General features: G+C 69.5%; 47 protein-coding genes and 1 rRNA gene (1 of these 48 only partly in view). 19 read left to right on the top strand and 29 right to left on the bottom strand.

Annotated elements, in window-relative coordinates; genetic code table 11:
• Window positions 1–3,180, bottom strand: partial view of a C45 family autoproteolytic acyltransferase/hydrolase gene (locus tag D7X32_RS11810; RefSeq protein ID WP_120602625.1) — the 5' portion only. Its footprint begins 93 nt before the window's first position; 3,180 of the gene's 3,273 nt are visible here — the first part of the coding sequence; the start codon lies at window positions 3,178–3,180; the stop codon falls past the left edge of the window.
• Window positions 3,181–3,424: 244 nt separating this feature from the next.
• Between D7X32_RS11810 and ada the strand changes: the two genes are divergently transcribed.
• The 4 genes from ada (at window position 3,425) to D7X32_RS11790 (ending at window position 7,752) form a co-directional block, all read left to right on the top strand.
• The gene (gene ada, locus D7X32_RS11805) at window positions 3,425–4,552 is read left to right on the top strand and encodes a bifunctional DNA-binding transcriptional regulator/O6-methylguanine-DNA methyltransferase Ada (RefSeq protein ID WP_120602624.1); all 1,128 of its coding nucleotides are present in this window, start codon (window positions 3,425–3,427) and stop codon (window positions 4,550–4,552) included.
• Entirely contained in the window at window positions 4,549–5,298 is a 750-nt protein-coding gene (locus D7X32_RS11800; protein WP_120602623.1) for a 2OG-Fe(II) oxygenase, read from the top strand. Before ada ends, D7X32_RS11800 begins: the two co-directional genes overlap by 4 nt.
• A 119-nt stretch (window positions 5,299–5,417) precedes the next feature.
• Window positions 5,418–6,374, top strand: a complete 957-nt coding sequence (locus tag D7X32_RS11795) for a CARDB domain-containing protein (protein ID WP_120602622.1) — start codon at window positions 5,418–5,420, stop codon at window positions 6,372–6,374.
• Between the two features lie 256 nt (window positions 6,375–6,630).
• Window positions 6,631–7,752, top strand: coding sequence for a DUF3103 domain-containing protein (locus D7X32_RS11790; RefSeq protein ID WP_244238970.1), 1,122 nt, complete (start codon window positions 6,631–6,633; stop codon window positions 7,750–7,752).
• Window positions 7,753–7,884: 132 nt separating this feature from the next.
• On the opposite strand, the gene D7X32_RS11785 is transcribed toward D7X32_RS11790, so the two are convergent.
• Both D7X32_RS11785 and D7X32_RS11780 read right to left on the bottom strand, forming a co-directional pair.
• Window positions 7,885–9,303 carry a cytochrome P450 gene (locus D7X32_RS11785; protein WP_120602620.1) on the bottom strand — a complete coding sequence of 473 codons (1,419 nt, stop codon included), beginning with the start codon at window positions 9,301–9,303 and terminating at the stop codon, window positions 7,885–7,887.
• A 21-nt stretch (window positions 9,304–9,324) separates the two neighbouring features.
• Window positions 9,325–11,355, bottom strand: coding sequence for a lipoxygenase family protein (locus tag D7X32_RS11780; protein ID WP_120602619.1), 2,031 nt, complete (start codon window positions 11,353–11,355; stop codon window positions 9,325–9,327).
• Between the two features lie 310 nt (window positions 11,356–11,665).
• Here D7X32_RS11780 and D7X32_RS11775 point away from each other — a divergent pair, with 310 nt between their 5' ends.
• On the top strand, window positions 11,666–13,729 hold the full coding sequence (locus tag D7X32_RS11775; protein WP_120602618.1) for a lipoxygenase family protein: 2,064 nt from the start codon (window positions 11,666–11,668) through the stop codon (window positions 13,727–13,729).
• Window positions 13,730–13,734: 5 nt separating this feature from the next.
• On the opposite strand, the gene D7X32_RS11770 is transcribed toward D7X32_RS11775, so the two are convergent.
• The 3 genes from D7X32_RS11770 to D7X32_RS11760 form a co-directional block, all read right to left on the bottom strand.
• Entirely contained in the window at window positions 13,735–14,112 is a 378-nt protein-coding gene (locus D7X32_RS11770; RefSeq protein ID WP_120602617.1) for a hypothetical protein, read from the bottom strand.
• A gap of 8 nt (window positions 14,113–14,120) precedes the next feature.
• Complete coding sequence (locus D7X32_RS11765) at window positions 14,121–14,312, bottom strand: hypothetical protein (protein ID WP_120602616.1); 192 nt, start codon at window positions 14,310–14,312, stop codon at window positions 14,121–14,123.
• 324 nt (window positions 14,313–14,636) lie between these two features.
• Complete coding sequence (locus tag D7X32_RS11760; RefSeq protein WP_120554826.1) at window positions 14,637–15,530, bottom strand: 1,4-dihydroxy-2-naphthoyl-CoA synthase; 894 nt, start codon at window positions 15,528–15,530, stop codon at window positions 14,637–14,639.
• 87 nt (window positions 15,531–15,617) lie between these two features.
• Between D7X32_RS11760 and D7X32_RS11755 the strand changes: the two genes are divergently transcribed.
• From D7X32_RS11755 to nth, 3 genes are read left to right on the top strand one after another with little or no spacing between them, the layout of a single operon-like run.
• The gene (locus D7X32_RS11755; RefSeq protein ID WP_120602615.1) at window positions 15,618–15,935 is read left to right on the top strand and encodes a putative quinol monooxygenase; all 318 of its coding nucleotides are present in this window, start codon (window positions 15,618–15,620) and stop codon (window positions 15,933–15,935) included.
• Between the two features lie 3 nt (window positions 15,936–15,938).
• On the top strand, window positions 15,939–17,105 hold the full coding sequence (locus D7X32_RS11750) for an iron-containing alcohol dehydrogenase (protein ID WP_120602614.1): 1,167 nt from the start codon (window positions 15,939–15,941) through the stop codon (window positions 17,103–17,105).
• A gap of 10 nt (window positions 17,106–17,115) precedes the next feature.
• Window positions 17,116–17,751 (top strand): endonuclease III, encoded by a 636-nt coding sequence (nth, locus tag D7X32_RS11745; RefSeq protein WP_120602613.1) that lies wholly within the window; start codon window positions 17,116–17,118, stop codon window positions 17,749–17,751.
• A gap of 4 nt (window positions 17,752–17,755) precedes the next feature.
• Here the strand turns inward: nth and D7X32_RS11740 are convergent, their stop codons facing one another.
• From D7X32_RS11740 to D7X32_RS11730, 3 genes are all read right to left on the bottom strand, one after another.
• On the bottom strand, window positions 17,756–18,544 hold the full coding sequence (locus D7X32_RS11740; protein WP_147450115.1) for a hypothetical protein: 789 nt from the start codon (window positions 18,542–18,544) through the stop codon (window positions 17,756–17,758).
• 114 nt (window positions 18,545–18,658) lie between these two features.
• Window positions 18,659–19,009 carry a hypothetical protein gene (locus D7X32_RS11735; RefSeq protein WP_208752394.1) on the bottom strand — a complete coding sequence of 117 codons (351 nt, stop codon included), beginning with the start codon at window positions 19,007–19,009 and terminating at the stop codon, window positions 18,659–18,661.
• Window positions 19,010–19,119: 110 nt separating this feature from the next.
• Window positions 19,120–20,139: an AraC family transcriptional regulator gene (locus D7X32_RS11730; protein WP_216618566.1), complete on the bottom strand. Its 1,020-nt coding sequence runs from the start codon at window positions 20,137–20,139 to the stop codon at window positions 19,120–19,122.
• Window positions 20,140–20,410: 271 nt separating this feature from the next.
• On the opposite strand from D7X32_RS11730, the gene D7X32_RS45415 reads away from it, so the two are divergent.
• Window positions 20,411–20,557: a hypothetical protein gene (locus D7X32_RS45415; RefSeq protein WP_158625660.1), complete on the top strand. Its 147-nt coding sequence runs from the start codon at window positions 20,411–20,413 to the stop codon at window positions 20,555–20,557.
• Here the strand turns inward: D7X32_RS45415 and D7X32_RS11725 are convergent.
• The 4 genes from D7X32_RS11725 to D7X32_RS11710 are packed head-to-tail and all read right to left on the bottom strand — an operon-like array spanning window position 20,554 to window position 24,581.
• Window positions 20,554–21,504 (bottom strand): DUF1152 domain-containing protein, encoded by a 951-nt coding sequence (locus D7X32_RS11725; RefSeq protein ID WP_120602611.1) that lies wholly within the window; start codon window positions 21,502–21,504, stop codon window positions 20,554–20,556. The genes D7X32_RS45415 and D7X32_RS11725 overlap by 4 nt on opposite strands.
• 12 nt (window positions 21,505–21,516) lie before the next feature.
• Entirely contained in the window at window positions 21,517–22,608 is a 1,092-nt protein-coding gene (locus D7X32_RS11720) for a hypothetical protein (protein ID WP_120602610.1), read from the bottom strand.
• Window positions 22,595–23,554 (bottom strand): hypothetical protein, encoded by a 960-nt coding sequence (locus D7X32_RS11715; protein ID WP_147450114.1) that lies wholly within the window; start codon window positions 23,552–23,554, stop codon window positions 22,595–22,597. Before D7X32_RS11715 ends, D7X32_RS11720 begins: the two co-directional genes overlap by 14 nt.
• The gene (locus tag D7X32_RS11710; protein WP_147450113.1) at window positions 23,526–24,581 is read right to left on the bottom strand and encodes a hypothetical protein; all 1,056 of its coding nucleotides are present in this window, start codon (window positions 24,579–24,581) and stop codon (window positions 23,526–23,528) included. Before D7X32_RS11710 ends, D7X32_RS11715 begins: the two co-directional genes overlap by 29 nt.
• Before the next feature lie 125 nt (window positions 24,582–24,706).
• Between D7X32_RS11710 and D7X32_RS11705 the strand changes: the two genes are divergently transcribed.
• Both D7X32_RS11705 and D7X32_RS11700 read left to right on the top strand, forming a co-directional pair.
• The gene (locus tag D7X32_RS11705; protein WP_120602607.1) at window positions 24,707–26,371 is read left to right on the top strand and encodes a M14 family metallopeptidase; all 1,665 of its coding nucleotides are present in this window, start codon (window positions 24,707–24,709) and stop codon (window positions 26,369–26,371) included.
• A gap of 117 nt (window positions 26,372–26,488) precedes the next feature.
• The gene (locus D7X32_RS11700; RefSeq protein ID WP_120602606.1) at window positions 26,489–29,272 is read left to right on the top strand and encodes a CHAT domain-containing protein; all 2,784 of its coding nucleotides are present in this window, start codon (window positions 26,489–26,491) and stop codon (window positions 29,270–29,272) included.
• Window positions 29,273–29,286: 14 nt separating this feature from the next.
• Here D7X32_RS11700 and D7X32_RS11695 read toward each other — a convergent pair whose 3' ends face one another.
• The 5 genes from D7X32_RS11695 to aspS form a co-directional block, all read right to left on the bottom strand.
• Window positions 29,287–30,177: a cupin domain-containing protein gene (locus D7X32_RS11695; protein WP_147450112.1), complete on the bottom strand. Its 891-nt coding sequence runs from the start codon at window positions 30,175–30,177 to the stop codon at window positions 29,287–29,289.
• Window positions 30,174–30,986, bottom strand: a complete 813-nt coding sequence (locus D7X32_RS11690; protein ID WP_120602633.1) for a cupin-like domain-containing protein — start codon at window positions 30,984–30,986, stop codon at window positions 30,174–30,176. The genes D7X32_RS11695 and D7X32_RS11690 overlap by 4 nt, the downstream gene beginning before the upstream one ends.
• A gap of 484 nt (window positions 30,987–31,470) precedes the next feature.
• On the bottom strand, window positions 31,471–32,460 hold the full coding sequence (locus tag D7X32_RS11685; protein ID WP_120602604.1) for a cupin-like domain-containing protein: 990 nt from the start codon (window positions 32,458–32,460) through the stop codon (window positions 31,471–31,473).
• A 59-nt stretch (window positions 32,461–32,519) separates the two neighbouring features.
• Window positions 32,520–33,773: a carbohydrate porin gene (locus D7X32_RS11680; RefSeq protein ID WP_147450111.1), complete on the bottom strand. Its 1,254-nt coding sequence runs from the start codon at window positions 33,771–33,773 to the stop codon at window positions 32,520–32,522.
• 182 nt (window positions 33,774–33,955) lie between these two features.
• Window positions 33,956–35,773, bottom strand: coding sequence for an aspartate--tRNA ligase (gene aspS, locus D7X32_RS11675; RefSeq protein WP_120602602.1), 1,818 nt, complete (start codon window positions 35,771–35,773; stop codon window positions 33,956–33,958).
• A 190-nt stretch (window positions 35,774–35,963) separates the two neighbouring features.
• Between aspS and D7X32_RS11670 the strand changes: the two genes are divergently transcribed.
• From D7X32_RS11670 to D7X32_RS11655, 4 genes are all read left to right on the top strand, one after another.
• Window positions 35,964–37,070: a hypothetical protein gene (locus D7X32_RS11670; protein ID WP_120602601.1), complete on the top strand. Its 1,107-nt coding sequence runs from the start codon at window positions 35,964–35,966 to the stop codon at window positions 37,068–37,070.
• Window positions 37,071–37,093: 23 nt separating this feature from the next.
• Window positions 37,094–38,389 (top strand): hypothetical protein, encoded by a 1,296-nt coding sequence (locus D7X32_RS11665; protein WP_120602600.1) that lies wholly within the window; start codon window positions 37,094–37,096, stop codon window positions 38,387–38,389.
• Between the two features lie 11 nt (window positions 38,390–38,400).
• On the top strand, window positions 38,401–39,177 hold the full coding sequence (locus D7X32_RS11660; protein ID WP_120602599.1) for a hypothetical protein: 777 nt from the start codon (window positions 38,401–38,403) through the stop codon (window positions 39,175–39,177).
• Window positions 39,178–39,373: 196 nt separating this feature from the next.
• On the top strand, window positions 39,374–39,613 hold the full coding sequence (locus D7X32_RS11655; protein WP_120524508.1) for a YHS domain-containing protein: 240 nt from the start codon (window positions 39,374–39,376) through the stop codon (window positions 39,611–39,613).
• A 22-nt stretch (window positions 39,614–39,635) separates the two neighbouring features.
• On the opposite strand, the gene recJ is transcribed toward D7X32_RS11655, so the two are convergent.
• Window positions 39,636–41,351 (bottom strand): single-stranded-DNA-specific exonuclease RecJ, encoded by a 1,716-nt coding sequence (gene recJ / locus D7X32_RS11650; protein WP_120602632.1) that lies wholly within the window; start codon window positions 41,349–41,351, stop codon window positions 39,636–39,638.
• A gap of 170 nt (window positions 41,352–41,521) precedes the next feature.
• Here recJ and D7X32_RS11645 point away from each other — a divergent pair, with 170 nt between their 5' ends.
• A complete protein-coding gene (locus tag D7X32_RS11645; RefSeq protein WP_120602598.1) occupies window positions 41,522–42,106 on the top strand; it encodes an outer membrane beta-barrel protein in 585 nt (194 codons plus the stop codon).
• Between the two features lie 75 nt (window positions 42,107–42,181).
• Here the strand turns inward: D7X32_RS11645 and secF are convergent, their stop codons facing one another.
• From secF to D7X32_RS11615, 6 genes are all read right to left on the bottom strand, one after another.
• Window positions 42,182–43,348, bottom strand: coding sequence for a protein translocase subunit SecF (gene secF / locus D7X32_RS11640; protein ID WP_120602597.1), 1,167 nt, complete (start codon window positions 43,346–43,348; stop codon window positions 42,182–42,184).
• 33 nt (window positions 43,349–43,381) lie between these two features.
• The gene (secD, locus tag D7X32_RS11635) at window positions 43,382–45,154 is read right to left on the bottom strand and encodes a protein translocase subunit SecD (RefSeq protein WP_120602596.1); all 1,773 of its coding nucleotides are present in this window, start codon (window positions 45,152–45,154) and stop codon (window positions 43,382–43,384) included.
• Window positions 45,154–45,504 (bottom strand): preprotein translocase subunit YajC, encoded by a 351-nt coding sequence (gene yajC / locus D7X32_RS11630; protein ID WP_120558798.1) that lies wholly within the window; start codon window positions 45,502–45,504, stop codon window positions 45,154–45,156. The genes secD and yajC overlap by 1 nt, the downstream gene beginning before the upstream one ends.
• Window positions 45,505–45,655: 151 nt before the next feature.
• The gene (gene tgt / locus D7X32_RS11625; protein WP_439328996.1) at window positions 45,656–46,792 is read right to left on the bottom strand and encodes a tRNA guanosine(34) transglycosylase Tgt; all 1,137 of its coding nucleotides are present in this window, start codon (window positions 46,790–46,792) and stop codon (window positions 45,656–45,658) included.
• A gap of 56 nt (window positions 46,793–46,848) precedes the next feature.
• A complete protein-coding gene (gene queA / locus D7X32_RS11620) occupies window positions 46,849–47,937 on the bottom strand; it encodes a tRNA preQ1(34) S-adenosylmethionine ribosyltransferase-isomerase QueA (RefSeq protein WP_120602594.1) in 1,089 nt (362 codons plus the stop codon).
• Between the two features lie 51 nt (window positions 47,938–47,988).
• Entirely contained in the window at window positions 47,989–49,095 is a 1,107-nt protein-coding gene (locus D7X32_RS11615; RefSeq protein ID WP_120602593.1) for a SpoIID/LytB domain-containing protein, read from the bottom strand.
• 114 nt (window positions 49,096–49,209) lie between these two features.
• Here D7X32_RS11615 and D7X32_RS11610 point away from each other — a divergent pair, with 114 nt between their 5' ends.
• The 3 genes from D7X32_RS11610 (at window position 49,210) to D7X32_RS11600 (ending at window position 50,795) form a co-directional block, all read left to right on the top strand.
• On the top strand, window positions 49,210–49,758 hold the full coding sequence (locus D7X32_RS11610) for a hypothetical protein (RefSeq protein WP_120602592.1): 549 nt from the start codon (window positions 49,210–49,212) through the stop codon (window positions 49,756–49,758).
• 38 nt (window positions 49,759–49,796) lie between these two features.
• Entirely contained in the window at window positions 49,797–50,132 is a 336-nt protein-coding gene (locus tag D7X32_RS11605) for a hypothetical protein (protein ID WP_244238969.1), read from the top strand.
• Window positions 50,133–50,195: 63 nt separating this feature from the next.
• Window positions 50,196–50,795 carry a hypothetical protein gene (locus D7X32_RS11600; protein WP_120602590.1) on the top strand — a complete coding sequence of 200 codons (600 nt, stop codon included), beginning with the start codon at window positions 50,196–50,198 and terminating at the stop codon, window positions 50,793–50,795.
• A gap of 8 nt (window positions 50,796–50,803) precedes the next feature.
• Here D7X32_RS11600 and D7X32_RS11595 read toward each other — a convergent pair whose 3' ends face one another.
• The 4 genes from D7X32_RS11595 to rrf all read right to left on the bottom strand — a co-directional run bounded on the left by D7X32_RS11595 (window position 50,804) and on the right by rrf (window position 56,802).
• The gene (locus D7X32_RS11595; RefSeq protein WP_120602631.1) at window positions 50,804–52,039 is read right to left on the bottom strand and encodes a KamA family radical SAM protein; all 1,236 of its coding nucleotides are present in this window, start codon (window positions 52,037–52,039) and stop codon (window positions 50,804–50,806) included.
• The gene (locus tag D7X32_RS11590) at window positions 52,039–53,409 is read right to left on the bottom strand and encodes a KamA family radical SAM protein (protein ID WP_120602630.1); all 1,371 of its coding nucleotides are present in this window, start codon (window positions 53,407–53,409) and stop codon (window positions 52,039–52,041) included. Before D7X32_RS11590 ends, D7X32_RS11595 begins: the two co-directional genes overlap by 1 nt.
• 116 nt (window positions 53,410–53,525) lie before the next feature.
• Window positions 53,526–56,315 (bottom strand): serine/threonine-protein kinase, encoded by a 2,790-nt coding sequence (locus D7X32_RS11585; RefSeq protein WP_120602589.1) that lies wholly within the window; start codon window positions 56,313–56,315, stop codon window positions 53,526–53,528.
• A gap of 370 nt (window positions 56,316–56,685) precedes the next feature.
• A 5S ribosomal RNA gene (gene rrf, locus D7X32_RS11580) occupies window positions 56,686–56,802 on the bottom strand.
• Window positions 56,803–56,805 lie beyond the last annotated feature (3 nt).

Genomic DNA, 56,805 nt, shown 5'->3' with positions numbered 1-56,805 from the left:
CTCACCCGCGCGGAACAGGGCCCAGCTCTGGAGGCCGCGCTGGAAGGAGCGCGTCATGTGCCACAGCTCCAGGCCGCTGTTGGCGACGAAGAGGTACATGGTGCGCTTCGGGTTCCAGGGGTTGGGCAGCGCCATGGCCAGGCCGTCATCCGCGCGGCCGTAGGTCTTGCCCTGCCACCGGAAGTAGCGCCGGCCCAGCTCCACCGGCAGCTTCTTCTCCGCCGCGAGCCGCGCCAGCAGCCCGTTGTCCTCCAGACCGCCGAAGACGACGAGGTCGCGGTCCGCCAGCTCCGCGTCCGTCACCTCCGCGTCCGGCTTGAGCGGAGCCAGCCGCTCCGGAGACGCGTCCGCCAGCTGCTCGCGGTAGTTCGTCGCCAGCGTGCGCATGGACTCCACCTGGCGCGCGGACCCGTAGACGAAGAGGAGCTTCTCCCAGTCGTCCAGCGTGTTGGACAGGGTCTGGTAGCGCTCGCGGGCCACGGGGATGTCGTTGCCCACGTTGAACACCACGCGCACCGGCCGGTCCGCGACCTTCACGGTGAAGGTGTCGCTTGAGCCCTTCACCTCCACACGCTCCAGCACGGCGCCCTTCTCCGTCTGCACCTCCACCAGCGTGGCGAAGCGCCAGGGTGTCCCGGACTGGTCCACCTTCAGCGTGACCTCGTAGCCCTCCTTCGCCTTCTGGGCCCGCGTGGTGAGGCGCGGCGCGGGCAGCCCGCCACGCTCCACCCACTGCTTCACCCACGGGCCCACGTCCTGTCCCGCGGCCTCCGAGGCGGTGCGGATGAAGTCCTGCGTGGTGAGCTTCTTGTTCGCGAACTTCGCGTGCACCGCGTCCATCACCTTGGCGAACTTCGCGTTGCCCAGGGTCAGCCGCAGCTGGTGCAGCAGGTATGTGCCCTTGATGCGCGGCACCGCGTACGTGCCGTAGCGGCCGTAGTCCGTGCGCGCGGCGTTGGGCACCACGTCGCCCTCGCGGGCCGTGACGTACAGGTAGCGGGCGTTGAGCTCCGCGAGCGCGTCGCGCTGGGTGTCGAAGGCCTTGGAGAGGTCATCCCCTTCCGGCAGGTCCTTGAGCTGGGTCCAGTACGCGGCGGACCCGCTGCCGAACCAGTTGTCCGCGTCCGTCGCGGGGAACACCGTGTTGGCCCAGAGCTTCTTCTCGTCGAAGGACAGCGCGTCCTTCACGCGGGCGAAGTCGCGCTTGGGCTTGTCCTCCTTGGCCTCCGGCTTCTGCTTCGCCTTGGCGGCCTTCAGCTTGTCCGCCACGTAGATGGGGCTGAAGGCGGTGTAGCCCAGGGACAGGTGCGGCGTGGCGCCGGGCAGGTCCGGGATCCAGCGGCTGCCCACCATCTTCTCGCGCAGCGTCGTCTTGCCGTAGTGCGCGAGGAACATCAGCTTCTCCGTCATCTCCGACGTGGTGATCTTCCCGTCACACGCGTGGGGGCGGTTGATGGGGCTGGACGCCATCATCCGCGTGGCGCTGTCCACGTCGAAGCCGCCCTTGCCGTACTTCGCGTAGGCCTCCTGGAAGGCGATGTCGCGGTTCCAGGTGTTGAAGGCCAGGTCCACCGGGGCGTTGCTCGCGTTGGGCACGGACTCCTTGCGCACCTCCGGGTCGCGGTTGTTGTTGTTGGCCCAGATGAAGTCCTTGAGGTTTCCGGGCGTGTCCGCCGTCTTGCCCTTGCTGCCGGTGCGCCACAGGCGCGTCTTCGCGGTGCCCAGCAGCAGGCACGCGCCTTCATCCGTCTTGGTATCCGCCAGCGTCCAGTCGTTGGTGTAGAGGCCGTTGTTGCGGTCCTTGAGGATGCGCTCCACGTCGTCGATGGAGTTCGCGTACTGCACGGCCTTGCGGATGCGGTTGCTCTGCGGGGTGCCGTCGATGTTGAAGGGCGTCTGGCCCACGGTCGTCTCACCGATGACGATGCCCGCGTCGTTGAGCATCCAGTCGGAGCCGCTGTGGATGCCGCCCGGGAAGGTCTGCATCACGAAGCGGTGGCCCTTGGTGGGCTGCACGTCCAGCACCACGTCCCAGTGGACGCCGGTGTAGCCGTTCCACATGAAGATCTGCCCCATGACGACGCGGCCGTCCTTCGTCGCGGACTTGGTGGCCACGAACGACGAGCAGTGGTCGCCCTCCCCCGCGCGGCCGTTCTCGTCCTCGCCCTTGAGGAAGGTGCGGCCGGTGAGCGGGGACGCGGTGACGCGGTTGGCGTCGTCCAGCTGGCCCAGGTCCACGGCGGAGTTGATCGCGACGACGTCCAGCACGTCCAGGTCGCGCTCCTTGCCGTCCGGGCCCTTGAACTTCGCGCCGCCCACGTTGGCGCCGTCGGCGATGCCCTTCATCTCCTCCAGGTACTCGGCGTCGAAGCGGCGCAGGAACAGCGAGTCCGCGAGCAGGCGCACCTGCGCCCAGCCCTTCGCGGCGTCCGCCTTGTCCTTCTGGACGCCCAGCTTCTCGATGTAGCGGACGATCTCCTGCGAGACGAGCTCGCCGTATTGCCGGCCGCGCTCGTAGGGCTCGCCCTCGATGTGCACGTACACCCAGCCACCGTCGTCGTAGCGGAAGCCCTTGCCGGCCCAGCGCACGCTCTCCATGGGGACGTACGCGGTGACGTCGTCCACCTCCTCCAGCTTCACGTCGTCGAACCACGCGGTGCCGGTGGCCTTGCCGTTGTGGCCCAGGTGCGCGCGCACGCGGTCATTGGACTGGGTGGCGAAGAACAGCACCTGCACCCGGCCGCTGGCGTCCGCGCCCTGCGGCGGCGAGCAGTTGGTGAAGGGGAAGCTCTGCATGGACAGACATGCGCCCAGCGCCGTGGGATAGCGGGCCTGCGCGTCCGCCTGCACGCCCTTGGTGCGGACCCAGGCGGAGAGCCGGTAGAGGCGGCCCACCTGGAGCTTCACGGCTTCGGACTCGACGGTGGTCTCCGCGCCGCCCTGGGGGCTTTCGATGGCGAGGCTGCGGCTGCCCTCCGCCTTCGCGTCGGTGCGGGCGGACACCTTGCCTTGGCCCGAGGCCGTCCAGCCCTGGGGCAGGCCGGTGGTGGCGGCGGTTTCAAAGCCGGCGTTGGGGACGGCGACAGGCGCGGGGGCGGCCCAGGCGGGAGCCGCGGCGCAGACGGCCAGCGTGGGCCAGAGCAGACGGGAGCGCTTCCACATCAGACGCAGGTGGGACATGGCTTGCTCATGGAAAGGAGGAACTGGGGTGCGGCATCCTGTCACGACCTACGCGGGCGTGCCGCCATGCATTGCACGCTCCCGGCGGGCGGTTCACTCCCAGCAAGACCGGGCCGCGTCACGCCATGACGCCATGCTCCATGCCGGTCCGAATTCGACCGCAAGGCGCGGAGTGCTGGTCTGGACTCCGGGGGTTAGGTTTCCCGTCGTGGTCATGGAGACCGCTCTCGAAGGGAGGCAGTGCATGGCGACGAAGACGGAGGCCCTCGCGGCGGCGACGTTGGGCGACCCTCGCTGGGCGGCGGTCGTCGCCCGGGATGGGGCGGCGGATGGACGCTTCTTCTATTCCGTGCGGACGACGGGCGTCTTCTGCCGCCCGTCCTGTGGCGCCCGGACGCCCCGCCCGGAGAACGTGGGGTTTCATTCCACGGTGACGGCGGCGGAGCAGGCGGGGTTTCGCGCGTGCAGGCGCTGCAAGCCGGGGGAGCCCTCGCTCGCCGTGAAGCATGCGGACCGGGTGGCCGAGCTGTGCCGCTTCATCCAGGCCTCCGAACAGATGCCGAGTCTGGAGGAGCTGGCGGAGCGCGCGGGGCTGTCCCCCTATCACCTGCACCGGGTGTTCAAGGCCGCCACCGGGCTGACGCCCAAAGGCTACGCGGCGGCGCAGCGGGCGGAGCGGATCCGCACGGGGCTGACGAAGCGTGGCTCCGTCACCGAGGCCATCTACGACGCCGGGTTCAACTCCAGCGGTCGCTTCTACGAAACTTCCAGCCAGGTCCTGGGCATGACACCGACGAACTTTCGCGCCGGAGGCGCGAACACGGAGATCCGCTTCGCCATCGCGGAGTGCTCACTGGGCCCCATCCTCGTGGCCACGAGTGACCGGGGCGTGTGCGCCATCCTGATGGGGGATGATCCGGACGCCCTGGCGAAGGATCTCCAGGACCGCTTCCCGCAGGCGACGCTGGTCGGCGGGGACGCGAAGTTCGAACAACTGGTGGCGAAGGTCGTGGGCTTCGTGGAGGCGCCAGGCGTGGGGCTGGACCTGCCCCTGGACGTGCGAGGCACGGCGTTCCAGCAGCGCGTGTGGCAGGCGCTGTGCGAGATTCCGGCGGGCAAGACGGCGAGCTACACGGACATCGCGGAGCGGATTGGTTCGCCGAAGTCGGTGCGGGCTGTTGCGCAGGCCTGCGGCGCGAACGCGCTGGCGGTGGTGATTCCGTGTCATCGGGTGGTGCGCAACGACGGCGCGCTGTCTGGCTATCGCTGGGGCGTGGAGCGCAAGCGCGCGCTGCTGGACCGCGAGGCCGAGCATGCCACGAGCCCCGTGGAGTCCCCGCGCCGCGGGCTGGCGCGCGGAGCCCAGCGATGAGCGCACGACGTGCCGGTGCGCTCGCGGTCCGTGCCGTGGCGGGAGTCCCGGCGCGGGTGCGTGCGGTGGACTGGGAGGGAACGGGCCGGGAGCTGGATGCGCGAGGGTGCGCCGTACTGGAGCACCTGCTCACGCCCGGCGAGTGCGAGGCATTGGCGCGGCTCTACGACGTGGAGGACGCCTTCCGCAGCCGCGTGGTGATGGCGCGGCACGGGTTCGGACGGGGTGAATACAAATACTTCGACCATCCGCTGCCGGAGGCCGTGACGGAGTTGCGCACGGCGCTCTACCCGTGCCTCGCGCCCATCGCGAACCGCTGGAACACAGCGATGGGAATCGACGTGCGGTTTCCGGACGCGCACGCGGACTTCCTCGCGCGCTGCCATGAAGCCGGACAGGTGCGGCCCACTCCCCTGCTCCTGCGCTACGGCGTGGACGACTACAACTGCCTGCACCAGGACCTGTATGGCGAGCACGTCTTCCCGCTCCAGGTGGCCGTGCTCCTCTCCGAACCCGGACGGGACTTCACGGGCGGCGAGTTCGTGCTGACGGAGCAGCGTCCCCGGATGCAGTCACGCGCGGAGGTCGTCCCCCTGCGCCAGGGAGACGCGGTCGTCTTCGCGGTGCACCACCGTCCCGTCCAGGGCACGCGCGGCACCTACCGCGTCAACCTCCGGCACGGCGTCAGCCGCGTGCGCTCCGGTCAAAGACACACGGCGGGAATCATCTTTCACGACGCCGCATAAGCATCCACCGCCACCTCGCAAATACTATCAAGGATGCGAAAGCAATAGTGGATTCCCCCGAGGGCAAAAACCACCTCAGACGGGGCAATTCCCACCCTCGCCAAGAACTCTTGATTTGAATGCCTGAGATTTTCCATTCTCAAGGAATGACAAAACTCAAGCAGCTCCTGGTGGCGGTCTTCGCATTGACTTTCATTGCCGCGGCTCCTGCTCAAGCGGCGATCGGGGTCACGACGGTCACCGCCCCCGCGACGATTCCCAATCCCTATTCCATCTTCACGATCAACTATGCCCTGAATGGAAGCAGCCCGCTGGCGTCAGCACAGCTCCGGTTCTACCTGGCGGCCACCCGGCAGGGGACCAGCAACCGGGTCCTGATGCGCTCAACGCAGATCCTGCTCGGGCGGGCCGGAACGGGGCTCTACCTGCCTCCCACTGGCACCCAGTCTGCGTCCTTCTCCTACGCCACGGTCCAGGCCAGTGCGCAGACCGTGCTGGATGCGGCCGTGAACGCCTGCGTTCCGCAAAGCTTCTACATCCAGGTCGAAGCGGACTTTGGAACCCCGTGGGGCGACGACACGCTGATTGGCACCACCAAGCTGCCCGACTTCTTCTTCACGGCCGGAACGCTGACGCCCTCGACCATCACGCCGGGCGGCACTGTCAGCTTCACCGCGGACCTCTACACCGCGTGCCCCGTGAATGCCCCGTCCACGATCGGGGTCTTCCTGACGGACGCCAGCTACAACGTGCTCAGCTATATCGGCGGGATCTCCGTGGGCGCCGGAGCGGGGACGTTCTCCGTCGCGCCCACGGCCATCACGTTCTCGACGGCCATCGCGCCGGGGACCTACTACCTGGTCCTCGCGGCGGACGTGGACGCGGTCATCGCGGAGAGCAACGAGAACAACAACCAGGGTGCATTCACCGTGCAGGTCGTCGCGAGTCAGCCGTTGACGGTGCAGGAGTCGGCCAGCGACCTGGATTCCGACCTGCCCGGCCCGGTCCGCGAGCACATCGGACAGTACGCCCCGACGATCGGGTACGTGGACGGCTACGCTTCGATGTCGCGCTGATGAAGTGAGGCAGCCGCGGGGACCGGGCTCATCCGGCCCGGGTCCCTGCAACTGGCATCCCAGGAGGCCTCGGCACCGCCGGCATGCACGCGAACGGCGGCCTCGCTGGGAGCGGCTCACGCAATCCGGCTTTTTCTTCTATATCCATGAATCCAGGCCGCGATGAATAATGGCCAGGCCAGCGTTGCCGTGCACCTGCGGCTGCTGGCCCAGGACCCTCGCTCACCCACCGGAGAATCCAATGAAACGGATAGGGATGGTCATCGCGCTGCTCGTTTGCGTGAACGTAGCCCCCCAAGCTCGAGCCGCCGCCATGAAGCCAGCGGCGCTGCGCGAACGCATCAGCGTGTCGCTGGCCGCCGACAAGCGCGAGGTGGCGCTGACCCTGGCGCAGCAGGACCCGGTGCTGCGAAAGGCTCTCGCTTCCCACTTGAGCGGCGAGCACCTCGCGGTGGATCTGAAGCAATGGCTGAGCACCGTGCCGGCCCCGTCCTCCGTCACGGGCGTGGCGGAGCGAGCGGACCTGAACATCCGTCGGCTCAAGGGCATCGATCGTGAACTCGACAGCCTGCTGCAGGTTCGTCTGGCCAGCGCGTCCATGCTGGCGGCATTGCAGCAAGGCGTTGAACCCCTCTACGCGTACGAACCGGATGGCAATGACTCCCAGTGGCGATTCATCGAGGCCTTCGATGGCCTTGGCCGCGTGCACCGCCTCGACGTGCACCGCATGCCCGAGCAGCCGGTGTTGGTGGTGGACATCGACGCGCGCAGAGACCTGGCCGCCGGCATCAAGCTGATGCGCAAGCACCTCGTGGCCCTCGGGCAACATCCCCTGCCCGTCCTGGACACGGCCGCCGCGGCGACCAGCACGCCGGTGACGATCCTTGATCGCATCTACCTGAACGACGACGAGGAGCCCTGGATCTCCGGTAACGCGGAGGTCTATGCCATCGTCAATGGTGTCGACCCCAGCCGTGACGCGCCGCAGTTGGACATCGTCGACATGCCCTATCTGGACACGGACGGTAGGACCTACTCCCCGAACCAGGTCCTGATCTTCTGGGACCGTTACCGCTGGGCGGCGGCGAACGTCATCCTCATGGAGCACGACGACAACACCAGCTACCAGGAGCTGGTGAGCTACCTGTTCACGGTCGCGAGCCAGATCCTGACCTCCATCGGCCAGCCGGAGATCGGCGCCCTGGTGGCCCTGGGCAGCGGGCTGGTGGATCGCATGCCGGGTGAATGGTTCACCAACGACGACGACTACGTCGATTCGTTCTACACCCTGGAGAAGAACCACACCTACACCAACTACAGCGGAGCACGCGGCAACGCGGTGGTGTCTCTCAGGCCGTACGAGCTCGCGAGCCAGTAGCAGTCGGCAGGCACCGAGAGTCGTATCGGCTCGGCTGGCCGGCGAGGGTCGAGGCGGCTCTGCTCGCCCCCTCCGGTCAGCGTCCGGCCTGGGCCAGGAAGTCGGCGGCCGGCAGGCCCCTGGCGATCCGTTCTAGGCGCTCCGGACTCGTACGTCCTCGGATGACGGGGCCGTCCGCGCGACGAGCTTCCCGGTGACACCCTTGGGCAGCACCACGCCGAAGAAGAAGCCCTCCTCGAAGGGTTCCGTGGAATCGACGTGGACCTTCACCCGGGAGGCAATCGTCGCGAGCGCCGTCTTCAGGAACGTCATCGCGAAGTCCGCGCCCACGCACGCGCGCGGTCCCCGGCCGAACGGGAAGAAGTGGCCGCTCCCCAGTGGATCCCGCGTCGTGCCCCCATCCAGCCAGCGCTCCGGCTTGAACGTGTCGGGATCCGGCCAGTGGGCCGGGTCCCGGTGCAGGTGCTGGTTCGTGATCATGATCATCGAACCCGCCGGCAACGTGACGCCCGCCAGCCGCGCGTCTTTTGACGGCGTGCGCGTCATCACCCGGACCGCCGGCAGGATGCGCAGCGACTCGAACGCCACCGCCTCCGTCCACTTCGCGCCCTCCAGCTTCCCGAAGGTCAGCGGCCCGTCCGCCACCAGCGAGGCTGCCTCGGCGGCGAGGCGCTCGGCGGCCTGGGGATACTTGTTGAGCTGGTGGAACGCCCCCACCAGCGTGACGCTGGAGGAGAACGCCCCGCCGAAGTACGTGCCGCCCAGCATGTGCGCCAGCACCTGGTCGTCAATGCCCGGCTGCTCCTCCAGGTAGCGCGACATGACGTCCACGGCCCGGGAGCCCTGCCGCTTGCGCGCCTCGCGGATGCGGTCCACGAAGTGCCCGTAGAAGCGCGCCTTCGCCTCCTCGAAGCCCTTGGGCGGCTTGACGAACTTCAGCGGCAGCTTGGCCTGGATGCGCGCATCCGCCGCCTTCGCCAGCAGCATGAAGTCCTCGAACACCTGATCCGGCAGCTTCTCGCTCACCAGCGCGACCGAGAACGCATCGAACGTGAGCCGGCGCAGATCCGGCGCGAGGTCGATGGCGTCCCGCTTCAGGAGCGCGTCCACGGATTCGGAGATGGCCGCTTGCATGGGACCCACCATTTCCGCCAGCGACTCCGCGGCCCATGGCCGGGCCGTGGGCTCCATGTCGCGCTTCTGGACCCAGTCTCCTCGCAGCTCCGCCGTGAAGGACGTGTCGTCCGTCGTCGAGGGGCGGATCTGCTCGCTGATGTTCCCCTTCTCGAACTCCATCCGGCGGGGGGACTCGTAGACCTCCGCGATGAGCGCCGGGTCGTTGAGCACCAGCCCCGGGTTGGGGCCCATCCAGATGAGGGTGACGCCGCCGTACTCGCGGCCGTAGCGCGCGCAGACGTCCCAGGGGGAAGCCCCCAGGAAGTCCCCAGCGGTGCCGAGGATCCCCGGCTGGGGGCCGGGCAGCGACGCGAACGGCTTTCGCTTCGCGCCGAAGAACAGGTTGAAGATGCCGCGAGAAAGAGCGTTGGGCACGGGAAGGGTCTCCTGACGGCGCTAGACGGTGATGCCGCAGGGGATGCGGTCGGCCTGCAGGACGGTGTAGGGCACCGCGATCTTCGCGTTGCGCGCCTTCACGGCCTCGCTCTGCGCGCGGAGGCGGGAATGGAAGCGGTCGCGGATGGCGATGAGCTCCGGCTCCTGGAAGTAGTCCTCGCGCCAGCCGCCCTCGTGGAGCAGGTACTCCTCGTCGTCCCCGAAGCTGGACAGCGCGCGGCCCACCGCCACCTGCCAGAGCATCTGCGTCTTGGAAGGAATCATCGCGTCGATGTCCTTCTCCCCCAGGACGCCCTTTTGGCGCGGCGGCGCCTGGCGCATGCACAGGGGCGCGTTGGGCACGAAGGCGTAGTGTTCGTACTGGAGGTAGTTGACCGCCGCGTGCTGGACGCTGACCGTGAAGAGCACGGTGGTGAGGATGTCGGTGAGGTCGGAGACGCGCTTCAGCTCCGCGCACGGCAGCTTCTCCACGGGCAGGCCGTGGTCGACGAGGTCCTTCCACCAGCGCTGCATGTCGGTGTCGCGCACCAGCTCCGCGTCGGACGCGTAGAAGTGCCCGAGCACCCCACCGACGTACTCCTCCAGGGCCTCCCACAGGAGCAGCGAGTCATCGCGGTAGGGGTAGTGCGGGAGCACCGCCGGGTCGAGCACGCCACGGCGCTCGATGTCCGGGCGCGGCTTGTTGTCCGCGAGCGTCCAGGCCTTGTACCCCTTCTTGCCCAGGAACACGTGGCCCTGGTCGGGGCCGCCCGTGGCGATGAGGTCGTCGAACACGCCACCCGCGGCGAGCAGCCCCTTCCGTGCACCGTCGTTGATGGCGAGCGTGTAGCGGAAGTGGCGGCGCAGCAGCTTGTAGACGGGGTGCGGGTCCGGGAGGTTGCGCATCGTCGCCATGACGAACGGCTCGGCGACGAAGTGGGTCCGGAGCGCGTGGCCCACCATCTGGTGCGTGTTGCCCTCGCTGCACCGGAGGTAGATCTTCGCGGCCAGCCAGTCGTGCTGGCTGTCATTGGGCGTGAACACGGGATCCAGCGCCGGGTCGCGGCCGAGCTGGATGGCGATGGGCCGCAGCTGCTGCGTGTCATCCAGGTACAGCAGGCACCGGGACGCGGGCGCCCACCGGCGCTCCTCGACGCCCTCCTTGTCGGCCTTCTTGAACATGGGCACGTCGCCCAGGATCTCGAAGTCGAGCAGGAAGACACGCTTGCCGGCCAGCGCCTGCGGGAGCGTCGTGCCGGGAGACAACAGGCCCCGCAGCTCGGAGTCCTGGAGGGGCATTCCTTCCGGCAGCGCGGTGATGGACTGGATGTGGACGGGGCTGATGCCCTGCACGGCCTGCCGGGCGAACTCGATGTCGTCCTGCCAGCGCCTGGCGATCGTCGGCAGCTCGATGCCCTTGAAGAAGTCGAAGACGTCCACGAGGCCGTTCCACGCCTTGCTCAACACGGGCATGTGCAGCTTGATGGCCGCGAGCGTCTTCGCGATGACGACCTCGTAGCTGCCCTCCACGAGCCCCCGGTAGAGCTCGTCCTTCGGCAGCGGGCGCTCCTCCGAGATGTCGAGCGCGCCGGGCAGCCCGGCGGTGGCCTCCGCGGGGCGCCAGGGATACATGCGCTGGCGGGCCTGGAGCAGGTCGTTCCGGGCGGCCCGTTCCCGCTCGTGCTGGACCTGCTGGGGCAGCCGGGCGGTGCCCTCGAGGACCTCGGCGGAGGCCTTGGCCAGGACCCAGCGGTAGTACGGGAAGAACCAGTGCTTCCCCGGCGCGGTGACGGTCACCGAGTCGAGGAGCCAGTCGCCCCCGACGCCGCCCCCCGCGTTGGAGAACCGGAGCAGGAGCAGGTCCCCCAGGTCCTCGGACCTGACGGAGTAGGCGTCCACCGCGCCGGCCTCGAAGTCGTTGTGGAAGCGCTTGTCCAGGGCCTGCGGTTGGCTTTCGCCCTTCGTTCCCACCAGGACCACGGAGATGGCCGCGTTCGTTCCGGCGCCGAGCTTCGAACTCGTGCGAATCGTCAGCGTGTAATCGACAGTCATGGATTCCTCCACTAGCACGTGAACCAGAAAGTACGCGGGCGAAAGCGGGCCGGACAAGACAGGCTCCTGCGTGGAGGCTGATCACGGCCCGTTCGCTCGGGGCCTGCACTGAAATCGATAGCGGGTCGCCCTCCGGGGCGAGCGCCCGGGTATGGGATTGCCGCAGGGGCGCGGGGCGGCGCTCGACCCGGGGCGTGGTACCTTCCCGCGCGATGAAGCCCGCTTCCCGTCGCGCCCTTTGTGTTCGTGGTTCCAGCAGGACCTATCGCGGGTCGTCCCCGACCACGGATGGGATTGAGGCGCGGAGCTGATGCGCACCGCCTGGCGCCGATTGTTGACCTCGTTGGGGTTCTCTTCGAAGGCCGAGGAGCCGCCGCTCCTGGAGGCGGAGGAGCTGGCCCGGTGGTACGCGGGGCTGGGATTGAAGGAGCGGCTGGCGGTCAGCCGCAACCTGATCCAGCGCGTGCGTGCACCGCGAGCGCCAAGGGATCCTTCGACCCTCCCCGCCGTCGTCACCGGCCGGCTGATGTTCGAGCAGGACGGACCGCAAGGCCCCATCCCCCTGCATCACCTCAAGGTCGAGCTGTGGGACCGGGACTTCGGCACGCCGGACGACTTCCTGGGCGAGACCTTCACGGGCGCGGATGGGTCGTTCGTCATCCGCTACGACCCCGCGGACGCGGGTGAAGGCGACCTGCCGGACCTGGAGCTGCGCTTCTTCGAACCGCAGCACACGTTCCGCCAGGACGGCCGGGTGGTGGAGACGTGGAAGCGCATCGGTTCGGAGCGGGGGCCGGATGATCACACAGGGCTGGAGTACGACTTCGGGACGCTCCGGCTGCCGTACTGGGAATACGACCCGTCAACGCCGCTGGCGCGCCTGCTGGTGGTGGAGGAAGGCACTCCGCCCACGGCGTATGCGCCAGGACGCGCGCTGGCGATGCTCAAGGCGGTCGCGCCCATCGAGCTGGTGAAGCGGCAGCACCAACTGCAGATCCGGATGGGGCAGACGCCGAGCCTCGCGAAGATCCAGGCGGACTACCCGGAGGCGATGACGGTCCGGATGGAGCGCGAGTCGCCGGGCTCCACGCGGAGTGACGCGTGGTTCGGGGAACGGCTGCTCAACGGGATGTTCTCCAGCATCCTGGACCGCGACCCGGAGGTGCCCGGGGATGCGCAGGCCTTCCGGCTGTATCTGCCCTGGAATGCCTATGAGCAGGACGGCGTGCACTGCCTACCGGACGTGGACCTCCGGCTGCGGCTGGTGGACGGCAAGCTGATGCCCCAGCGGATCATCCTGGGGATGCGGGAGCCCGGAGCGACGGCGCCCGGCTCACCGGTGACGCGGCGGACGTACACGCCCGCGGATGGCGCGGCGTGGGAGGCGGCGAAGCGGATGGCGCGGGTGAGCGCGACGCTGGACGTGGAGCTGGGCAACCACCTGGGGCAGTGCCACTTCAACGTCGAGCAGTACGCTATCGCCGCGCACCGGAACCTGCGGCGCAATCCCTTGCGTTGGTTGCTCATGCCGCACCTGCGGGAGGTGGTGTTGATCAACCACTCCGCCAACGGATTCCTGGTGGGACCCACCGGATACATCTCTCGGGCCAGCGCGTTGACGGAAGGGGGCATCAACCAGCGGCTGGAGCACCTGCTGGGCAGCTACGACTGGAAGGGCTTCGCGCCCGCGACACCGGTCTGCGAGGGACACCGCTACGCGCAGGCAGGGCAGTTGTTCTGGAAGCTGCTCGGGGAGCACATCGACGCGTTCTTCGCGGAGCACGGCGCGGAGATTGAAGCGCAATGGCAGGAGGTGCACCGGTTCTCGGACGACCTGGTCGCGCATTCAGCGCCAGCGTTCGTGTGTCGCTATCTGAGAGCGAAGGTGCCGGGGAAGGAAGCGCTGTGGTTCGTGCGCTCGGAGCGCATGGACCTGGGCGCGAAGGTCGCGGAGCCGCCCCCCAAGGCCGTGAGCGCGGTGACGCGGACGGAGAGGCCGCAGGCCGGTGAGGTGGAGGCGCTGAAGAGCCTCTGCCGCTACGTCATCTTCTTCGCGACGTTCCGTCACGCCTGGGCGAACAACCTCCAGTGGGAGGACGCGGGCGAAGTCCTGTACTCGTGTCTGGGATTGCGTTGGGGCAAGGGAGGCGCGCTGTCGACGGAAGAGGACCTGGACGTCGCGCCCACGCCGGATGAGGCAACGGAGATGCTGTGGATCTCCTGGATGCTTTCCAAGACGAACTACGGATTCATCCTGTCCAACGAAGAGGAAGACCTGCATCCCCGGCTGCTGGAGCTGCTCCGCACCCACGCCGCGGAGTTCGCGGCACTGGGCCTGGACGTCCGGACGGTCAGCTCGCGGATCAACATCTGAGCTGTTCAGGGCTCCATTTCGTCGGGAAGTGGCGTGCGAAGAAACATCAGCCCGCCGCCCTTCCTTCGAGTGATGACCCGGAAGCCCTTTCCCGCGACACGAACCAGGTCGCCCTCCTGCCCCAGCCCCTGCGCGAGCCAGGCGTCCGCCTCTTCGGCTGTCGAGAACGACTGGGCTACGACAAGGGACTCCGTGGCCGGGATGAAGAACTTCTGGAAGTACTCGCGATAGTCCTCCAGCTTTCCGTTCTCGCGGACGTAGAGCAGGGCCACCGCTGCGATACGAAGTGCTTCGTCCTCGGGCGTTCCATCCTGGAACCGCTCACCGATCGTCCCAAGAACGCCCATCACGGCATCGACGTCGAAATTGGAGTTGTAGGCCATGGGTCTTCCTACAGAGCGAGGGGGACCAGGATCAAAGCACCAGCCGCGCCAATGGTCAGCATGAAGCCGGTGCCACCGACAATGACCAGCGTGCCGAGCGCGACTTCAGACTTGTGCTCCAGCAGCCATTCCTTGGCTTGCCGCACATTTTCGAACTCCAGGCGTTGCGCGCTGGATGTTTGCTCGCCTTCCTCATCCACGCAGTCGTTGAACGCCTTGCCGCAGTCCGCTGTGCAGCGTTTGTAGTACCACTCGTCATGCTTGTGCGGGTACGGAGGTCGGCTCTTCCGCCAACACTCCCGGAAGCAGGCTTCATGCTCCGCCTGACAATCCCTTGCTCCCGCCCCGCCTGTCGCAAGCGACGCTCCTACGCCTTCGGCGGAGTCCGCGATCACGCAATGCTGCGGAGCCGGGCTTGGTGAATGAGCACATCCCAAGCCCAGCATCAGTGACAGAAGTATTGGCGACGCCTATTGCGACACGCGCATCCAAGGCCCCTCGGACGGCCTCAGGATAGCGCCTGCTCAGTACGTCCAGGGGAACCGCTTGAAGTCGCGCTTGCGCTTTTGAACAAACGCGTCGCGGCCTTCCTGTGCCTCTTCCGTGCCGTAACCCAGACGCGTGGCCTCACCCGCGAAGAGCTGCTGGCCCACGAGCCCGTCGTCCGGCAGGTTGAAGGCATACTTCAGCATCTTGATGGCCGTGGGGCTCTTGGTGTTGATCTCCGCCGCCCACTCCAGCGCCACCTTCTCCAAATCCTTGTGCGGGACGGACTTGTTGATGGCGTTCATCTGGAACGCCTCGTCCGCCGTGTAGGCCTGGCCCAGGAAGAAGATCTCCCGCGCCCGCTTCTGCCCCACCTGCCGCGCCAGCAGCGCGGAGCCGTAGCCCGCGTCGTAGCTGGCCACGTCCGCGTCCGTCTGCTTGAACATCCCGTGTTCCTTGCTCGCGATGGTCAGGTCGCAGACGACATGCAAGCTGTGCCCGCCACCCGCCGTCCAGCCCGGCACCACCGCCATCACCACCTTCGGCATGAAGCGGATCTGCCGCTGCACCTCCAGGATGTGCAGGCGCCCCAGCCGCGCCGGATCCGCCGCGTCCTCCCCCGGCTCGTACTTGTAGCCGTCCTTGCCGCGGATGCGCTGGTCTCCCCCCGAGCAGAACGCCCACCCGCCGTCCTTCGGCGACGGCCCGTTGCCCGTGAGCAACACCACGCCCACGTCCGTCATGAACCGCGTGGCTTCCAGCGCCCGGGCCAGCTCGTCCACCGTCTTCGGACGGAACGCGTTGCGCACCTCCGGCCGGTTGAACGCGATGCGCACCGTGCCCTGATCCACCGCGCGGTGGAACGTGATGTCCTTGAACTTGTGGCCTTCCACCGGCTGCCAGCGGGACGCGTCGAAGAGGTCCGAGACCATGCGCTGTCTTGCTCCGAAAATGAGGGAGTGAACGGCCCGGAACCCTAGCGGTTTCCGCTCAGGGACGCCCGCGCTACCGTGCGCGCCATGCCCACGAGCCTGCTCGTCATCCATGTCCATGTGCACGTGCTGCCCCAGCACGTCGACGCCTTCCTCCAGGCCACCCTCGCCAACGCCCGCGAGAGCGTGAAGGAGCCCGGCATCGCCCGCTTCGACGTCTGCCAGGACAACGAAGACCCCACCCGCTTCGTCCTCGTGGAGGCCTACCGCTCCCCCGACGCCCCCGCCGCGCACAAGGAGACCGCCCACTACCTCACGTGGCGTGACACCGTCACCTCCATGATGGCCGAGCCCCGCGCCGCCCGCCGCTACACCAACCGCTTCCCCGACGACGCAGCCTGGTAACCGATGTCCACCGCCCCCTTCGAGTTCGCCACCGCCACTCGCGTCCTCTTCGGCCCGGGCCGCGTCCAGGAAGTCCCCGACCTCGTGCGCGGCCTCGGCGGCCGGAAGGTCCTGCTCGTCACCGGGACGAACCCCGCCCGCGCGGAGCCCGTCCGCGCGGGGCTCGAACGGCTGGGCATTGCTTCCGCCTCCTTCCGCGTCCCGGGTGAGCCCACCGTCGACCTCGCGCGCGAAGGCACCGCCGCCGCCGTGGACGCGGGCTGTGACGCCGTGGTCGCCCTGGGCGGTGGCAGCGCGCTCGATGCGGGCAAGGCCATCGCCGCGCTCGCCGCCAACGGGGGCGACCCGCTGGACTACCTGGAGGTCATCGGCCGGGGACAGGCGCTGACGAAGCCGCCGCTACCGTTCGTGGCCGTGCCGACCACGGCGGGCACCGGCTCCGAGGTGACACGCAACGCGGTGCTGGGCTCGAAGGAGGCCGGCGTGAAGGCCAGCCTGCGCAGCCCGATGATGCTCCCCCGCGTGGCCCTGGTGGATCCGGACCTGCTGGAGCATGCACCCGCGGAGGTGCTCGCGGCGGGCGGCCTGGACGCACTGTCGCAGCTCATCGAACCGTTCCTGTCCATCCGCGCCCAGCCGCTCACGGACGCGCTCGCGCGCGAAGGCATGCAGCGCTCGGCCCGCTCCCTTCGCAAGGCGGTGCTGCACGGCCCCGGCCCGGCGGAGCGCGAGGACCTGGCCCTCGCCAGCCTCTTCGGCGGCCTGTGCCTGGCCAACGCGGGCCTGGGCGCGGTGCATGGCTTCGCGGCGCCGCTGGGCGGGATGCTCGGCGCGGCCCACGGGGCGCTGTGCGCCGCGCTGCTCGGGGCCACGCTGGAGGTGAACCTGGAGGCGCTGCGCTCCCGCGCTCCAGAGCACCCCGCCCTGCCCCGCTTCCACGAGCTCGCCGTGCTGCTCACCGGCCAGTCCAACGCCCGCGCCGAGGACGGCATCGCCTGGGTGAAGGACCTGGTCCACGCCGTGCGCATCCGGGGCCTGCACGACATGGGCCTCACCACCGAGGCCGTCCCGGAGCTCGTCACCAAGGCCCGCGCCGCCAGCAGCATGAAGGGCAATCCGCTTCCGCTCACCGACGCGGAGTTGACGGCGCTCGTCGAACGGTCGATGTGAGGACCCGCCCATGAAACCCGCCTCCCTCGTCCCCGTGGTGCTCGAACGCCTGCGCGAGAAGTATCCCGACGCGAAGTACGAGCTGAACTGGAACACGCCCTTCGAACTGCTGGTGGCCACCATCCTGGCCGCGCAGTGCACCGACGAGCGCGTCAACCGCGTCACCGCCGAGCTGTGGAAGAAGTACGACGGCCCCCAGGCCCTCGCGGACGCGGACACCGCCGAGTTGGAGGAGGACCTCAAGCCCACCGGCTTCTTCAAGCAGAAGACCAAGACGGTGCAGGCCATGAGCCGCGCGCTGCTGGACGCCCACCGGGGCGAGGTGCCGCCGCGCATGGAGGACCTGGTGGAGCTGCCCGGCGTGGCGCGCAAGACGGCCAACGTCGTGCTCAACACCGCCTTCCAGCAGGCCTCCGGCATCATCGTGGACACGCACGTGGCCCGCGTCAGCCAGCGCCTGGGCCTGACGAAGCAGGAGAAGCCGGAGGCCATCGAGACGGACCTGATGAAGCTGGTGCCCAAGGACGACTGGACCTTCTTCGGACCCGCCGTGGTGCTGCACGGCCGCTACACCTGCGTGGCCAAGAAGCCCAAGTGCGCGGAGTGCCTCCTCAACGACGTGTGCCCCAAGCTGGGCGTGGCCTGAGCCGTCACAGGTGCGCGAGCACCACCAGCGTCAGCACCCAGTCCAGCCCGGCTTCGAGGAAGTAGTAGGTGGAGCCGTCCAGCGAGGTGCCAAACCCGGTACCGAGGTGGCCCAGGGGCCCCGCGAAGAACTTCATGCCCACCTCGGCCCCCAGGTTGATGGGGTTGCGCCGTGAGCGCTCCGCATCCAGGTACGGGCCCACGAGCGCCCGGGCATAGGGCGCGAACCAGTTCGTCACGAAGTGCTGGTAGCCCACGGTGGCGTTCAGCGAAACCCGCTTCGCGTCCAGGCCCATGTTGGCGCCCAGCGTGAGCCGCCGCGCCTTGAGCCCCATGGGCTGCACGTTCACGTCCAGCGCCAGGCCCAATCCGCCGTCGAACGGGACGCGCCAGCCCAACGCGAACTCCGTCGTCGACTTGTCGATGGCCAGCGCCTCGTAGCGGAGGTGCGCCGCGCCGGCCACGTCCCCGCGCGCGTCCTGGAGGTCCGCGAGCGCCAGCGCGGCCTCTTCCGAATCCTCGTCATACACCTTGCGCAGCGGCGGCTCCGCGCCGTCCAGGTCCCCCCGCGCCAGCCGGTCCTTGCCCTGCGTCAGGCAGGCGGACGTGGAGCCCATCGCGCACGCGAGCCCGAAGGCCCGGTCCGCCTCCTCCATCCGGTGGTCCACCTGGAGCTGCTTCCCCCAGTTCTCGCAGGCGTAGGCGCTCCCGCCATTGCAGTTCTCTTCCAGCGTGGGGACGCGCGTCACCTCGCTCCTCGTCGTCGCGCACGCCACCGTCATCAGGCACGGCAAGAGCCACAGCCAACGGCCAGGGGACTGAAGAGGACCACGGTGGGCTGGGGCCGCAACCATGGTCCACATTCAAACACACCGCCGGGCAGCACGGGGTCTGGCCCGGTGCGTCTTTCAGTGTTCTTCCAGCGGCCCTTCCCCGTCGTGGATGACGCCCGGGTTGCGGCCGATGTCCGGTCCGTCACCGCTGCGCTCGTCGGCCTTCTGTTCCTCGGAGGCCGTGTCGCCCGAGCCGCCCACGCCTTCGCGGAAGCCGTCGGCGGCCTCGCGGCTGGACTCGCGGACGCTCTCCGCGGCGCGGCTGGCGCCGTGCTGGACGTCCTTGGCCGCCTCGCCTACCTCCTGCCCGACCTGCCGGGCGTTCTCGTTGACGGTCTGCTGCTGACGTTCATTGCAGCCCGCCGTGAAGCTCACCGTTCCAATCACACCCAGCACGACGAGCCCGTTGAAGTGGCGTGTCCACATGGTCGTCTCTCCCCGAGGGTCCCGGCCCTCTAGCGGGAAAAGTAGGCACGCCCGCTTCCGGACGGAGTCCTGCCTCCCTGCACGGAAGGCCGCGGAGCGACGCCTGCCTGTCAGCCCCCTGCCCGGGCCTTGCGGAAGGCCTCCGGGGACGTGCGCCACCAGCGCTTGAAGGCGCGGTGGAAGGCGACCGGCTCCGCGTACCCCAGCAGGAAGGACACCTCCGCGATGGACATGCGCCGCTGGAGGTAGCCCTGGGACAGCTCGCGGCGCAGCGTCTCCACGATGCCCGCGTAGGTCCGCCCTTCCGCAGCCAGCTGGCGCTGCAACGTGCGGGAGGGGACGCGCAGGGCGCGCGCCACGGCGGCGAAGGAGAAGTCGCCCCCCGCCAGCGTCCGGCGCACCTGTTCGCGCACGCGGTCCGACAGGATGTCCGTGACGGGCAACCGCTCCAGCGCGCGGCGGGCGGGGTATTCGAACACGGCGTTGAGCAGCGCGTCCGCGTGGACGAACGGGCGGTCCGCGTCCGCGTGGGAGAACTCCAGGTCGCTGACCGGGGTGTTGAACTCCAGCGGACAGCCGAAGAGGGCCTCGTGCTCGTGCAGGTCCGCCGGCGCTGCGTGGACGAAGCGCGCGCGCACGGGCCGCACGTCCGCGCCGGTGAAGACCCGCACGCCCATGGCGAGCTGCACCAGCGCGACCTCCGTGAGGTGCCGGTGCGCGGGCCGCCACGAAGGGCCCACCGGGGTGAAGCGCATGCGCACCCCGTGCGGTGTGGCCTCCACGAGGAAGCGCTCGCCGTCGCCCCACACGCGTTGGTAGAGGCAGCCGCGCACCATGGCCTCGCGCAGGTGGGCGCTGGTGAGGATGACGAGCGACGCGGGGTCGTCCGCGTCCATCACGTCCATGCCCGCCATGTGCAGCCCCAGGTTGTCATCCCCGGTCAGCGCCACGGCCCGCTCCAGGATGTCGTCCAGCACCGCGTAGGGGATGCGCGCTTCCGGGTCGCCCAGGTCGGACCACCGCAATCCCACGTCCTCGCAGAGGCGTTCCGCGGGCACGCCGCGCTTCGCCGCCGCGAGCAGCCCCTGCCGTGCCAGCCGGGCGGAGAGTGAGGGGGGAGCGGAGGACATCACGGGCAGGGACGCTAGCGACCGTCTGGCGCGAGCGGCAAGCCGTTCTGGCGCGGACGGTCAGTGCATCCCGCGCGTACGGGCGGCACCTTGTCCCGCATGGACTCCCCCTCACCGAGCGCCCCGCCCTGCTGCCCCGCCTGCACTTGTTCGAGCTGATTGATCAGCCCTGGTATCCACGCGCGGTGCGCAACCTGTCCACGGACTCCCTGCACACCGTGGCCACGCGGATGGGAATGTTCGACGCGGCGGTGGACGTGCTCGCGAACAGGTGTCCACGCTCCGGGCCCACCGGCCGGAGGAACTGAAGGCCCTGACGCAAAGCCTCCTGAGCCCCGGTTACGCCTGGGAGGTGGGCCAGGTGCGCGAGAAGGGCAAGGGCGCCGTCACCTACGCGCTCGGAATGCCCGTGCGCTAGACGGGAATGTCCTGCCACGGCTTCGTGGGGTGCTGGTTCCGGAAGACCTCGATGCGCGCGCCCACTTCCCAGCTCGTGTTCGTGTCCCGCAGCAGGTCCAGGTAGAGGCACCGCTTCGCGACCGCGTCCAGGTCGAACGCCCAGTACATGCTCATCAGCGGGTTGATCCACAGCTTGCTGCCCTGTGTCCGCGACGTGCGGTGCTGGTCGCCGTAGTCCCCGTCGATGGCGCCCACCACCGACAGCGACACGATGCTGGGCCGCCGGGCCATCTCCTCCGACGAGAACATCACCGCCTCCCGATAGCGGTCCACCTCCGGCATCCCCGGCAGCAGCGCGGTGACGCCCAGGTAGGCCCCGCGCCGGCTCAGGTCCGCGACGGCTTCCAGGAAGTGCGCGTGACAGATGCCGTGGAAGGCATCCACGCCAAAGCCCAGGCAGACGATCAACTTGTCCCGCAGCGTCAGCGAGTCCACCGCCGCCAGGCTCGAGATGTCCTCCTCCGGTGTGCCCAGCCCGGCCTCGTCCCCGCGCATGAGGATGTCCGTGCCGCCGTCCACCAGCACCACCGTGTCGAAGCCCAGCTCCGCTTGCAGTGCGGCCCAGGCCGCGCTCAGCGGCGCGACGCCGACCTTGTCGAAGCAGTAGATGGAGACGGCCTCGCCTCGCGCCTGGAACCAGCGGGCGAGCACGCCTTCCGGAAAGTAGTGCGCCGGCCCCTGCGTCTCCGCGCGGACCTCCATCACCCCCGGGGCCACGACGCGTCCGTCCACGCGCTCGAGCACCGTGAAGCTCAGGTTCGCCAGCGACACGCGCTTGCCCATCGCGCGCAGCCGGAAGTACAGCGGCAGGCCGCAGTAGATGTCGAAGCCGCCTCCCGCGCCCGCGAGGAGCACGTGGTCCGCGCGCTGGAGCCGCTCGAACAGCGGGGATGTGGCCAGGTCCATGGGAATGCCCTCTCAGTCCGCCGTCTCTTCATCCGGAGGCGTCCGCTGCTGCGGAAACTCCACTTCCGGGTCGTAGGCGTCGCTCGAATCCATCCCCGTCTCCTCCTCGTCGGGGCCAGCGTCGTGCACGTCCAGCTCCGCCGCGTCCTCATCGGAGTCGCCCTCGTCCACCTCCGTGTCCTCGCCGAGAACAGGAACGACCTCGGGCATGGCGAACCGCACGCGTGCTGCCGCCGCCACCGGCTTCGTCTTGCATCCCCGCTTGTCGAGGAACACGTCCAGCGCGACCACCTCGCCCCAGCGCTGCGCATCCACGAAAAGGACGCTGCTGGTGAAGGTCTGCGTCGCACCGGCCGCCAGGCTGAAGCCGCGCAAGGAGTCCGCCAACGCGGAGGCCCTGTCCTCGCTCACGTCCTCGTCCTCGCCATGCCCCTGGACGCAGGCTTCGGCAGTGATGCGCCGGGCGCTCACGTTCTTCACCGTGTACTGGAAGCGGTACTCGTTGTCTTCGCCTGACCTTCGCAGGCCGACGTTGGACAGCACGAGCTCTCCCGGCTGTGGCCTTCCCGGCCGACGGGGCGCCGGCGCGTCCGCGGAGGCGGGGCTTCCCGTGGGACGCAATCGCAACGGCTCGCTGGCCGCCTGGAATTCGTCTTGCGTGCAGTGAAAATCCCGGGCCGTGTACAGGAGCACCGTCCGGGCGTCCTGCCAGAGGTCCTCCATCACGTAGGCGCGGTCGACGAAGACGTCGTCGGTGCCGCCCTTCACGGTGATGTGTCCCAGTTCCCCTTCATGGATGACGAAGCCCTTCTCGTCCAACAGCGCCAGGCATGAGCTTCCACGCGCCTGCGCCGTCCCCGCGTTGGTGAGCGTGTACGTGACGTCCACGGTATACGGGGTGGTGCGCTCGAGGGTCACGCCGGAGAACTTCAGCGGCTTCACCGGCTTCGCGTCCGGCCCACCCGCCTGCACCCGGACCCCGCCGCCCGCGTCAGGCACGGCGCTCGCCTGGGGCTGTTCCTTCTTGCAGCCCGCCCCCCACAGCGCCGCGCTCCCCACGAGCCACGCGCACAGGGTCCGCGCCCTCCAGTCACTCCGCATCATGATGAGCCTCTTCACTGTCGGCCTTCGCCGGGAGGTCGACCGGCAGGCCCGGGTTGCCGGCTCCCCCGGACATCTCGCAGCCATAGGGGTCCACGAAGAAGCGCAGCACCGTCGCCTCCTCCCAGTGTCGGGCCTTGTGGAAGGCCACGGGGACCGTCTGGGTCGACGAAGCCGCCGGGGCCAGGTCGAACTCCCCGACGTCGACCTCTTCCAGGGCGTAGGAACCTTCCCGCGCATAGGCCCGCAGGCACCCTGTCCCCGAGGCCCGGCGGTCGCTCACGTTCTTCACCGTATACGTGAGGGTGGGGTCCGGCGGGGTCCCGCCCTGTCGGAGCTGGAGGCCGGACACCTCGATGTCCGCCGGCGTCGAATCCGGCGGCGGATCGGGCAGCGGCAGGTTCGCGGGCGCGGGTGTTCCCGTGGGGAGCATCCGGAAGGGTTCACTGGTCGGCGCGGGGGGGCTTTCGGAGCAGGAGACAGCGGACGCCGTCGTGAAGAGCATCAAGGAGCGGGCCTGGTTCCACCGCAGATCGTCCACGCTCGTCGCGTCCTCGAACGTGTCCTCCCATCCGCCCTTCACGGTGATGAAGCCAATCAACCGGGAGTCGATGGCGAGGCCGCGCTCATCCAGAAGCATCAGGCACGTCCTCCCACGCCCCTGCGCCGTGCCCGGATTGGTGAGCGTGTAGGTCACGGTCACGCCGCCGTCTTGCACGTGCTTCAGCCCCACGTTCGAGAAGCGAAGCGGCTTCGAAACCTTCGCCAGGGCCCCCGCGTCCGGCACGCCCGCATCCACCGTGGCGGCGGCCTCCCCACCCGCGTCCACGGGGGCGCTGGCCGCGGGCGCGTCCTTCTTGCACCCGGCGCCCCACACCACCGCGAGGCCCATCAGCACCCAGCCCAGGACCTTGCGCGCATCACTCCCCATGCGGGGCCTGCTGCTCATGATGGACCTCCTCTTCCGGGTCATAGGCATCGCTCGAGTCCATCCCCGTTTCGTCCTCGGGATCCCCGGAGGGCTCGCCCTCCACCCCTTCCTCCGGCGCATGGATGGACTCGGGCTTCATGAACTTGAAGCCCAGGTTGTCCGTGTCCGCGCCGTCCGCGCAGCCAAAGGGGCTGGTGAAGAGGCGCAGCTCCATCACCCGGTCCCAGTTCCGCTCGTTGTCGAAGACGACGGAGTCCTCGATCTTCTCCGAAGCCCCCGGGGCCAGGCTGAAGTCTCCCTCCGGCGACTCCTCCAGGTGGGGCGCGTCCTCCTGCCCCACGTAGGCCCGCAGGCACCCCGAGCCCGCCGCCCGGTGGTCGCTCACGTTCTTCACCGTGTACGTGAGGGTGTAGTCGTCACCGAACTGCCCGGACTGGGTCAGCTCGACGCCGGACACCTCGAAGTCGGTCGCCTGCGAGGCCTGAGGGGCATGGGGCGCGGGGGCGTCCGCCGGAGCAGGCTGCCCCGTGGGCAGCAGGCGCAGCAGCTCACTGGTCGCCGTGGGCGCTCCGTTCGAGCAGCGGAACTCGCCCGCCGTATAGAGCATCACGGTCCGGGTCTGCTTCCAGAATGTCTCGCCTACGGACACCGTGTCCTCGAACGAGTCCGTCGTCCCCCCCTTCACGGTGATGCCGCCCATCCGCTTCACCTCGATGACCATGCCCTGGTCGTCGTGCAGGGACAGACACGCATCCCCGCGCCCCTGCGCCGTCCCCGGGTTGGTCAGCGTGTAGGTCACCCTCACGTTGCGGCCCTCGGTCCTGAGCGTCACGTCCGAGAACCGCAGCGGCTTCACCACCTTCGCCACCGCCACCGCTCCCGCGTCCGGAACGCCCGCGTCCACGGCGGCCACGGCCACCACGCCCGCGTCCACCGGCGCGCTCGCCTGGGGCTGTTCCTTCTTGCACCCTGCCGCCCACACCGCCGCGCACGTCACCAGGAGCACGCCCCACGCGTGCCCCCGCCGCTGATCACTCCGACGCATGATGGACCCCTCGAGCTGTCTTCCGCGGCCGGTTTCATATGGGACACCGCCACGGCGCGGCAAGACGGCTCCCCTTCGCGCGTGCTTGACGCCGCAGGGCCGGAGCGCTCGGATGCGCGGCACCTATGCCCACTCCCAAGCTGCTCACCCGCGCGGAAGCCACCGACTACCAGGAAACGTCCCGCAGCGCCGACGTGGTCGCCTTCGTCGACGCCCTGTGTGCCCAGACCAAGCTCGCGAAGCGCGTGGACTTCGGCCAGAGCGGTGAAGGCCAGCCGCTCATGGCGCTCATCCTGAGCGACCGCAACTGCTTCACGCCGGAGCTGGCGCAGAAGCAGAAGAAGATCATCGTGATGGTGGAGGCCAACATCCACGCCGGCGAGGTGGAGGGCAAGGAGACCCTCCAGGCGCTCGCGCGCGACCTCACGCTCACGTCGCTGGGCAAGAAGCTGTTGGACCGGCTGTGCCTCGTGTTCGTCCCCAACTTCAACCCGGACGGCAATGACCGCATCAGCAAGGGCAACCGCGCGCTGGATTTGAAGAACCTGGAGGGACAGGTCAACCCGCCCGATGGCGTGGGCATGCGCTACACGGGCGAGGGCTGGAACCTCAACCGCGACAACATGAAGCAGGAGGCGCCGGAGACGCGCGCCATGGCGAAGCTGTACCAGACGTGGTGGCCGCACCTCTTCGTGGACTGCCACACCACGGACGGCAGCATCCACGGGTTCGACCTCACCTTCGACATCCCCCACGGCAACGCGGACCTCTTCCACATGTCGCGGGACTTCAACCGCGAGCTGGCGGAACGCGTGTCCGCCGCCGTGAAGAAGAAGCACGGCTTCGACAGCTTCTGGTACGGCAACTTCCTCAAGGAAGGCAACCCGAGCTCCGGCTGGCACACCTACCCCGCGCTGCCCCGCTTCGGCAGCCACTACCGCGGTCTGCTGGGCCGGCTGGACGTGCTGCTGGAGACCTACAGCTACATCGACTTCCCCCGCCGCTGCGCCGTCATCCGCGCGTGGGTGCTGGAGCTCATCCGCGACGCCGCCCGCTACGCGAAGGACTACCGCACCGCCACCTCCTTCGAGGAGTCCGCCATCATCGCGCGCGGCAAGTCCCCCGACGCGAAGGAGTGGGTGGGCATCAACTTCGGTGTCGCCCAGCGCGACGCGGAAGGGGCGCTGGTGTTCGACTACCCGGCCTACGTGCTGGGCAAGGACACCGCCGTCATCAACTCCTTCGACGAAGCCAGCATCGAGGCGCGCCGCTACCCGGGCAAGCGCCGCAAGGTCTACAAGACGCCGCACTACCGCACCTTCGTGCCCACGCAGTCGGTGAGCACGCCGTCCGCGTACCTGGTGCCCGCGTCGCTCGCGTCCCGGCTGGAAGGCCACGGCATCCGCTTCGAGAAGCTGGCCAAGGCGGAGCGCTTCCAGGTGGACAGCTACCGCATCGCCCGCCGCGAGCAGACCTTCAGCCCGGACGTCGCCGCCAACGTGCCGCCCCCCGGCCAGGACGAAGTCCCCTTGAGCCAGAAGCCCAAGCCGGTGCGCTTCGAGACCATCCTCACCGTGGCCCCCGAGCGCTCCGAGCGCGAGTTCCCCGCCGGCACCCTCAAGGTCCCCACCGACCAGCGCACGGGCACGCTCATCACCTACCTGCTGGAGCCGCACTCGGACGACGGCTTCTGCCGCTGGCAGTACCTGGACGACAGCCTCACGGTGGGCGAGCTGTACCCCATCCACCGCGTCGTGGAGTCCACGCGCGCCCCCCTGAAGGTGGAGTAGGCCTTCCGCTTCCGGACGCCGCCTTGCCCCCGGGTTTGTCATGCCCGGGGGCATTGGCCCTAGACTGGAGCCCGCAGGACCCGCGGAGATGGTGCGGGGGCACGCGGGAGGCCCCGGATGGCTGGCATGCAGCAGACGCCCCGGGGCAAGCGCCTTCCGGGGCGAACAGGCATGACGCGCGTGGGGGGCCTCGTGGCCCTGGCGCTCTGCATGGCCCTGGGCTTCGTCGCCGTACACGCGTGGAGGCAGCGGGACACCGGGCCGCAGACGCCGGCGCTGTGGCTTGCTGACGCGTCGCACCGTCCCCTGGAGGTGCGGCTGAGCCTCCCTTCCGCGGACGTGTACCGCCCCTATGCGCCGCCCCGAGGCCGGGACGCGCTGGCCCCGCCGGTGCCCCTGGGCGCGCTGTCCCGCCTGGAGGAGCGAGGCGATGCGCACGGCGTGGGCGTCAGCTACCTCCTGCACGGCGACACGGAGCAGGCGCTCGCGTACCTGAGGCGCACGTCGCCCTCGCTGGACCGGGACAGCGACCTGGCCGCCATCGCCATCCTGCGCGGCCACTCCGACGAAGCCCTGACGCTGCTGGACGCCACGCTCGAGGCCATGCCCGATCACCCCCAGGCGCGCTGGAACCGGGCCGTGGTGGCGCGCGAGCTGGGGCTGACGCTGCTCGCGGCCATGACGTTCGAAGCGGTGGCCGCGAAGGGCGAGCCCGGCTGGAGCGACGAGGCGCGCGAACAGGCGCGGACGTTGCGCGCCCGCTTCCAGGCGCGGGCGGATGCCTGGAAGGCCACGCGCGAGGCGTTCCTCGCCCGGCTGCGCTCGAGCAAGGCGCCGCTGCCCCTGGAGGGCGCGGCCCGCTTCCCGGGCCTGGCGCGCGAGTCCTTCTACGACCTGCTGGCGACCGCGGAAGACTCCGGGCAGGTGGAGGAGTTGCTGCCGCTCGCGCAGGTGCTGGACCACGCGGCCGGTGGGGACGCCGTGCTGGCGGACACCGTGCGGCGGGTGGCGGTGATGGACTTCACGCACCGGGCGCCGTTCGCGCGGGAGTACGCGAAGCTGGTGCAGGACGCGCATCCCAGCCCCGCGGCGCTCATCGAGCGGCTGCGCCAGGAGGCCACGGCGAAGGACCTGCTGCTGGGCGCGCTCCTGCGCACGCCGGGCGTGGCGCGCACATACGAGGAGCTTCGCGCCCTGACGTCGGGCGTGACGGATCCCTGGGTGCTGTCGCGCGTGGAGCAGGAGGGTGCGCGGCTGGATGACCTGGCGGGCCAGGGGACTCCGGCCGGGGACCGGCTGCGGGAGGCGCTGAAGGAATGCCGCGCGCGCAAGCTGCCCCTGCGCTGCGTGGACCTGCTCTTGCGGTTGAGCAGCCGCGCGACCGCGTCGAACCGGCTGGTGGAGGCGGAGGAGTCCGCGAGGGCCGCGTGGCAGGAGGCCGCCGCGCTGGGCGAATGGGAGCGCGAGGGACTGGCGCTGGTGATGATGGCCAACGCGACGCGCTTCCAGGTGCGGGTGGCGCTCTCGCGCGCCTACCTCACCGAGTCCCTGGCCCGCCAGCCCGATGACTGCAAGGCGCGCACGCAGGCACACCTCAACCTGGCCTCGCTGGCGCTGATGCGCTTCCGGCCGCAGGAAGCGCGGCAGGAGTTGGAGGAGTCGCTGGCGTGTGGCCTGACGCCGGGGCTGCAGGGCGCGTGGATCCTCGCGGACCTGGCGCGGTTGGCGCCGCGGCCGTCCGACGAGGCGCGCCTCACGGCGGAGCTGGCCCGGGTGACGCCGCTGCGGGAGAACGCGGGACGGCGCGTGCTGGCCACGCTCATCCGGGGACGGTACCTGGTGGACCGTGACTGGCAGGAGGGCCAGCGGGTGCTCCGGCAGACCATCGCGGAGGCGGAGCCGCTCCTGCGGGTGAACGCGGATGCGCGCGACGCCAGGGCGGTGGCCTTCCAGACGCTGGCGGTGAGCGCGGGCCACGCGGGGGCCTTCCGGGAAGCGATGGACGTGGTGGCGCAGAGCCTCCAGGTGCCCGTGCCGGAGGGCTGCGTGCTGGCGGCGGCGGTGGAGGCGGAGCGCACGGTGACGGTGGTGCGCGGTCCGCAGGGTCAGGTGCAGGGGCGCTATGACGCCTCGCGCACGCTGCCCCTGCACGATGACCTGACGGGGCTGGTGCCCGGCGACCTGGTGGAGCTGCTGCGCGACTGTCCGCGCGTCGCCGTGCTGGCCGCGCCGCCGCTGGACAGCCGCGCGGGCATCCTGCCGCCGGACCTGGCCTGGAGCTACCGGGTGGGCACGGGCGCGCACGCGGCCTCCCCCGCGAAGCCGCCCATGCACGTCGTGGTGTCGGACGTGGAGCCGCCCATGACGCTGAAGCTGGCGCGGCTGCCCTCCGCGGCGGACGTGGACCTGGCGGGCGCGCAGCGGCTCTTGCGGCTCAAGGGCGCGCAGGCCACGCCTGAACGGGTGCTGGAGGCGATGGAGCAGGCCACGGACATCGACATCCACGCGCACGGGGTGGTGGACCGCGCGCTGTCGGACGCCACCATCATCGCGCTGTCGCCGCAGCAGGACGGCCGCTACGCGCTCACCGCGGAGGAGCTGCGCCGCCGCCACCTGCATGGCGCGCCGCTGGTGGTGCTGGGCGCATGCAGCGCGGCCCGGCTCGTCCCCATCCTGCATGAGACGTCATCGCTGCCGCAGGCGTTCGTCGCCTCCGGAGCCAGGGCGGTGTTCGCCGCCACGGCGGAGATTCCCAACGACGCGGGCGCCTTCTTCCGCGCCGTGCGAGAGCGCATCCAATCCGGCGAAGAACCCTCCCAGGCCCTCCGCGCCGAGCGCCTGGACTGGCACCAGAAACAGCCCAGCATGCGCTGGGTGGACAAGGTCCTGCTGTACCAGTAGCGCCGGGCGCGGCTTCAGTCCCTGGGAGGCAGCGGCGATGGCTGGGGCTCCGCGTCGGCATCCCACGTCACGTTCGGCTCCGGCAGCGCGAAGGCCTCGAACGAAACGGCGACGCCGCCCCCTGGCGCGCTGAAGCCGTGCCACCACCCCACCGGCAGCAGCACCCACTCCCCGGGAGACAGGGTCACCTCCAGGCGCACCGGTGCGCCGTCGCCCTCCGACGCCGCCGTCACCCGCCGCAAGTCGAAGGCCGGAACGAGCTGGAGCCGCCGCTCCCCATGCACCTGCGCCAGCAGCACGTTGCGGCGCGCCGCGCGCAGGGGGACCTCCGCCCCTGGCGGCTCCCACCACAGGCGGGGCTCGCACGCGCGCGCCTCCTCCGCCGTGAATCCCCGCAGCGTCGTCAGGCCTTGAGTCAGGGACTCCAGCCGCGGGTCCTCGAACAGCGGCACGCAGCACGCGTGTCTCGCCTCGCGCTCGCCCAGCAGCGCGGCCACGTTCCCGGGGCTCCAGGCCGTCGGCTCCAGCGACGCACTCCAGCCGTCGCGCACCACCACGGGCAGGTTGTCGAAGTAGTAGCGCTCGAAGAACGCGGCGGGCGTCAGCGCTTCGTGCCGGTCCACGCGCGGCGGTCCTTCCGTCTGCTGGAACAGCTCCGCGTAGACGTCCAGCAGCCCCTCCAGCTTTCGCTGCATGCCCACCGCGCGCAGCGCGCCCGCGACGAAGGGCTCCTCCCGCTCCACCTCCACCGCCCGCCGCGCCTGCTCCGCCGACACGCCCGCCTTCTCCAGCGACGCCACCAGCTCCTTCGGCGACGCACCGCGCACCAGGTTCTCCACCAGCCACCGCCGCCACTCGGGCGTCAGCGGCGAGGTCCCCGACTCCACTTCACGCGAAGCTCTCATCGGTGCTCCTCCGGAGGCGTGGCGCCCAGCCAGCCCTCCCGCCAGCAGGTGTTCAACCCAGGTGTCTCTTCGAAGCTCACGAACGTCACCGACAGGCTCGGGTCCAACGCCCGCAGCGCATGCCACCACCCCACCGGGATGAAGAGCGTGTCCCCCGGCCCCACCTCCACCGAGTGCAACGCCACCCGGGCGAAGTCCGGGAAGCGCTCCAGGTCCGGCGCCAGCACGTCCACCGCGCTGTAGAAGCCGCGCACGTTGGACATCCACGGCGTCTCCCACGACGGCGCCAACCACACCTGCTTCCGCCCCCACACCTGGCAGAACAGGACGTTGAGATGATCATGGTGCAGGTTGGACAGCGTCCCCGCCGGCCCCAGCCACAGGTGCACGCGGTCGGGCCCGCGCAGATCCGGCTGGATGTACCCCTCCGGCGCACGCAGGTCCTCCAGCAGCGGCCGGAACGCATCCCGCAAGAGCAGGCTGTTTCGAGCCACCAGATACATGTCGTTCGCGGGCGCACCGTCGAACCGGGCCAGCAGCTCCCGCAGCGGCACCTCCCGGCGCAGGCGGTCCGCATGCAGGTCCGGCAGCTCCTGGGCATCGCGCCCCGCCATCACCTCCACCGTCTCGTCACCGAAGCGCTCGGCCATCCACGCGGGCGTCCACCGCGTCCGCGCGGGCCAGTCCTCCATCAGCCCTTCAATGACAACCGGCCGGTTGCGCCGGTAGTACTCCGTGAAAAACTCCGCTGGCGACAGCCGTGACCGCCGCTCCACGCGAGGCACCGGCAATGCCTGTCGGCGTAACACCGACCGCGTTTCGAGCAACGATTCAAGCAATCCCAGACGTCCCGTGAACTCACGGCTCCGCGTGACAGCGGGATGGGCTTCCGCGGCCCGAATCGTTTCCCAGACAACCTCTGGAGCCAGTCCCGCCGCCTCCAACCGGGCGGCGAGGCTCGTGGAGGGCACCCCACGCGCAAGGTTATTCGCGAGCCACGTTTTCCATTCGAGGGGGAAGGAAGACGTCATCGCCGGCTCCCTTGAATCGGGCTGAACCTTTTGGGTCGTCCACATCCACCACGAGCGGACTCCATGACGCCTCCCGAGAACTCATACAAAATCGTCCCCAACCCGAATCCCCCTTGTGACCCAGCGCAGGAGGACCTCAGCCGGAAGCGGGCCCCCGAGCCCCCCACGCCCACGCCACCGCCGTCCACGCCGCCCCTTCCTGAAACGCCGAAGGACGAAAACCTCAACGGCTGACGCAAGCCATTGAAGCGGTGGGCACACCTCAGCCGAAGGTGTGCCACCGCGCGTTGCCACCGGGCACATCCAGCGACTGGAACGTCAGCGACACGCTCACGTCCAGCGCGTACACCTGGTGCCACCAGCCCACGGGGATGAAGAGCATCTCCCCGGGGCCCACCACCACCTCGTGCACGTGCGCGGTGGCGAAATCCGGGAAGCGCTCCAGGTCCGGCGCCGCCGCGTCCACCGCGCTCCACACGTGCTCGCGGTTGTACATGCGAGGCGTCTCGAAGGACGGAACCAACCAGAAGCGCTTGCGCCCGTGGATCTGGCAGAACAACACCGAGTCCACATCATGGTGCAGCGCCGTGCGCGTGCCCGCCGGCCCCACCCACAGCTTGAGGCTCCCGGGCTGCCGCGTCGGGTACACGAAGCCCGGGGCCGGCCGCAGGTCCTCCAGGAGCCCCCGCAGCTCCGGCCGCTCCAGCGCGAAGTTGCGCGCGGTGAGGTACAGGTCGTTGCTGGGCCCGCCGTGCTCCAGCCGGTGGAGGAAGTCCGCCAGCCGCACCACCGTGCGGCACGCATCCGGTGACACGTCATGGTCCGCGCGGGTTTCGCGGCCCGCCATGACCTCCACCTCCACGTCGCCGTAGTCCCGCGCCAGCGCCTCCGGCCGCCAGCGCTCCAACAGGGGCCAGCCCTCCAGGAAGTCCTCCAGGACGACGGGGCGGTGCGCTCGGTAGTAGCGGGCCTGGAACTCCTCCGCGGACACGCCCCGCCGCCGCTCCACCCCACGGCGGGCCTGCGCATGCAGCGACGCGCGCACGTCCATCAGCGACACCACCTCCGCCGCCAGCGCCACATGCGGGCCCCCGGCCTCCACCGCCGGGTGCCGCCGCGCGCGAGCCACCTCCGAACGCGCCTCCTCCGGAGCCACCCCTCCTTCGACCAGCGTCCGGGCCAGTGCCTCCTCCGGCACGCCACGCAGCAGGTTCTCCGACAGCCACGCATCCCACGAGGGTGACAGGGCCATGGCCCCACTCTAATCCCCTGGCGAAGCGGCGCGGAAAGGGGGCCCTCTCCCCACATGACCTACAGGGTCAGCGCGCCCTTGAGGCCCAGCACGATGATGTTGCGCGCGGCCTCGTCACCGCCGGGGCGGATGTATTGGAAGTTGGGCCGCAGCACGAGCCACGGCGTCGCATGGAGGCTGTAGTACAGCTCGCCCAGGTACTCCGTGCGCGGCACCACGGTGCTGGGGTCCTGCGCCTGCTCCAGCCGCTGGGCGGTGACGTAGCGCCCGTTGGAGTGCGTGGCGCCCAGCGCGAAGCCCACGTCGTCATCCGCCCGGCCGAAGACGCCCGTGTACCCCAGGCCCAGCGTGTACTGGCCGTCCTGCGTGGAGGTGTCCCGGTCCGCGTACGTCAGGCGCGCGAACACGTTGAGCCCCTGTGCGGTGTTCTCCGCGCCCGCCACGTGCGTGAGCTGCTGGCGCGCGACGAAGTACAGGCCGTAGCGCCCCTCGCGCTCCACGCCGTCCAGCAGCACGTCCGGCGCGTTGGACGTGTCGTACCAGACGCCGACCTTGTAGAGCCCCTCCAGCCGGTCGCCCCGGAACTTCGGGTTCCACCCCAGCTCCAGGGGCAGCATCACGCCCGTCGCCCCGTTGAAGCGCCCCAGGTAGAAGGCCTCCTCCAGGTTGCGCGGGTTCACCTCGTACGCGGCCAGCTGCACGTACGCCACCTTCTTGAGGTCCACTCGCAGCCGCGTGCCCCACTGGCTCACCGGCCAGTTGAACCAGTAGTTGCCCACGATGTTGCCGGGCTGCGCGCCGCAGAAGCTCAGGTTCTGGAAGTCGCAGGGGAAGTCCGCCGTGTCCTCGCCCACCGTGACGCGGCCCAGCTTCAGGTGCACGCGCCCGTCGAAGAAGAGCTGGTCGTACCAGAGCTGCGTGAGCCGCCCGACGTTGCCGCGCCCGTACACCTCCTGCACCAGCTGGAGGTTCCCCAGCTCCATGTCCGCGTTGAGGTTGTTGCCGTTGCGGTGCGTGAACGAGAACTGGAAGGTGCCGCCCTTCAGCCCCACCAGCTTCTCCATGTCCAGGCCCAGCCCCACGTTGAGCTGGCCCGCCTGCCGCAGCGCATGGCCCTTGCCGCCGCGCGCGTTGAAGGCGAGCTCCGTCACGTAACGGACCTGGAGCGCGACCCCCAATTCGTAGAGCAGCCCGCGCGCCCCGCCCCAGCCACCGGTGAGGCCCGGGGGCATCTTCGTCTCGGCCGCGAAGGCCGGCCCCGCGCACAGCAGGGCCCACGCCATCACCCACGCCGCCCAGCCCCGTCCCCGCATCGCGCCCGCCTCCTCGCACGCCACGGGTCCTCAATGGCCACGGGCAGCGGGATGTCCAGCCGTGCCGGGGGGCCGTCCGTCACCTTCCAGCCACTCCCCCGGGCCTTTCGAAGGGCCCGGGGTGCGGCGAGGAACGAAAGCGGCACGCCGGGAGTGTCCTCCACCCGGCGTCATCACGAAGGCTACTTCTGCGGCAGCGGCACCGTGCGCACGTGCAGGTCGCGCAGCTGCTTCTCGTCCACGTCGCCGGGGGCGCCCGTCATCGTGTCCGTGCCCGTCTTCGTCTTGGGGAACGGGATCACGTCGCGCAGGGACTCCGCGCCCGTCAGCAGCATCACCAGGCGGTCCATGCCCAGCGCGATGCCGCCGTGCGGGGGCGCGCCGTACTTGAGCGCGTCCAGCAGGAAGCCGAACTTCACGCGCGCCTCCTCCTCCTGGATGCCCAGCGCCTTGAAGACCTCGCTCTGCACCTTCGGGTCATGCAGGCGGATGGAGCCGCCGCCAATCTCGAAGCCGTTGAGCACCACGTCGTAGCGGTGGCACTTCACGCGGCCGGGGTCGGTCCCCAGGTACTGCACGTCCTCGTCGTGCGGACGGGTGAAGGCGTGGTGCGCCGCCGCCCAGGTGTTCGTCTCCTCGTCGAACTCGAAGAGGGGCGGGTTCACCACCCAGAGGAACTTCCACTGGCCGCCGCTGCCGTACTCGGGGATGAGCCCCAGCTTCTTCGCCACGTGCACGCGCAGGTTCGCCATCACCGTGTGGACCAGCGACTCCTTGCCGAACTGGAACAGGATGAGGTCGCCCGTCTTCGCGTTCACGGCCTGGTTGATGGCCTGCCGCAGCGCCGGCGTAATCGTCTTGGACAGCGGGGACTGGGTCCACTCACCGCCCTCGCCCACCTTCGCGCGCGCCAGGCCCTTCGCGCCCGCCTGCTTCGCGAAGTCCTCCAGCTTGTCGCTCTCCGCGCGGGACAGCGCCTTCTCCGCCGGGACGACCATCGCCTTGACGATGCCCTTGTCCTGCACCGCGTCCCACATCATGGGCACGCCGCCCGCGGCGCCGTGCTCGCGGATGACGTCCGTGAGCACGGTGTGCTCCAGCCCGAAGCGCAGGTCCGGCTTGTCGTTGCCGTACTTCGCCATGGACTCGTAGAAGTCCATGCGCTGGAAGGGCGTCGGGATGTCGATGCCCAGCACCTCGCCCCACAGCTTCTTCAAGAGCCCTTCGATGATGGTGAAGATGTCGTCCTGGGTGACGAAGCTCATCTCCACGTCGATCTGCGTGAACTCCGGCTGCCGGTCCAGGCGCAGGTCCTCGTCGCGGAAGCACTTCACGATCTGGAAGTACCGGTCGAAGCCCGCGACCATGAACAGCTGCTTGTAGAGCTGCGGGCTCTCCGCCAGCGCGTAGAACTTGCCCGGGTTCAAGCGGCTGGGGACCAGGAAGTTACGCGCGCCACCCGGCGTGTACTTGCCCATGAAGGGCGTCTCCAGCTCCAGGAAGCCGTTGCCCGCCATGTACGAGCGCGCGAGCGTGTTCATCTTGGAGCGCGTCATCAGCGTCTTCTGGAGGGGCCCGCGGCGCAGGTCCAGATAGCGGTGCGCCAGGCGCTTCTCCTCGGACGTCTCCACGTTGTCCTCGATGAGGAACGGCGTGGGCTCCGAGCGGTTGAAGATGGTCAGGTCCGAGGCCTTCACCTCGATTTCGCCCGTCTTCATCTTCGGGTTCACGTTCTTGCCGCGCGACAGCACCTTGCCCTTGATGCCGACGCAGTACTCCAGGCGCAGGTGCCCGGCCGTCTCATGGGCGTCCTTGCTGTCCGGCTCGAACACCACCTGGGTGAGCCCGTCGCGGTCCCGCAGGTCGATGAACACCGCGCCGCCGTGGTCGCGGCGGTTGTGCACCCAGCCGAAGAGGACCACTTCTTCGCCAACGTTCGCGGCAGTGAGCTGACCGCAGGTGTGGGTACGCTTGACCTCGGAGATGAACGGGACCGCCATGGAGACCGCCTGCGTTTGGTTCGGGAAGGAAGGCCGGGCACCATAGCGGATCGTGGAAACGACGCGTCAAGGAATCCATGGCTCCGGCACCCCTGTGTTTTCACCGCCGTCTCACTCGGAAGATGGGCGCTTGAGCAGCCAGGCGCGCACGTCCCCGCAACCCGGAAAGGGTTCCCGGGTTGGAGCCTCCATGCAGGGGGACCTGGAAACCCGCCGCCGGCCCGGGAGCGTGCCCACGTCCGCGTCCGCGCGCGCGGGGCTGGTGCTGCTGGCGCTGTTGGGGGCGCGCACGGCCCGGGCGGAAGCAGCGGACAGCTCCGTCACGCTGGAGGCGAGCGGCGGCCACGGCTACGCCCTCTGGAGCCTGCTGGGTGACGTGGGCGTGGGGGAGGCGACCTTCCTCACGCTGGGCTACACCGGCGCGCGGCCGGAGTCCGGCACCGCGGCCACCCACCAGCTCTCCGTGGGCGTGGATCACCTGGCGGGCGGGCACTGGCTGTTGTCCGGCGCCGTCAGCCTGGGGCTGTCCAAGGCCTCCGACACGGAGCTCTCCCCGGAGCGCCCCCGCCTCAACGTCCCCGGCCTCACCGCCCGGACGGGCTACGGCAGCCAGGCGGTGCAGCTGGGGGCGGCCTGGGACTCGGCGGGCTTCGACACCTGGGAGTACGGCCTGGACGCGGGCGTGGGCGTCAGCCGCTACCCGCTGCGCCGCCAGCTCTTCACCGTCTCCGGAGGCACCCCCACGGAGCGCTACACACAGGAGGACCTCCTCTGGTCGGCCCGCCCCACCCTGGGCGCGCGGCTCATCTGGGACGGCCGCTGGGAGCTGGGGCTGCGCGGGGGCTACGCCTTCTACAGCGAGGACCCGCTCACCGCGGGCCAGTTCACGGACGCGGAGACGGAGACGCTGGAGGCCCAGCTCGAAAGCCGGGTGGCGGCCCGGAAGGCCCTGGCGGGCCTGCGCCGCCGCCAGCTGCGCGACCTGGGTGCGGCCGTGACGCGGCGCCTGGGGGACGTCAACGCCAGCACCGGCTTCCCCTCCGCCCCGGTCCGCTGGGACGTGAAGCCGTCCCTCTCCTGGCGCCTCACCCCGGCCGTCAGGGGCCAGCTATCCTACGCCTTCACCCGGTACGTGCCCGGCCAGGGGGTGGCCCACGTGGTGGCCACCCGGTGGACGGTGCGCCTGGGCGACGCGGTGCGGCTGTGGGCCTCCGTGGCCCTCCAGCGGGACGTGCCCCAGGACACCCCGGCGGAGGTGTCCGGCCTGCTCACACTCGGAGGGGAATACACGTTCTGAGCGGTCCGGAGTAAAACGGCGTCATGCTCCGAACAGTCATCACCGCCGCCGTCGGGCTGACCCTGGCCACGGGCTGCGCGCCGGACAGCACGGCCCCCGTGAAGGTCTCCGTCCTGTCGCGCTCCAGCAATGGCCAGTACGTCCCCACGCAGGTCGAACTCACCACCATCGAAGACGTCGTCGGCCTGAAGGGCACCGTCGGCGACCTCCAGGGTGGCGCACGCATCGTCATCGACGTGAACGACCCCGGGCTGCAGAACGCCACGGAAGACACCATCGCGGACGTGCTGATCAAGAAGTCCGGCCACGACGTGAAGGCCAGCTACATCTCCCAGAAGGATGAGAAGACGGGCGAGGACGTCCTCTGGCCCGCGGACTTCCACTCCTGGAACATGGTGACCTCGTATTACAACCTCGAGCGCGCCAACGAGTACTTCCGCACCGTCGCCAACGTGAAGACGGTGTCCTTCGAGCCCTCGCCGACGCTCTACTACTTCCCGGAGTTCGTCCAGGCGCAGGTGAGCAAGGAGCCGGCGCGGGACAACGCCCTCTTCTACCCGGTGCTCCAGTCGTTCCTGGTGCTGCCGTTCGAGAAGATCCAGCGCGCCCCGCTGCCCCTCAACGCGGCGGTGATGGCGCACGAGTATTCGCACCTCGTGTTCAACCGGCTGGCGTACGCCGGCCAGTCGCTGCCCCAGTCGCTGTCCACCTGGGGCTCGCAGTCGCCCAGCCAGGGCGCCAACGTGCTCAAGGCCTTCGACGAGGGCCTGGCGGACTACCACGCCTACGGCGCCACCTGCCGCAGCCCCAGCGGGTGTGACCCCCGCTTCATGGCGCCCTCCTTCGACGGCGGCGCCTACTCTGCCGTCACGGACGCGCGCGACCTGTCGCGTGGGGACCGGTGCATGAGCGCGCTGCTGTACGCCCGCGTGCAGCAGCAGGACCTGGGCACCTTCTCCGCCGACGGCGCCGAGTACCAGGTGGGTACGTTGCTCGCGACCGCGCTCTACCAGGCGGGCCGCTCCACCGGCCAGGAGGCCCAGCTGCAGCGCGACATCGTCTCCGCGTACTACGACACGACTCCCGGCAAGGAGGGCATCTTCCAGCTGACCCAGATTGTGCTGGGCGACCAGTCGCGGTTCTCGCTGGCGGTCCCCGCCGCCTCCATCATCGCGCACATCTCCGACCTGGAGCTGCGCAAGGCCGTCTGCAACGAGTTCATGGACCACCTGCAGATTCCGCGCGCAGACCTCATCGGCGACAACCTCTGCCCGGCCAGCGCGGCGGGCGGCACCACCTGCCCGAACATCCACCAGTGAGGCCCGCTCCCTTGAACACCTGGCTCAAGGCCTGCCTCGCTGGCAGCCTGCTCATCACCCCTGCCGCCTTCGCCCAGAGCGCGGACGACGACGACCCCTACGCCTACCCGGAGCAGGAAGCCGAACGCGCCCAGGAGAAGTCCCAGAAGGAAGACGACGACGCGTACGACCGCCGCCGCAAGCTGGTGGATGAGACGGACGAGTTCCGCGAAGCCGCGGAGACCGACAACAACGAAGGCTTCCAGCGCATGTCCCGCCTGGACGACCCCAACCTGGGCGTCGCGGTGGAGCTGGTCGCCGGCCTGTTGATGGTGGACAGCGCCCGCGGTGACTTCTCCGACAACAAGCCTGGCCTGGGCGTGCGCGCCACCTGGGAGTTCGGCCGCTCGCTCTTCACGGAGAACGACACCCTGCGCGAGGCCCTCTTCGCGGACCTGCGCTGGATCTACGGCAGCCTCAGTGACGGCACGGATTTCATCAAGGGGGACACGCGGCTTCACTACTTCACGCTCGCACCCGCCTGGTTGTTCCGCTTCGGCGACTCGCCCTTCGGTCTGTTCCTTCAGGCCGGTGGCGGACTCGCGTACCAGAACACCGGCATCACCATTGGCGAGGACGAGACCAAGGTGAACGGCCTCAAGCCCGTCATCCAGTACGGCCTGGGCATCCGCGGCCGGCCCGCCCTGTCGCGCACGCTGAACCTCACCTTCCGCCTGGAGGCCATGGGCTTCCGGCGCGGCTACGCCAACGACTTCTTCCTGGGTGGCAGCGCCGGCGTCGGCTTCTAACAGGCAGCCCCGGACGTCCCTTCGGCCCCCGCGCCCTTCCCCACTGGGAAGGGATGGCGGGGGCTGAACTTTTTCCCCCTTCAGGTACCGGACAGGGCCGCGCTGCTTGGCCTTCCAAGGAGATTGAACGCTGGCACGCCCCCTGCTTTCATTCGCGCCGGGTGGGGGAGTCAGGGGCGTTGGCTGGAGGTGGAAGATGAACGGCGGACAGGAACAGGAACAGGGCAACACCCGGCACTGGGATCCGGTGTGCGGCAGGCACCTGGAGGCCCCGGAGGGCCATCCCTCGTCGGAGTACAAGAAGCGCCGGTACTTCTTCTGTTCGGAGGGCTGCCGCACCGCCTTCGAGCGTCAGGCGGAGCGCTTCCGCCTCAACGAGCTGGCGCGGGCCGGCGCGCTGATGTCGCCGGGCCGGGTGCGCTGGGGGCTCGCGTAGGGCGGGAACCCCGGGGACGGCGTCAGGCGGCCTGACGCACGTCCTTGAGGCGCAGGGACAGCTTGCGCTGGCCCCGGAAGGTGTCGAAGCCGGCCTGGAAGGCCAGGTCCACCGGCCCCTCCACCAGCGACACGCGGTCCGCCATGCCGAAGCCGATGGCGTCCAGCTCCGGTGCGTCCACGAGCGCGAGCTTGAGGTGCCCCGCGCCGGGCACACCGGACTTCGCGGGCAGCACGCGCGGCCGGGCCTGCTGGCCGCGCAGCACCAGCACCGGCTCCGGGTTGCCCTGGCCGAAGGGCCCCAGCTTCTGCAGGGACTCCACCGCCGTCGCGTCCAGGTCGCGGGGGTTCACCACCGCGTCCACGCGGCAGCGCGGAATCAGGTCCTCGGGCGTCAGGCGCTGGAGGGCAATCCGGGCGAAGGCCTCGCGGAAGGCGGGCAGCTGCTTCGCGTCCACGGTGAGGCCGGCGGCGTGCTTGTGCCCGCCGTAGCGCATGAGCAGGTCCGAGCAGCCGGTGAGCGCGTCGTACAGGTGGAACGCCTCGATGCTGCGCGCCGAGCCCTTCCCCACCCCGTCCTTCACGCCCACCATCACCGTGGGCCGGTGGTAGCGCTCCACCACGCGCGACGCCACGATGCCGATGACGCCCGGGTGCCAGCCCTCGTCGTAGAGCACCAGCCCACGCGAGTCCTTGTGCTCCTCCGCCTGCGCCAGCGCCTGCGTGAGGATGCCGCTCTCGATGCCCTGCCGCTCCGCGTTCGCGCGGTCCAGCACCTGCGCCAGCGAGCGCGCCGTCTCCACGGAGTCCGCGCAGAGCAGCTGCAGGCCCAGCGAAGCGTCATGCAGGCGGCCCGCGGCGTTGATGCGGGGCCCCAGGCGGAAGCCCACCTGCCCCGCGGTGACGGACGCGTCCGGCTCCATGCCGGCCACCTCCTTCAGCGCGCGGATGCCGGGGCGGCGGCCCTGGGACAGCTCCTGGAGGCCGTGCGCCACGAGGATGCGGTTGGCGCCGGTGAGCGGCACCACATCCGCCACGGTGGCCAGCGCCACCAGGTCCATCAGCGCCTTGAGGTTGGGCTCCTTGCGCGTGGCGAAGAAGCCGTCGTCGCGCAGCCGCTTGCGCAGGCCCATGCACAGGTTGAAGGCCACGCCCGCGGCGCACAGCACCTTCGTGGGGTACTCGCAGCCGGGCTGGTGCGGGTTGAGCACCGCCGTGGCGGGCGGCAGCGTGGGCGGCACCGTGTGGTGGTCCACCACCACGACGTCCAGGCCCAGCTCCTTCGCGCGGGCAATCTCCGCCACGGAGGTGATGCCGCAATCCAGCGTCACCAGCAGGCGCGTGCCGTCCTGCGCGATGCGCTCCACCGCGGCCAGGTTGACGCCGTAGCCCTCGTCCAACCGGTGCGGGATGTACGTGGCGGGGGGAGCGCCCAGCTCCTTGAGGAACAGGTACATGAGCGACGTGGAGGACACGCCGTCCACGTCGTAGTCCCCGTAGAGCGTCACCTTCTCCTTGAGCCGCACCGCGCGCAGCACGCGCTCCACCGCGGGGCCCATGCCCTTCATGCGGAACGGGTCCGGCAGGTCCGCCAACCGGTCCGACAGGAAGGCCGAGGCCGCCTCCGGCGTGCGGTAGCCGCGATGCAGCAGCACCCTCGCCGCCAACGGGTGCAGCGACAGCTCACCCGCGAGTGAACCGACCTCCTGCTCGACGACGTCTGGAAGCAACCACCGCATGGTGAAGGACAGTACCTCAGACGTCCGACCAAGGCAGTCCAACCCGCCTGCTCACACCACCCTCCTGCACGCGTGTTCAGACGTACGCTCGGCTGCTTCCCTGCTGTGAACCTGCACGGCGGGTACGCGGTGCCCAGCTTGATTGCACACCCGTGGACAGGGAGGTCCGCATGCTTCGCAGGTATCTCCAGGGCGGTGCCCTGATGGCCGTCGTGTTGTGCGCCGGGCCCGCGCTCGCGCAGAAGAAGCAGGGCGACGTGAACGTGTTCCTGCGCGGCGGCATCGGTGACTTCACCGGCGACCTGGGCGACCTGTCCAGCACCGGCCCGCTGTGGGGCCTGACGCTCAACCTCCAGCCCACCACCTTCCTCGGCTTCGAGGTCGGCTACGAGGGCTCTCAGAACAAGGTGAGCGACACGCGCCTCTTCGACGCGCCCTCGCTGGTGCGCAACGGCGGCAGCGCGCTCGTGAAGGTGTCGCCGCCCTTCCTCACCGCGGTGCGTCCCTTCGCGGGCGTGGGCCTGGGCCTGTCCTACGTGGACGTGCGCGGCGCGGGCGCGGGGCTCTACGACAGCGACCTGATGGAGGAGATCCCGCTCGCGGTGGGCCTGGAGTTCAACACCGGCGGCCTCACCGCTGGCGTGAGAGGCACGTACCGCGTCCTCATCGACCAGGACTTCGCGGACGCCACCAGCACGGACGACGCGGGCGGTGGCCTCATGGACGCGTCACTCACGCTGGGCGCGCGCTTCTAAAGCGAAGGGCCCTCGCTCCCACGAATGGGAGGAGGGCCCTCGTTGCTTCAAATCACCTGACGGCCTGGGGCCGGCTCAGGCCGCCTTCGGCTCCTGCTTGGCGCCGCCGGAGTGGCCCTCGCGGGAGTGCGCGCGCTCCTCCAACCAGATGACCACCGGGCTGGCGATGTACACGGACGAGTACGTGCCCACGAGGATGCCCACCAGCATCGCCATGGCGAAGTCGAAGATTTCGCCCACGCCGAAGATGAGCAGACCGATGAGCGACAGCGCCGTCACGCCGGAGGTGAGGATGGTGCGGCCCAGCGTGTCGTTGACGGCGATGTTGATGACCTCCGCCAGCGGCTTGCCCTTGTACTTCACCATGTCCTCACGGATGCGGTCGTAGATGACGATGGTGTCGTTCACCGAGTAGCCCACGATGGTGAGCAGCGCGGCGATGGACGTGAGGTTGAACTCGCGCCGGCTCACCAGGTAGTAGCCAGCCACCATGATGACGTCGTGGACCATGGCGAGCAGCGCGCCCGGGCCGAACTTGAAGTCGAAGCGGAACGCCACGTAGATGAGGATGGCGATCATGGAATACACCAGCGCCATGATGCCGCGGTTGCGCAGCTGCTTGCCCACCTGCGGGCCCACGTAGTCCACGCGGCGCTGCTCGAAGTTGGGCTTGTCCAGGCCCGCGCTCAACGCGGTGAACACCTTGTCCGCCATGCCGCTCGCCACGACCTGGTAGTCGTAGCCGCTGCCGCCCTGGTTCGCGCCCAGGTCGCGCACTTCCTGCACGCCGATGCCCGCGCCCTCGACGGCCTTCTTCACCGCCTCCGCGGACATGGGCTGCGTGGAGCGGAAGTTCACGATGCCGTTCGCCATGTCGGCGTAGACGTTGCGCGTCTCGCCCAGGCCCTGGATGGCCGTCTTGGCGCGCTCGGCGTTCTCCTCCGTGAGCTGCGTGACGCCGCCCATGCGCAGGAGGAAGGAGTTCTCCTCGGCCGCGCCCACGCCCTGGACGCTGACGTCGTGCAGACCGCCCGCCTGGGCCTTCTCACGCACCTGCTCCGCGGTGGTGGGCGTGTTGTACTTCAGCTCCACCACCGTGCCGCCGGCGAAGTCCACGCCGAAGTTGAACCCCACCGCGGCGATGCCGACGATGATGGCCAGATTGATGATCGTGGAGATGAAGAGCGCCGGCTTGCGCTTTCCAATGAAGTCGATGTTCGTCTTGTGCTTGAGAATCTGCATGGCGGATTTCCCGTGGCGCCTGTGGGGGGCCGGTTAGACGGACACCGACTGCGCGTTACGGCCGTGGACGAAGTAGGTCGTGATGACGCGCGTCACGACGATGGACGTGAACAGCGACGCCAGGAGGCCCACGATGAGCGTGGTGGCGAAGCCGCGGACCGGACCCGTTCCCGTGAAGAACAGGATGAAGCCCGCGATGAGCGTCGTCACGTGCGCGTCGAAGATGGTCCAGAAGGCGCGGTCGTAGCCCTGGTCCACCGCGGCGCGCGCGGACTTGCCGTGGGACAGCTCCTCGCGGATGCGCTCGTTGATGAGCACGTTCGCATCCACCGCGATGCCCAGCGTGAGCACGAAGCCCGCGATGCCCGGCAGGGTCAGCGTGGCGTTGAAGAACGCCAGACCCGCCAGGATGAGCAGGCCGTTGAGCAGGAGCGCCACGTCCGCGATGAGGCCGGACTTGCGGTAGTAGATGGCCATGAAGACGACGACGAGCGCCAGGCCCACCAGCGCGGCCAGGCTGCCCTTCTTGATGAGCTCGTCGCCCAGCGTCGCGCCCACCTGACGGATTTCGCCCACCGTCACCGGCGCGGGCAGCGCACCGGCCTTGAGCACCAGCGCCAGCGTCTGCGCCTCGCCCAGCCACTCCTCGAAGCTGCGCCCGCTGGCGCGGCCCATGGTGATGCGCGCGCGGCCGCCGCCAATCTTCTCGTTGATGCGCGGGGCGGTGTGCACGTTGTCGTCCAGCACGATGGCCATCCGGCGGCCCACGGCGGCCTCGGTGAGCTTCTCGAACTCGCGAGAACCGGCCGGGTCGAACGCGATGTTCACCTCCGGCTCGTTCATCTGGCTGACGGACGCGTCCGCGCCCGCCAGGCTCTCACCCGTGAGCGGAACGTTCTTGTCCAAGAGGTAGCTGCGGTACGCGATGCAGTCGTTCTTCTTCACCGGGTTCGCCACGCACTCGGTGACGACGTCGCGGCCTTCCGGCGTCTTGTCCTTCGCGTACGCCAGCAGGGCCTCGCGGTTGGGCGAGGACAGCTGCGGGAAGCCCTCGTCCTCCACCAGGGTGATCTTACTCTCCGCCGGGGGCGGGTTCTGCTGGAACATCTGCGCGAACACCTGGGGGTTGGTGTCGTCCACCATCCGGAACTCCAGCTGCGCGGTGGTGCCCACCAGCTCCTTGGCCTGCTCCGGGTTGCTGCGGCCGGGCAGCGAGATCTGGATGGAGTCCGTGCCCAGCTTGCGCACGTCCACTTCCGCCACGCCCCACTTGTCGATGCGGCGGCGGATGACGAGCATCGCCTGGTCCACGGCCTCATCGCGGAAGCGGTTCACCTGGCCCTCGTCCGGCTTGAGCACCAGCGTGCCGCCGTTGCGGGACTCCAGGGAGAAGTCCGTGAAGGTGGCCAGGACCTCCTTCTGGATGGCGTCCATGGTCGCCGGGTCCTTCGCGGTCAGCGTCAGCTGCAGCCGCTCCGGATCCGTGTCCGCCGTCACCTCGCCCAGCTTCTTGTCGTTGACGTAGGTGGCGATCTGCGTCCCGCGGCGCTCGGTGCGCTTCTGCAGGGCCGTCTTGGTGTCCACCCGCATCACCATGTGGATGCCGCCCTGCAGGTCCAGCCCCAGGTTGAGGCGGTACCGGGCGGGGGGCGCCCACTTGGGCAGCCGCTGCTCCAGCACGGCGATGTTGTTGCGCTCGGCGCGGTCCAACACCACCAGCGAGTAGTACGTCGGGACGAGGAACCAGATCGTTCCCAGCGTCACCGCGACAATCATTCCGAACTTCCACCACCAGCCGCGGTCCATTACTTCTCCTCCTTCTTCTCAGCGGGGGCCGCCGCCGGGGCGCCCGCCACCGGAACGGTACCCTTCGCACTGACAGCCGTCTTGAGCACGCGCACGCGCACCCCGCTGGCGATTTCCAGCGTCACGGTGGAGTCGTCCACCTGGTGGATGCGCCCGAGGATGCCGCCGGACGTCACGACGTCATCGCCCTTCTTCAGCCCCGCGAGCAGGTTGCGGTGCTCCTTGAGCTGCTTCTGCTGGGGGCGGATCATCACGAAGTACATGATGGCCACCAGCACGGCGAGGAAGCCGAAGGTCCCCAGGGGGGAACCGGCCCCGGCCTGCGCGAGAATCAGGAAACTGTCAGCCACGAACTGCCTCGTCGTTCGAAAGGGAGGACTCGGGAAAGCGGCCCCGACCCGGCGTATGGGTGGGGGCAAAACATCCGAAAGGGTGGCCTCTTAGCAAGGGCGCCCCATGTGAGCAAGTGAACGCCGGAAGCGCGGCAATCCCTTTGCCCGCTCACCGACCGCCTTTGCGTTCGGCCTCCTGCGCCACGGCCTTGGCCCGGAACTCCCGGGCGAACGTGGCGAAGCGGTCCTCGGCGATGGCGCGGCGCACCTGGGCCATCAGGTCCAGGAAGTAGTGAAGGTTGTGCAGCGTGTTGAGCCGCATCGCCAGGATTTCCCCCGCGGCGAAGAGGTGCCGCAGGTAGGACCGGCTGAACGTGCGGCAGGTGTAGCAGGAGCACGCCGGGTCCACCGGGCGCGGGTCCTTGGCGTAGGCCGCGTTGCGGATGACCAGCTTGCCCTCCGAGGTGAAGAGCAGGCCATTGCGCGCGCACCGCGTGGGCAGCACGCAGTCGAACATGTCCACGCCCTGCTCCACGCACGTCACCAGGTCCAGCGGCGTGCCCACGCCCATCAGGTAGCGCGGCTTGTCCCGGGGCAGCAGCGGCGCCGAGAAGGCCACGCCCGCGTGCATCGCCTCGGGCGCCTCGCCCACGGAGTAGCCCCCCAGCGCGTAGCCGGGCAGGTCCACCGCGCAGATCTCCTCCGCGTGGCGCTTGCGCAGGTCCTCGTGGAGGCCGCCCTGCACGATGCCGAAGAGCGACGAGCGCTCGCGGCTCCACGCCTTCACGCACCGGTGCAGCCAGCGCGTGGTGCGCGCCAGGGACTTCTCCAGGTAGGCCCGGTCCTCGGTGGACGGGGGGCACTCGTCGAACGCCATGATGACGTCCGCGCCCAGCGTCTCCTGGATCTCGATGGAGCGCTCCGGCGACAGCGAGTGCCGCGACCCGTCCAGGTGCGACTGGAACGCGGCGCCCTCCTCCGTGATCTTGCGCTTCTCCGACAGGCTGAACACCTGGAAGCCGCCGCTGTCGGTGAGCATGGGCCGGTCCCAGGAGATGAAGCGGTGCAGGCCGCCCATCTCCCCGATGAGCGGCTCTCCGGGGCGGAGCATCAGGTGGTAGGTGTTGCCCAGGATGATCTGCGCGTCCAGGGTGGCGAGGTCGTCCGGGCCCACGCCCTTGACGCTGCCCACCGTGCCCACCGGCATGAAGATGGGCGTTTCAATGGGGCCATGCGGCGTGTGCAGCCGGCCGCGGCGCGCCTTGGTGCCGCTGGTGTCCTCGTGCAACAGCTCGAAGCGCACCAGCCCCGGGGGCACGCGGGTATCGCCCTTCTCCTTGCGCTGCTCGTCGACCACGGCACTCACTCCTTCACCAACATGGCATCGCCGTAACTGAAGAACCGGTAGCCCGCGCGCACGGCCTCCTGGTACGCGGCGAGCGTGCGCTCCCGGCCCAGGAGCGCGCTCACCAGCATCACCAGGGTGGAGCGCGGCAGGTGGAAGTTCGTGAGGAGCACGTCCACCTGGCGGAAGACATAGCCGGGCCGGATGAACATCGCCGTCTCGCCCGGGCCGCTCTTGAGCTTGCCCGTGTCCTTGTCCGTGGCGGACTCCAGCGTGCGCACCACGGTGGTGCCCACGGCGACCACGCGGCGCCCTTCCGCCTTCGCGGCGTTCACGGCGGCGGCGGTGGCCTCGGGCACGGTGAAGCGCTCCGGGTGCATGTGGTGCTTGTCCAGCACCTCCTCGCGCACGGGCAGGAAGGTGCCGGGCCCCACGTCGAGCGTCACCTCCGCTCGCCGCACGCCCTTCGCCGCGAGCTTCGCGAACACGTCTTGCGTGAAGTGCAGGCCCGCGGTGGGCGCGGCCACGGCGCCGGAAGCGCGGGCGTACACCGTCTGGTAGCGCTCGGCGTCCGCGGCGCCAGGCTCACGGGTGATGTACGGAGGCAGCGGCAGGCGGCCGGCCGCGTCCAGGAGGCTGGCGAGCGAGGCGCCCGGGGCCGCGTGGAAGCGCACCCGGTACTCCCCTCCCCCCAGGGCCTCCAGGATTTCGGCGGACAGGCCTCCGGCGAAGGTGACGGACTGGCCGGGCTTGAGCCCCTTGGACGCCTGGCCCAGGCACACCCACTCGAGTGATTCAGGCGCCCCACCGAGCGCGGCGGAGGTGAGCGTGGCCGTGGCGGCGGGCCGGACGACCAGCAGCTCCACGCGGCCACCGGTGCCGCTCTTCTGGCCCAGCAGGCGCGCGGGGATGACGCGCGCGTCGTTGAGGACGAGCAGGTCGCCTTCACGCAGCAGGTCCGAGAGGTCGGTGAAGTGCTGGTGGCTCCAGGCGCCGGTGGCGCGGCTGACGACCATCAGGCGCGACGCGTCCCGGTGGGCCAGGGGGGCCTGGGCGATCTGCGCCTCGGGGAGCTCGAAATCGTAGTCGGAGAGGAGGGACGACACGGGGTTGGCGCTTGTAGCAGCCCCCGCGCCCTCACGGAACCGGCGAGGGCGTCAGTAGAGCTGCTGGAACTCGGCGCCCGGGTAGTAGTGGGAAAGGATTTCCCGGTACGTCTTGCCCTGGTCGGCGAAGGCCTTGGCGCCCCACTGGCACAGCCCCGCCCCGTGGCCGAAGCCACGTCCGGTGAACACGTAGTTCTTGCCGGAGGCTTCCACGTCGAAGTCCAGGCTCTTGAGGCGCGTGTAGCCCAGCTTGCGGCGGAACTGCACGCCGTCCACCACGGTGCCATCCGCCAGCGTCACGCGGGTCACCCGGTGCGTGGGCGTGCGGCCGGTGACGCGCATGCCGTCCGGCGAGGACTTCAGCGCCTTGCGCAGCTCCGCTTCGGGGAGGGTCGCGGACCAGCGGCTGGCGGGCAGCTTGCCGCAGGGGCAGTCGACGGGCTGCAGGTATGGCAGGTTCCGCTGGAGGGCGTCCTGGCCGGACTCGGTGTGCCCGCCACAGGAGGCATGAAAATACGCCTCGATGGGGGCCAGGTCGTACGTGAGCACCTCGCCGCGCGTGGCCTCCACGGCGGCGCGCGTCTTGGCGTCCTCGCGGTTGACGCCGCCGTACACCTGATGGAGCACGCTGCTGCCCATGTGGAAGGCGGCCCCATACGCGTCCAGCTTCTTCTGCAGCGCGTACGTCCGGGCGGCCACTGCCTGGGCCTTGAGGGCCTCCAGGGGAAAGGACACGGGCATCTCGCTGCCGAGCACCGCCGCGAGGTAGTCCTCCAGGGGGATGACGTTGATGAGCTGGAGGCTGCTCTTGAAGAGGCGCACGACGACGTCGCCGCGCACCTGCGCGTTGCCCGCCTTGAGGGGCTCGTTGCCGGGACCGCCCGCGTCGGTGGCCTCCATGCCGCCGCGAAAGCGGATGGCGTCCCCGATGACAGGCGCCCCGTTGACCTCCAGCTTGCCGTTGCGGCGGCGCACGGTGGCCTGCCCGGCGTTGATGGCGACGAAGCTGCTGTCCTCGGCATCGGGTCCGAAGCCCAGGCCCCGGCCGCTCACGCGGACCTCTTCGCCGGGGTCGTCCATGGCAATGCGCATCGTCTCCACGGCGAACGCCCGCGACGACGCGAGCAGGAGCAGCAGCAGTGCCACACGTTGCAACATGGTCCAACAGTCTAGGGGCGGGGCGATCCGCCTCAAGAAATCGGCCAGGCGGCGGGGCACGCCAACGGCAGGAGCCCGCGAAAACCCCAGGCGGATGCCGCAGAATGGAGCCCCGTGACCGCCTCTGTCCCCGATGCCGCCCGCCTGTCCCCCGAGACCCTCGTCGCGGCCCTGCGCGAGCTGGAGCCCCGCACGGCGGCCGTGCTCATCCGCCGGCTCGTGGAGCGCCGCCCGCTGCCGGAGTGCACGGCCTGGTACGGGATCTCCAGCAACGCCTTCTCGGCGCTCCTGCTCCGTTCCGCGGTCGCCCTGGCCCGTCAGCTGGGGCTGTCCACAAGGCCTCCTGAAAGCCAGGAGGAAGCCACTGCCTGGGAGCGGATGCTGGCCGTGGCCGTGGAGAAGGACACCGCGCCCGTGCCGGTGCCGCTCGCGCCCGTGGCGTGGCTGTGCCGTCGGATGCATGAGCTGGGACCGGAGGTTGAGACCGCGCTGGCCCGGGCCGCGGAAGCCGACGCGGAATCCCCTGGAAGGGCGCGGGAGGAATGGCTGCGGAGGCTGGCGGTGGCCGCGCTCCTGGCGCTCACGGCCTGGCTCTACTGGAGCCGTCCGCCGGAACCCGAGCCCCGCCCCGAGCGCCGCATGCGCTCCCCCGAACGCCGCTGACTGGACGCGGCCACGAGCGGGCGCATATGGGTAGGACCATGCGAGCGACCCGGTCATGGCTGGCCCTCCTCACGGCAGGAATCGCGCTGGCGGGCTGCGCGAAGCACGTGGACACCCGGGTGGCCGGGGATGACGACGCGACCCTCGACGGCATCGAGGCCCGCCTCGACGAGCTCCGGGCCCGCGAGCAGGGTGACGACCTGACGTGCGCGCAGCAGTGCGACGTCTCCGCGAAGACGTGCGCCACGGCGGAAGAGCTCTGCGGCCTCGTGGAACAGCAAGCGGACCGGGATGACCTCCCGCCGCGCTGCGCCAGGGCCCGCGAGCAGTGCGCGGGCGCGGGCGACGGCTGCACGCGGTGTCAGGCGCCCTGAAGAACCGGCCATGCGTCGGCTCTGACTCCGTGCCTATGATGGGCCGGATTGAGGAGCCTCCCCATGAACCCCCGTCTCTCGTTGATGCTCGCGGTCTCGTCGCTCGTGCTGGCGACCCCTGCCCTCGCGGCGGAGGAGGAAGGCCTGACGCCGGAGAAGGTGGCGGCCATCCAGCGCGATGAGGCCGCGGCCCAGGCGAAGGTGAACGCCGATTTCGGCAACCGGAAACCTTCGGAGATGAGCAACGCGGAGCGAGGCCAGTCCATCCGCGACCAGCAGAAGGAATCCGCCAAGGTCATGGAGAAGCACGGCGTCTCCGCGAAGGACTACGCGACCTTCACGGCCCGGATGACGCCTGAAGACAACCAGCGCGTCGCCAACGAGGCCAAGCGGCTCGACGACAAGGCCAAGGCCGACAAGGAAGCCGAGGCGAAGAAGCGCAAGGGCGACGGCGAGGTCCACATCCAGCAGGGCTTCAGCGACGCGGACCCCGTGGAGCTGGAGTCCGAGGAGGGCGCGGAGCCCGTCGTCGACGTCGACAGCAGCCTGGAGACCGCGCCGACCGCGCCCAGCGCGCCGGTCGTGGAGATTGGCGAAGCCGCGGGTACGCCGACGAAGTCCGGCGGCCGGAAGTCGTCCAAGTCCTCGCGCCGCGGCAAGTAGTCCCGCGGTCAGCGGCTTCTGGAACCCAGCTCCCGCGACCGCGCCTGCCACACCTCGTCGTACGGGCAGGAGCAGTCGGTCTCCTCCGGCTCCGGGTAGGCGTAGGTCTGGCCCTTGTAGTTGCGGAACAGGGTCTCCCGCTCGCCCCGCTCGATGACGTAGTCAGGCTGGAGGGTGACCTTCCCTCCCCCACCCGGCAGGTCCACCGCGAGGTGCGGCACCGCGAGCCCGCTGGTGTGCCCGCGAAGCTGCTGGAGGATCTCCAGCCCCTTGGCGATGGGCGTGCGCAGGTGCTCGCACCCTTCCGCGACGTCCATCTGGTGCAGGTAGTACGGGCGTACGCGGCTGCGCAGGAGCACATGCGACAGCTCCTTGATGATGCGCGCATCCGAGTTGAGCTGCCGCATCAGCACGGCCTGGTTCTCCACCGGCACGCCATGATCCACCAGCCGCTCGCACGCCTCACGGGCCTCGGGCGTCACTTCCTTCGGGTGGTTGAAGTGGGTGATGACGTAGACGGGCGCGTACCGGCGCAGCAGGCGCGCCAGCGAATCGGTGACGCGCATGGGCAGCACCACCGGCACGCGCGTCCCGATGCGGATCATCTCCACGTGCGGAATCTCGCTCAGCGGCGCGAGCAGTGACTCCAGCCGCTCCTCGCTCAGGAGGAACGGATCGCCTCCGGAGATGAGCACATCGCGCACCTCCGGGTGGTTGCGCACGTAGTCGATGCCCCGGCGCATCTGATCCTTGGTGAGCTCCGCCTCGCCGCCCTTGGTGATGCGCCGCCGCGTGCAGTGGCGGCAGTAGACCGAGCACGTATCGAGGGCCAGGAACAGCACCCGGTCCGGATACTTGTGGACGATGCACTCCTCGGGGCGCGTCTTGTCCTCGCCGAGCGGATCCTCCAGCTCCCCGGGCCGCACCCGTGCCTCCGCGCGCACGGGAATCGACTGCATGCGCACCGGGCACGACGCGTGCTCCGGATCGATGAGGGACAGGTAGTACGGGCTGATGCCAATCCGGAACAGCGAGGACGTCTCCTGCACCCCGGCGCGCTCTTCCGCGGTCAGGCGCACGTAGCGCTCCAGCTGCTCCAGGTTGCGCACCGAGTGACGCTGCTGCCAGCGCCAGTCCGTCCACTCCGCGTCGGTCACGGAGGGGAACAACCGGGCCCGGCCCTCGGCACTGAGCGAGGGACGGGGAGACGACATGGGCGCCGTCGCGCCCGCGGAGGAATCCATCACGCGGCCTTGGGCTGCTCCCGCCACCACGCCTGGCCGGACTCCGGCAGCGTGTCGATGGGATCGTAGTACTCGTACTTCCGATCAAGTGCGCCGGGGTCGTTCGCTTCCACGCTCGTGCGGTAGTTCTTGGTCCAGTAGGAGATGCCGCGCTCGCGGTCGTACTCCGCCACCTGGTGGATCCACCGCTTCCCCACGAACGGCACGTCGCAGACGATGCGCGGCGTGGCGAAGCCTGGCATGTAGCCCATGATGTCGTGCTGGAGCTTCTGTGCCTGCGCCACCGACAGCCGCCAGTGCTCGCTGTTGGGGATCATGTCGCACATGTAGAAGTAGTACGGCAGGATCTTCGCGTGGTCGAGCAGCGTGAAGCACAGGTCCAGCAGCGCCTTGGGACTGTCGTTCACGCCCCGCAGCAGCACGCCCTGGTTGCGCACGTCGCGGAAGCCCATGTCGAGCAGCTTGCGCACGGCCTTGCCCACCAGCGGCGTGAGCTGCTGCGCGTGGTTGACGTGCGTGTGCAGCGCCAGGTCCACGCCGCGCTCCACGGCCTTCTTCGCCAGCCGGTCCAGGCCCGCCAGGACGCTGTCCTGGAGGAAGTGCTGCGGCAGCGCCATGAGCCCCTTGGACGCCAGGCGGATGTCGCGGATGTTCGGGATGTCCATCAGCGCGCTGACGAACGGCTCCAGCGCCTGGATGGGCAGGTTCGCGATGTCGCCGCCGGACACCACCACGTCGCGCACGGTGGGCGTGCGGCGCAGGTAGTCCAACATCTGCTCATAGCGCTCCTTCTGCCCCGTCGCGAACTTGTGCTTGGACACCTGCGGGACGTCGTTGCCCACCAGGTCCATGCGCGTGCAGTGGCCGCAGTACTGCGGGCACGTGGGCAGCATCTCCGCCAGCACCTTCGTCGGATAGCGGTGCGTCAGGCCTTCGACGACCCACATGTCCGCCTCGTGGAGGCTGTCACGGCTGGCGCGCGGGTGGTTGGCCCAGTCCGTGCGGCGGTCGGCGAGCGCCGGCAACATGTACCTGCGGACCGGGTCGCTCCACAGGTCCTCCAGGTTCATGGTGTTGAGCATCTGGGGCGGGACGAGGATGGACATCGTCGCCCGCTCCTTCTGGTCCAACTCCATGCTCACGGCCAGGTCGTCCGGCAGCAGCGCTCCGAGCGTCGCCCGCAGCTCGCGCAGGTTCTTGACGGTGTGCTTGCGCTGCCACACCGAACTCTCCCACTCGGCCTCGGTGACGTCCTTGTAGCCGGGGATGCGCCGCCAGTCGGGCTCCACGAACTCCTTGCGGAGGGGATAGGTGAAAGGCTGCTGCGCGGGGCCAGCGTCGGGCTTGCCTCGAGTGGACATCGTGCTCATGGACACATCACCTCAACGTAAGGAGCGTCGTGGGCGAGGCGTCATAGCCTGCCCCCCGACATCCCTGCTCAACAATCGCCAGGGGCACAAGATGCCCCATGGCGCAGTGCGTCCGTTCATTCCACTTTGACGTTGATGAGCTTGGCCACGCCTTCCGCCTCAACGGCCACCACCTGTGGCTTGGTCGACTTCCCGTTGAGCTTGAAGACGACCTTGCGCTTGCCCACCGGCAGCGTCAGCGGATTGCCCAGCGGCACAGGGGTCACGCGCCCCGTGTTCTTCCCATCCACCCAGATTTGAGCGCCCGCCGGCGACGTGCTGCAGGCGAACTTGCCCATCGCGGCAGCGGCGGTGGGCTTCGGGGTGGACGGAGGCTTCGGCGTGGGCGTCGTGGCCACGGGCGGAGGCTTGGGCTTCGGCTCCGGAGGCGGGGGCTTCGGCTTCGGCTCAGGCGGCGGAGCTTCGGCCACCATGTCCACGGAGACCCGCACTTCGGTGTCCCCGTTGGACGAGAAGTCGCCGGAGAACGGCTTGAAGCCGGTGCGCTTCGCCGTGAAGGTGTACTTCTTGCCCATCTCCAGGTCGCCGAGCTTCGCCCCGGGCAGCTTGCCCAGGGACTTGCCGTCGACGGTGATCTCCGCGCCCTCCTGCCCTTCGAACAGCGCGGTGAACGTCTTGGGCGCGGGCGGCTCGACGGGCTTCTCCGGAGGCGGCTCCGGCGTCGTGGGCGGCGGCGTGTTTTCCACCACTGGCGGCGGCGTGGGAGTCGGCTCCTTGGTCTCAGGAGGCTTGGGCTCCGGAGGCTTCGGAGGCGGAGCATCCGACTTCAGGCTGAGGAGGATGGGGGCCGCGGCCTGCCCGGCGGTGACCTCGATCTGCTGCGTCACGGGCTGGTAGCCCGGCGCCGAGGCGGTCACGTTGTGGAGCCCGGCGGAGAGCTCGATGACCTGGTTGGCGTTCACGGGCTCACCATCCACGAGGACGGTGGCGCCCACGGGCGCGACGAAGTTCACGGAGCCCGTGGACGCCCCACGGACCACGAAGACCACGCCCACGATGAGCAGCAGGGCCACGCCCGCGGCCATGCCGATGATGGCGGGCTTGGGCAGCGGCTTCTTCGGTCCGGCGGGGGGCTTCGCCTTGGCCTTGGCCTCGACCTTGGCGGCCGGGGCCGGCTTCGCCATCTTGGAAGCCTTCTGGGGGATGGTCGCCGGGCCGTCGGCCTCGTCGTCGTAGGGCGGCTCTTCGCCGTCATGCCCTTCGTCTCCGTAGTCCTCCTGACCGTCGCGATCGTACTCGTCGCCCTGGTCGTCGTAGGCGCCGTCCGGGTCGTCCGCCTCAGCCGCCTGGGGACGCAGGCCATTGTGACGGGAGCCCACCGGAACGGTGATGTTGCCAGTGGTCTCCTCTTCCTCGGGCTCCAGCACCGGTGCCGCCGAACCACCGCGCGAGCGCGAAGGCGGCGCCGTCGGCGCCGGGCCAATCATGGTCGCGCCGGCATAGGCCTCGCCGCCCTCGTCCCCGATGATGACCTGGGACTTGGGACCGCTCTTGCCCTTGCCGCGAGCGCCGTCCTCCTGGGCATAGGGAGAGGCGCTGGTGTGGTGCCCGGCCCGGTCGATGGGGTTCGCCGAACGGCCGGTGATGCTGTCATCCACGACGACGCTGCTGTCCGCGATCCGCGTCTCCGGAGCGCGGAACGTGTGCGTGGAGTCGACGATCTGCGTCTTGTCCGCGGCGCCATCCATCTCCGCCAGTTCTTCAGCGGACGGCGGCGGGATGTAGCCAGGCGCGGGCTGGGCGGGCGCCGTGGAGGCGCGGCCCACGGGAGAGCCGGAGGCCGAAGGCGCGGGAGACTTCTTCTGCGCGGTCGCACGGGGCGGCGCGGCCGGAGGAGGAGGAACCGTCACTCCCGAATGCTCGATCTGGTCCGGACGCTCGACGGAGGCGTAGCGCTCCATCTTCTCCGCCTCGCGGAGCATGTCCTCGGCGAAGGCCTCCTTCATGAAGCCGGACAGGTGCTTCGACGAGTAGATGGCGTCCCCAGCGAGGAGGAAGCGCATCAGGTCTTCCTGGAGGTCCGACGCCCACTGGTAGCGGTCCTCGGGCTCGCGCGCGAGCGCCTTGAGGACGACCTTCTCCAGGCCCGAAGAGATGTTCGGATTGAACTCGCGCGGCAGCGGGATGTCCGCGTTGCGCACCTTCTCCAGCGTGGAGAAGTCCGACTCGCCCACGAAGAGCTTCTCGCCCGTGAGCATCTCGTAGAGCAGCACGCCGACCGCGAAGATGTCGCTGCGCCGGTCGATGGGCATGCCCCGGACCTGCTCCGGGCTCATGTAGCCGAACTTCCCCTTGAGAATGCCGGCCTGCGTCTTCTGCGAACGGTTGGCGGCCTTGGCGATGCCAAAGTCGATGATCTTCACCTCGCCTTCGTACGAGACGAGGATGTTCTGCGGAGACACGTCGCGGTGGATGATGTGCAGGTCCTGGCCGCGCGCGTCCTTCTTGCGGTGGGCGTAGTCCAGGCCCTCACACATCTTGGAGACGATGAACACCGCCTGTGCGGTGGGCATGATCTCCTTGCGGCGACGGTAGCGCTCCAGGAGCGTGCGGACGTCACGGCCCGCCACGTACTCCATGGCGATGAAGTACGCGTCCTCGTGCTTCCCGAGCTCGTGGATGTGCACGATGTTGGCGTGGTTCAGCTGAACGCTGATCCGCGCCTCATCGATGAACATCGTGATGAACTCGTCGTCCTCCGCCATCGTCGGGAGGATCTTCTTGATGGCGAGGATGCGCTCGAAGCCTTCGACGCCAAAGGCCTTCGCAATGAAGACCTCGGCCATTCCGCCGACGTTGACGCGCTCGAGGAGCAGGTACTTCCCAAAGAAGGTCGGCTTCTTCATCTCGCGGGGCTGCCCGGCGCCGGCGAGTACGGACCGCGGCAGGCGGTGCGCAGACCGGGGGGAGCAGAGACTCTAGATCCAGTGAGAACGGCGGTCAAACATCCACGATGACGCGATTCCCCAAGGAATCCGAGAACTTGGCCCCTCCTTGCCCCAAAACTGACCCACCCGCCTTCACAAGACGGTCCCAGCGCCCGCCAAGCGAGCTCAGGGCCACCGTTCACCAGGCCAGATCAACCCACGAGCCTGGGGGCCATGAGCCCTCCGGCGAGCACGATTCAGCGCTCAAGCCAGGAGGCGGCAGGCGGGAAACAAGCCCGCAAAGACAAAGCCCCTGGCGCCTTGCGGCACCAGGGGCTTTCAAAAAAGAATCCGGCAGCGACCTACTCTCCCACGCGGTTTCCCGCGGAGTACCATCGGCTCTGGAGGGCTTAACTTCCGTGTTCGGGATGGGAACGGGTGTGACCCCTCCGACATTGCCACCGGAAAA

It is taken from the genome of Corallococcus carmarthensis (assembly GCF_003611695.1).
GTDB classification, from domain to species: Bacteria; Myxococcota; Myxococcia; order Myxococcales; family Myxococcaceae; genus Corallococcus; species Corallococcus carmarthensis.
This window is presented reverse-complemented; position numbering and strand designations above follow the sequence as displayed.

Bases quoted from the DNA above. Each gene is read 5' to 3' on its own strand.
- secF (WP_120602597.1), bottom strand. From the start codon at position 43,348: ATGCAGATTCTCAAGCACAAGACGAACATCGACTTCATTGGAAAGCGC.
- D7X32_RS11685 (WP_120602604.1), bottom strand. From the start codon at position 32,460: ATGGCCCTGTCACCCTCGTGGGATGCGTGGCTGTCGGAGAACCTGCTG.
- D7X32_RS11700 (WP_120602606.1), top strand. From the start codon at position 26,489: ATGGCTGGCATGCAGCAGACGCCCCGGGGCAAGCGCCTTCCGGGGCGA.
- D7X32_RS11615 (WP_120602593.1), bottom strand. From the start codon at position 49,095: ATGTTGCAACGTGTGGCACTGCTGCTGCTCCTGCTCGCGTCGTCGCGG.
- D7X32_RS11665 (WP_120602600.1), top strand. From the start codon at position 37,094: ATGCTCCGAACAGTCATCACCGCCGCCGTCGGGCTGACCCTGGCCACG.
- secD (WP_120602596.1), bottom strand. From the start codon at position 45,154: ATGGACCGCGGCTGGTGGTGGAAGTTCGGAATGATTGTCGCGGTGACG.
- D7X32_RS11720 (WP_120602610.1), bottom strand. From the start codon at position 22,608: ATGATGCGGAGTGACTGGAGGGCGCGGACCCTGTGCGCGTGGCTCGTG.
- D7X32_RS11735 (WP_208752394.1), bottom strand. From the start codon at position 19,009: ATGTGGACACGCCACTTCAACGGGCTCGTCGTGCTGGGTGTGATTGGA.
- recJ (WP_120602632.1), bottom strand. From the start codon at position 41,351: ATGCGGTGGTTGCTTCCAGACGTCGTCGAGCAGGAGGTCGGTTCACTC.
- D7X32_RS11800 (WP_120602623.1), top strand. From the start codon at position 4,549: ATGAGCGCACGACGTGCCGGTGCGCTCGCGGTCCGTGCCGTGGCGGGA.
- D7X32_RS11695 (WP_147450112.1), bottom strand. From the start codon at position 30,177: ATGAGAGCTTCGCGTGAAGTGGAGTCGGGGACCTCGCCGCTGACGCCC.
- D7X32_RS11730 (WP_216618566.1), bottom strand. From the start codon at position 20,139: ATGTCCTCCGCTCCCCCCTCACTCTCCGCCCGGCTGGCACGGCAGGGG.
- ada (WP_120602624.1), top strand. From the start codon at position 3,425: ATGGCGACGAAGACGGAGGCCCTCGCGGCGGCGACGTTGGGCGACCCT.
- D7X32_RS11585 (WP_120602589.1), bottom strand. From the start codon at position 56,315: ATGAAGAAGCCGACCTTCTTTGGGAAGTACCTGCTCCTCGAGCGCGTC.
- D7X32_RS11760 (WP_120554826.1), bottom strand. From the start codon at position 15,530: ATGGTCTCGGACCTCTTCGACGCGTCCCGCTGGCAGCCGGTGGAAGGC.
- D7X32_RS11790 (WP_244238970.1), top strand. From the start codon at position 6,631: ATGGTCATCGCGCTGCTCGTTTGCGTGAACGTAGCCCCCCAAGCTCGA.
- D7X32_RS11595 (WP_120602631.1), bottom strand. From the start codon at position 52,039: ATGGATTCCTCCGCGGGCGCGACGGCGCCCATGTCGTCTCCCCGTCCC.
- D7X32_RS11680 (WP_147450111.1), bottom strand. From the start codon at position 33,773: ATGCGGGGACGGGGCTGGGCGGCGTGGGTGATGGCGTGGGCCCTGCTG.
- D7X32_RS11770 (WP_120602617.1), bottom strand. From the start codon at position 14,112: ATGGCCTACAACTCCAATTTCGACGTCGATGCCGTGATGGGCGTTCTT.
- aspS (WP_120602602.1), bottom strand. From the start codon at position 35,773: ATGGCGGTCCCGTTCATCTCCGAGGTCAAGCGTACCCACACCTGCGGT.
- D7X32_RS11600 (WP_120602590.1), top strand. From the start codon at position 50,196: ATGAACCCCCGTCTCTCGTTGATGCTCGCGGTCTCGTCGCTCGTGCTG.
- D7X32_RS11755 (WP_120602615.1), top strand. From the start codon at position 15,618: ATGCCCACGAGCCTGCTCGTCATCCATGTCCATGTGCACGTGCTGCCC.
- D7X32_RS11705 (WP_120602607.1), top strand. From the start codon at position 24,707: ATGCCCACTCCCAAGCTGCTCACCCGCGCGGAAGCCACCGACTACCAG.
- D7X32_RS11605 (WP_244238969.1), top strand. From the start codon at position 49,797: ATGCGAGCGACCCGGTCATGGCTGGCCCTCCTCACGGCAGGAATCGCG.
- D7X32_RS11750 (WP_120602614.1), top strand. From the start codon at position 15,939: ATGTCCACCGCCCCCTTCGAGTTCGCCACCGCCACTCGCGTCCTCTTC.
- D7X32_RS11710 (WP_147450113.1), bottom strand. From the start codon at position 24,581: ATGCGTCGGAGTGATCAGCGGCGGGGGCACGCGTGGGGCGTGCTCCTG.
- D7X32_RS11775 (WP_120602618.1), top strand. From the start codon at position 11,666: ATGCGCACCGCCTGGCGCCGATTGTTGACCTCGTTGGGGTTCTCTTCG.
- D7X32_RS11670 (WP_120602601.1), top strand. From the start codon at position 35,964: ATGCAGGGGGACCTGGAAACCCGCCGCCGGCCCGGGAGCGTGCCCACG.
- D7X32_RS11795 (WP_120602622.1), top strand. From the start codon at position 5,418: ATGCCTGAGATTTTCCATTCTCAAGGAATGACAAAACTCAAGCAGCTC.
- D7X32_RS11725 (WP_120602611.1), bottom strand. From the start codon at position 21,504: ATGGACCTGGCCACATCCCCGCTGTTCGAGCGGCTCCAGCGCGCGGAC.
- nth (WP_120602613.1), top strand. From the start codon at position 17,116: ATGAAACCCGCCTCCCTCGTCCCCGTGGTGCTCGAACGCCTGCGCGAG.
- D7X32_RS11780 (WP_120602619.1), bottom strand. From the start codon at position 11,355: ATGACTGTCGATTACACGCTGACGATTCGCACGAGTTCGAAGCTCGGC.
- D7X32_RS11715 (WP_147450114.1), bottom strand. From the start codon at position 23,554: ATGAGCAGCAGGCCCCGCATGGGGAGTGATGCGCGCAAGGTCCTGGGC.
- D7X32_RS11645 (WP_120602598.1), top strand. From the start codon at position 41,522: ATGCTTCGCAGGTATCTCCAGGGCGGTGCCCTGATGGCCGTCGTGTTG.
- D7X32_RS11655 (WP_120524508.1), top strand. From the start codon at position 39,374: ATGAACGGCGGACAGGAACAGGAACAGGGCAACACCCGGCACTGGGAT.
- D7X32_RS11590 (WP_120602630.1), bottom strand. From the start codon at position 53,409: ATGAGCACGATGTCCACTCGAGGCAAGCCCGACGCTGGCCCCGCGCAG.